Source organism: Marinomonas sp. ATLA20 (assembly GCF_057180105.1).
Map to the genome: position 1 here is coordinate 57672 of NZ_JBXUKU010000008.1, position 57017 is coordinate 114688.

The window sequence follows — 57017 nt, forward strand, 5'->3', positions numbered from 1 at the left end:
GGCTGGCGTATTACTACTGGGATTCTCTGGCGGCGGATTTGTAGGTGTCGGCGATCCATATCTCTTTACAACGGTTGCAGCGGTCGTAATAGGGGGAACATCTTTGTTAGGTGGTTCGGGCGGATATGGTGCAACTATTCTAGGTGTCTTGGTTCTTACTGTTTTAACTTCATTGCTGGTCGGGCTGGGTTTAAGCTTTGCTGCACAACAGGCTGTCATAGGTTCATTCATTATTCCTATGGTTGCCATTTATGCCCGATCAAAACATATTCGTAATCAAATATAAGGATTTTCACATGATCGCAAAATCTCTATCAAGTAAGTTGTCGGATCCTACGCTCGTAAAAGAACAAGCTCTTCTTGCCGGTGAATGGGTGAACTCTAGCGAAGGAAAAACTATCGAAGTGACTAATCCGTCTACAGGCGAAGTCATTGCTAACGTCGCGGACATGTCGTTAAAAGAGATTAAACTAGCGATAGATAAGGCTGCTGAAGCACAAAAGAAATGGGCTTGTACTACAGGAAAGCAGAAAGCCGTTATTCTTCGTCGATGGTATGATCTTGTTATAGCCAATCAAGAAGATCTCGCTATTATTCTAACTTCTGAAATGGGTAAGCCACTTAACGAAGCGCGAGGCGAAATAGTTTACGGTGCTGGCTATATTGAGTGGTTTGGTGAAGAGGCTAAGCGTGTATATGGCGACATAATTCCTGGGCACGACAACGATAAGCGCATTATGGTTTTGAAGCAGCCAATTGGAGTCACCGCAGCTATAACGCCATGGAACTTTCCGTCGGCTATGGTTGCTCGAAAATTTGCACCCGCTCTTGCAGCAGGATGCTCGATGGTATTCAAACCCGCCGAGGAAACTCCATTATCAGCCCTTGCATTAGCTGCATTGGCGGAACGAGCTGGCTTGCCAAAAGGTCTTCTCAGCGTTTTGCCGACCAGCAATGCTAAAAGCTTCGGTGATGAGGTTTGTAGTAACCCGATTATAAAAAAACTAACCTTTACCGGATCGACAGAGGTGGGTCGAATTCTAATGGCCCAGGGAGCCAAGAAAATTCTTAAACTAAGTCTGGAACTAGGTGGTAACGCTCCATTTATCGTCTTCAATGATGCAAACATAGAAGAAGCAGTTCAAGGGGCTATTATTTCTAAATTTAGGAACAATGGTCAGACGTGTGTCTGTGCTAACCGAATCTATGTGCAGTCTGGAGTCTATGAACTCTTCGTTGAAAAACTTACAGAAGCTGTTAAAGCCCTGAAAGTTGGAGACGGTTTCGATGAGAAAAGTTCTCTCGGTCCACTAATCAATGCTGAAGCTAAAGAAAAGCTTTCTGATCACATATCGGATGCAGTTTCTAAGGGAGCTGAGGTTTTGACCGGCAATGAGCCGCATCCTCTTGGTCGCACATTCGCTTACCCAACTGTCCTGAAAAATGTGACAACTGATATGAAGGTCGCGAGAGAAGAAACATTTGCACCTCTCGCTCCAGTCTTCAAATTCGAAACAGTTGACGAAGTGATAGAGCTCGCAAACAACACCGAGTTTGGGTTAGCTTCATACTTCTACGCTAATGATCTTACTCAGGTCTGGAAGGTTGCAGAAGCTCTAGAATATGGAATGGTTGGAGTAAATACAGGACTTATCTCAACTGAAGTAGCGCCTTTTGGTGGCGTTAAACAATCTGGTTTTGGCCGAGAAGGCTCTAAGTATGGATTAGATGATTTCTTGTCCCTTAAATACGTTTGTCTTGGTAGTATGGAATAACTAACAAAGCCTGACCTGGATATAAGTTTATACTTATATCCAGGTCAAATGCTCGGTGCCTTGCACCGAGCATTTTCTTTTTAAACTTTGTAGTAGAGTAGAGAGTTTAGTCATTTAATTAGGAGTGTTAAAACTGTAGTGGCATAGTTAATTTGGCCATCTAATTAGAGGTGCTAGAATGCATCAATAAACAAAAAGCCAAAACATAATTTTAACCCTGAGTTTCGACTAGAAGTCGCACAGTTAGTTCTTGATCAACATTACACCGTTCGATAAGCCGCCGAAGCGATGAATGCTGGTCATTCAACGATGGATAAGAGGGTACGTCAACTGAGGAAAGAACGAGACGGGGAAAGCCCTAAGACCACCCCGATGCCCCCGAACAATTAAAGATACGAGAGCTTGAAAAACGTATTCGAGACATCGAGATGATTCTAAAAAAGGCTACCGCTCTCTTGACGTCCGACTCCTGAACAGTTCTCGATAATTGAAAAACTCAAGATGAGCTACCCAGTGAAAAGACTGTGTGATGTGCTCAATGTAAACCGAAGCAAATTTCGATATTGGAAACAGCCCTCCAAGCAACCTGCTAGCGCAAAAAAAACAGCGTAAACGGCCTTGGTGAAAGAGTTTATTGAACAAGCTAAGGCTCGGCTGGCGTAGTAGCACCCCATATATGACGTCGGGAAGAAAATGCCATTTAAAGTTATCTGATAGCGTGTGGTGATGTAGCTTGCATTTGGACATGGAAGCGTTGAGCCTAACTTACCATGGTGATTGATCTTTACACTTGTAAGCCTGTTGGGTGGGCAATATCTCTGTCTCTAAATAGTGAGTTAACAAGTAATGCGTTGAAAATGGCCTATGAAAGTTGTGGACGATCAAAAGTCGGGATGTTTCATAGTGATTAAGGCGGCCGCCATGCCAGCCTAGAGTTCGACAAAAAGTTATGACAATCTCAAATGACTCAAAGTTTAAATGGTCGGGGAAATTGCTGGTATAATGTGTCGAAGGGATGATTCCACAGAAGCTTAAAAATAGAATGTGGGGTCAACATGTGGTTATCACTTATTCGAATAAGCTAAACATCTTATTATGAAATACATCATTGGGTATGACAGTCAGCTAAGACTTCAACGGCACAACGCATGTATGAGCCTGAATAAGAAATAATAGCAGTACTGGATTAACTATAAAACGGTGGTCAGTTTCATTTGACCACCACACAGGAAGGTAAGTTTACATGCGAGTTTTAAAGCAGAAAGCATCGCTGCGGTATCAAATTCAGGAGGCATTAAAAGAAGAGATATTTTCTGGGAGATTTAAGCCTGGTCAACGTTTGATTGAACAAGATTTATGTTTAGAGTTGGATATCAGTAGAACATCACTGAGAGAGGCATTGAGGTCTTTAGAAGCAGAGGGCTTAGTTACAATCGTACCGCATAAAGGCGCAGTTGTAACCTGTTTGGATATTGCAGATGTTAAACAAATATATCAGGTGCGAGGCGCTCTTGAGGCTCTGGCTGTACAAAATTTTGTTTGGTATGGCTCAGACAAAGATTTGGCGAATTTGAATTCAGTAGTAGAAGACTTTTGTAAGTTCGTGGACAACAAACTAAATGGCGAAAATAGCAGAGACCTAAAAAATCGATTTTACGACTGTCTGCTTTCCATAAAAGAAAATAAAATTATTCAAGATCAATTGAGTAAGCTAAATAATAGAGTGAGTTTATTTCGTACTCTCTCTATGGGGCGTCCAGGGAGACTAAAATATACCGCAGAAGAGCTTAAAAGTATTATTCAGGCGATTTCTAATAGAGACGAAATTCTAGCAGGTAAGGCTGCTAAACATCATATCGAGATGTCGGAGAAAAATATCATTGAGTTGCTATCAGAATCGAAGCCAATAGGTATTGAGAGCTCTGATGGTTAAGCCAATCCACGTAGTGAAGCAGGAAATTTTGTCTAAGTTACCGCCTTTCGCTGAAGAGTTAGGTGTCGAGATCGTTGAAGTTGACGCTGATAGAGTTGTTGGGCAGCTCGAGGTTATTCCTAAGCATGCTAATAGAAACGGAGTGATGCATGGTGGGGCGATAATGGGCTTCGCTGATGTACTGGGCGGGGTAGCATCAGCTGCTAATCTAGCTTCAGGTTACTCAACTGTTACTGTCGAAAGTAAGACCAACTTTATTCGAGCTGTCCAAATTGGTAGTGTCGTCAAAGGCGTATGCGAACCCATTAACATCGGCAAGAAAATAATGATATGGCAGACTAAAATTTTTAGAGAAGATAACTCTATAGCAGCTATTATAACTCAATCACAAATGACAATTCGTTGGAGTTAGCTAAGCTAAGGAGTATGTGAACAAGTCACTCAATTTTGCTCTGAATTCCTTTATTTACCAATGTCTCTGTGGAAATGTAGCTGAGGCGTCTTTTTTTCGCTATTAAGGTGCTTAGAGTATCTTTACTCCTTCATTTAGACTGATTGACCCCGCGAAGACCGCATTATCTGACCCAATCGTAATAGATTTGTAAGAGCAAACATTACGACCCAGTTTGTGTTTCTCTAGCAAGTGGCGGAAATTCATGATGGTTTTATGGTTTGTGATCACGCCTTCTAATGACAAGCCTGCAAACAACCTCATTGATGTGATCTCATAGAGTGCATCTTCCATCGCTGGATCACTTATGTTGTAACAATTTTGCATAAAATGAATGCGTAGCATTGTAGCGAGAGTGACGGACGCCGACCGTTGCCAGCTTTAGGTAGGACGGAGCAATTTGAGCTTCAAACTGTTTGCTATGGGATAGTTCATTCATCTGTCAAAGGAAAAGCTCTTTGAAGGTTTTACAGAGTTTGCTGATGAATTCGGTATCGGCGAAGGAATGCTGGTTCATGGTGGGCAGGAATTACAGTTGATTTAAGTCGGCAAGATTGTTTTATGTTACCTACTTAATCGCATGTTCCCTAGCTCACGAAAAAACATTAGATATGGACTGTTTATAGCTGCAAAGTAATTGGAGATTGCCTGCGAGGTGATCTGTGTTCATTCTTAAGTTTAATCAGGTTTTAGGTAAAACTGTACTTGCGGAAGTATTCATAAGGTTAGTGTGATAGAGCAAAAAATATCAAACTTTAATGTCGCTTGTTTGAAGTGAAGGTAGCCAAAAAATATCAAACATTACCTCTCTCTATCTACAAAAAAGCCTTATTTTTATATCAAACTATAATGTCGCCGTACAATTGTTTTCTCCATGTTTCATCATAGATCTGGCTGTGCTTTTCAAAGCAAGCCAAGCTCAGTTAGTGAAACAACCACAAAGAAAACAAGATGAGGAAAGAGCGAGAGGGCTGGGTACACAGTCGAATTAGGTAGATACGGCTGTCACTTCCCTTTCGACATCCTCTTTGGGTTGTCGATAAGGCAGTGAGCAATGCCCGAACTTGGTTTGTTGGAACCCGACACCAAATTTGACCGCTTCTACTCATTGCGTCACGCAAACTATTTGCGCTACTTATGACTAAGCAACAAGCAGGCCAAATAAATTTGCCTATAAATTCGGCAATAATACGGTTGTTAGTGCTCTGTTCTGCACTTGAATTGGGCGAGTTGTGAGAAAGTTGCACCAAGAATATATCTCACAGTGAGAGAACTAAGCCGTTTCATAAGCGTGTGCTGTGTCGTTATGGTCACTGATGAGGCTGGTACAAGGTTTGCTTGTTAAAGAGGTTAGATTATTGATGAAATGAAGAGTAGAAGCGGTTAAGCCTTGTGGCCTGGACATTGCTCTTTCCTAAATAAGGAGAGTGTTATGCCCCAGTATTTGATTCGCCAAGCCAAAGCCGTTGCAGGTTATGAGTTTCCTCAAGATATCCGTATTAAAGATGGCGTGATTGCCGCCATTTCTTCCACATTAGAACGCGAGCCTGATGACGAGTTGATCGATGCGTCAGAGTGTGTGGTTTATCCAGGGTTTGTAAATACTCACCATCACCTTGCCCAATCTATTCTAAAAGGCGTTCCAGCAGGCTTAAACCAAGGTTTAGGTGAATGGTTAGCCAGCGTACCATATCGTTTTTGGCCACAAATCACGCCAGATTTAATGTATGTCGCAGCGAAATTAGGTCTGTACGAACAACTGCGGTCTGGTGTGACCACCTGTGCTGACCATCATTATTTGTACCATGCGAGTACATCGCCGGAGTTGGAAGACGCTGTTTGGCGTGCAGCGGAAGACTTAGGGATTCGCTTGGTGTTGTGTCGCGGTGGTGCGACGGTGCAAGGCAGCCATAAAGGCATGCAAGACAGCGGCATTGTTCCAGAGTCATTGGATTTGTCACTGGATCGTCTTGATGCTTCCTACAAACGTTATCATGACGCTAGTCCACTCAGTATGCGACGCTTGGTTGTTGCGCCGACTAGCTTGGTTCACACCTCACCAGCAGAAGACTTACGTGGTTATGCTCAGTGGGCAAAAGAGCGAAACTTACTGCGCCATTCGCATTTATTAGAAGTGTCTTTTGATGAGCAGATGGCGCAACAAAACTTTGGTATGAGCGCGATTGATTACGCTGGTCATTGTGATTGGTTAGGCGATGATGTGTGGTTTGCTCACTTGGTGCAAGCTGATGCCCATGCGATTGAGTTGCTGGCGCAAACCAAGACTCGAATTGCCCATTGTCCAACATCAAATTGTCGCCTTGGAAGTGGTATTGCACCAGTGCTAGCGATGGAAAAGGCGGGTATTCCCATTACTCTTGGAGTGGATGGATCGGCATCCAGTGAAAATGCTTCTATGCTACAAGAGTTGAATCTCGCGTGGTTGTTGCATCGTACACAGGGTGGTCCAACAGCAACGAACGTGACACAAGTACTTAAATGGGGAACACAAAATGGCGCGGATCTTTTGGGGCTTAAAACAGGTCAAATAGCCGAAGGTTATGCTGCGGATTTGGTGTTGTATTCCCTTGATGCGCCGCGTTTTTCGGGCGTACACAGCCCGTTAGAAACGCCAATCTTATGTGGTGAGCCAGCACTGATTAAACACAGCTTTGTGAACGGTAAGCGAGTGGTTGAAAACGGCCAAGTGCTGGGCGTGGATGAAGCCGAGTTAGTGCATGATATAAAAGCCGCTGTGTTGGCGTTGTTAGCGAAATCGCCAGTGAATTGATTGTGAGATTCTCAGTGAATTAATTGGAGATAGAGCAGCGGACGAGTAAACTATTGATCCATTTTACTCGTTGCTAAGGAACAGGATGTCACTCTCTCATTCATCACAACCCACTGGATTGCATGTAAAGCGCTTGGCTGAAAAAGAATTGGTGGCCTTGTTTGCTCTGATGATGTCGCTGACGGCGTTGAGTATGGATGCCATGTTGCCGGCGTTTCCTTTCATTGCCGAGTCTCTGGCGGTGGTGGATTATCAGAAAACCCAGTGGATCGTCTCAGCAATGATTTTGGGCATGGTCTTTGGGGAAATTTTCTTTGGGCCTTTGTCCGATGCCATAGGCCGTAAAAAGAGTATTTTACTTGGTATCTGTGTGTACCTTGTTGGTTCGGTGGTGGCGTTGTTGGCGTCGTCCATCGAGATGTTTTTGCTGGGTCGCATGATACAAGGGTTTGGTGTTGCAGGGCCAAAAATAGCGTCTCGTGCCTTGATACGAGATATGTACAAAGGCGCGGCGATGGCGCGCATTATGTCCTTTGTGATGATGGTGTTTATTTTAGTGCCTATGCTTGCTCCCTCTATTGGGCAGCTCGTGTTACAAGTCGCAGATTGGCGTTGGATTTTTGGTTTGTTGATGACTCAAGCAACCATTGCGGGATTATGGTTGCTGCTGCGTCAGCCTGAAACTTTGTCGAAAGAAAACCGTATTCCACTCAACCGAAAACGATTAGTGGCCGATGTTCGTATCATCCTTAGCCGTGGTGATGTCATGGCCTATACTGTGTTATTGGGCTGTATTTTTGGTGGTTTGATGTTGCATATAAGCACTGCCCAATCCATTTTTCAGGATGTGTACGACACGGGGGATCGCTTTCCTTTGTTCTTTGCCATGTTGGCGATTGGCTCTGCTGTTATCAATTTCTCAAACGGCAAGATTGTACTGCGAATCGGTATGCTGCGCTGTGTGATAAGTGCGTTGAGCGTACTGTTAACTTCTTCTTTTATTTTGCTGTTATCGACTTTTTACTTTGATGGTGTGCCGCCTTTTGTGCTCTTTATGGGGTTGGGAATGGTGATGTTTTCCTGCTTCGGTATGGTGTTTGGAAACGTAAACGCCATGGCGATGGAGCCGCTAGGAAAAATGGCGGGGCTTGGGGCTTCCGTTATTTCATCGTTATCCAGCTTTCTGGCGATTATTTTATCGACCGTGATTGGGCAGTTTTATCACTTTACTGTGACGCCATTGGCAAGCGGCTTTGTTATTTTTTCTATCATTGCTTTTGTAATGCTGAGATATGGGGACAAGTACAGCCAGCGTCATACCGAAGAATAAGGTTTTTCAGCGCATAGTTGGTTGGGTGAAGGTGGGTGTCATCCTGTGTTCACCAAAATAGGTTAGAATGTAAGCTCAGTTTTTAAGTAAGAGCATACCTATTTCTATGTCATCTCAAATATCCCAATCTGATTCCTTAGCGAAGCAACTCTTTTCCATGACATGGCCAATGATGTTTGGCATTTTGTCGTTGATGAGTTTTCAGCTGGTGGACAGTGCCTTTATCGGACAATTGGGTATTTTGCCCTTAGCTGCACAGGGTTTTACTCTGCCCATTCAGATGGTTGTCATTGGTCTGCAAGTAGGGTTAGGGATTGCAACAACGGCGATTATTTCTCGTGCTTTAGGGGCGGGGAACACGCGTTATGCCAAGCAATTAGGTGGTTTGGTATTAATGATGGGAAGTGTGGGGATCGCTTTCTTTAGTGTGATCATTTGGCTATTACGCCATCCTATTTTGGCGTTACTGAGTGCGCCGGATTCTGTTTATCCTGTTATCGATTCTTATTGGCCTCACTGGTTACTCAGCGCTTGGGTCGGGGCGTTGATCTATTTTTATTACAGCATTTGTCGGTCTAATGGGAATACCTTGTTGCCAGGTGTCATGATGATTGTGACCAGCGTGTTGAACTTAGTGCTGGATCCTATTTTTATCTTCACTTTCGATCTTGGTTTGAACGGGGCTGCTATGGCGACCACAGTGGCGTTTGCTCTAGGTACTTTGATTGTTGCGCCGCAAGTCGCTCGTAAGCATTGGGTTACCTTTGATTGGCAAGATCTCAATGTCGGCAAAAGTTTGACGTCGATAGGTCATATTATGGGACCTGCGATGGTTAGCCAGCTACTGCCTCCTGTTTCTTCTATGTTGGCGACTAAACTGATTGCTGGGTTTGGTACGGCGGCGGTGGCGTCTTGGGCATTGGGCTCACGTTTTGAATTTTTCTCTATTGTTGCCGTGTTAGCGCTGACTATGTCGATGCCTCCCATGGTCGGGCGATTACTAGGCGAAGGGCGCTTAGATGATGTTCGTTATGTTGTGCGTTTAGCCTGTCGTTTCGTATTATCATTTCAACTATTGGTTGCAGTGGTTACTTTCTTCGTTTCGGGCATGTTGGCAAACTTGATGACCAGTGATGAAGAAGTATCGATGATTTTGCATTGGCATTTGATGATAGTGCCGGTGAGTTTAGGTTTGCTCGGTATCTGTATGTTGATGGTTTCTATCTCTAATGCGTTAGGGAAATCCTACACAGCATTGACGATATCGGCTTTACGACTGTTTGCTTTCTTCTTGCCTTGTCTATGGATTGGTTCTGAATTAGCCGGACTTAAAGGGCTGTTCTTCGGCGTCTTGATCGGTAATGTTCTTGCGGGTATTTGTGCTTGGCGTATGTATCGCAGAGCGCTTGAACAGGTTGAGAAAAAGCTAGTACAGAATAAGACGTAATACCGCAATATCGTCCAATCTTTTCTGTTTGTTATTGGTTAGTCTATATCTATTGTTTCAGGGGCTTAAGTCTGGTCCTGACGCATTCTTATGAATTTAAGTTACAAGGAATTTAGACTTAGATGCGCCTTTAAGAATTCATCAATTAACCGTTTTTTTAGTCTTTTGTTAGACGCTTTCTCTTTGGGTAAGCGTGAAATGTGCGTGCCTACGTACTATCAAAAGTAGTCTTGTTCCGGAGAGTAATGCATTGAATAAAATCAATATTAACGAAAAGTTTGGATTGTTCACAGAGGAGTGGGCTCCGAAGATTATTGCGGAATCAAATGGCCAACTAGTTAAAATAGCAAAGGGAAGTGATGAGCTTGTTTGGCATACACATGAGCATGAAGATGAACTTTTTATTGTGTTCAAAGGGCAACTGACTTTGCAGATGAGAAGCGGAGATGTTGTACTCAACACTGGTGAAATGTTTGTTGTCCCTAAGGGTGTAGAGCATTGCCCTAAAGCAAAAAAAGATACTCATTTTATGATGGTTGAGCCTTTATCGACAGCTCATACTGGCAAACTTGAAAGTGAAGTAACGGTATCATTCGAGAAGCAAGATTGGATATAGCGCAATAACAAGTTGATACTGAGCTAGTGCGGAATAAGTTGTAATACCGCAATATCGTCCAATCTTTTCTGTTTGTTATTGGTTAGTCTATTGTTATTGATTAGGCTAGTTTCGGGAGGTTGTGATGTCAGTAGAAAATCATTTTCAGTTTGCGAAAAGTGCAGCCCTCGATGAGGTGATGTTGCTGGAAGCCTCTATGAGCGATTTTTCTTATGGCACTCATGCCCATGAGGAGTTTTCTTTCGGCGTAACTTTATCTGGTCGTCAGGATTTTTTTGCTTTAGGTGAACATCACAAAAGCTATGCTGGCAATGTGATTGTGTTTAATCCGGAAGAAGCTCACGATGGTCATTCAGGTGCGGATGATCCTCTTCACTACAAGATGCTTTATGTCCATCCTGATCAATTAACCCCCATGCTTGAAAGTGCTGGTATTCGTCGCTCGCAAGACTTTCGTATTGAACTTCCTGTGCAACAGGATGCGGTGCTCAAAGCGCACATTTTGCGCTTGGCTGCTTTGGTAGAAAGTTCTGCTACGTCTGCGCTGGAGTATTCCTCTGCTTTGTTTGAATTTGCTGAATATTTGGCACGGCAAAAGGGCATTCAAATAGAAGCTAAGCAGCGCGTGAAAGACCCTGTCTTTGAACGAGTGCGCGAGTATTTACATGCTCATGTGGGTGCAGAAGTGTCACTTGATGAACTCAGCCAAGTGGCGCATATGTCGAAGTACCATTTATTGCGCTGCTTCCGTGATTATTTTGGTATGACGCCTCATCAATATTGGCAAAATTACCGTATGAACCGCGCCAAAGATGCGCTTGAGCTGGGCATGCCTCCAGCCGACGTCGCCTTTACCTTTGGCTTCACCGACCTGAGTTATTTTAATCGTCGATTTAAGCCGATGTTTGGGCTAACTCCTTATCAATTTAGGCGTACTTTGCTGCGTACCTAGCGGCAAACTTCATCTTATAGCTAATTCTTTTTCTATTACGTCTTTTTATCAAATACCCATTTGAGGAGTTCCTATGCTCGCAATAATCATCTACGCCTTTGGTGTCATGTACAGTCCAGGCCCTGCTAATATGTTGGCACTTTTGGCTGGCGTAAATGGCCAAGGCTGGCGTGCGTTTCTGTATTGTGTCGGCGTCGGGCTGGCTATGCTGATCTTATTTCTTCTGATTGGTTATTTAGGTGGTGATATTATTCCTCTTGAATATCAATCGATTATTGCCATTCTAGGTGGGGTTTATATTGCTTATCTAGGAGTGAAAATACTGCAAGCGAGTTTCCAGCAGGCAGAGGTGAGAGCACAAGACAAGGCTGTGAGCTTTAAAACGGGTCTGATTCTTCAGTTGTGTAACCCTAAATCGTTGGTGGCCATTGTGCCGATTGTTAGCGTGCAATTTCCTCGCTTTCATATTGAAGGCAGTCAAATTGCCGTTTGGTCATTAGGGCTTGCCGTTATGGCATGCGGAGCGCCAAGTGTGTATTTGTTGGCGGGTTCTCGGCTTAAAAAAGCAGCGATGAATCCCAAGGTAATGGCTTGGGTTAACCGCGTAATGGCGCTATTGCTATTCTATGTGGCCTACCGATTTGTTTTTTACTAAGTGAAGAGGGAGGGAGGCGTCGCGCTGTCTTCTTTTGCTCTATGTCCGTTTTATTCTCATTAATTTGTCACAGACGTAAGCTATAACCTAGGTATAATGACCATCAGATACTGAGTATATCGAGGATGTAGCATGTTAAGATTTTTTAAAATCCGCAATGGATTGATTCAAGAGATTAAAGAAGAAGACGAGAACTTTGTCACTCTGCAAAAAGAAGCCAACTGGATTGATGCTGCCGAGCCGGATGATGATGAACGCTTGCAACTAAAGGCGTTATTACGAACGGACCTTCCTGAATCCGATGATGTGGAAGAGATTGAAGCGTCCGCTCGTTGTTTTGTCGATCAAGCTGGCATTCATGTTCACTCTTTATTTTTGAACCAAACGGAAGGGCGTCATAAAACATCTACGGTTGCCTGTATTTTGCAGCAAGACAGGCTAATCACTATCCGTGAAACAGAGTTAGCCGATTTCAGGTTGTTGCGTATGCGTGCTCGTCGCGGGCAAATTATTGTCGATTCTCCAGCTCATTTATTAGTGACTTTACTTGAGAATAAAGTGGAGAACCACGCGGATACGCTAGAAGATTCTCATCGTCAGTTGGAAGACGTGAGCCACCTAGTGTTAGAGGATGACGAAACCGAGCTGGATACCATTATCGAAAAATTAGCGCGTCTAGAAGACAGTAACGGAAAAATTCGTCTGTGTTTGATGGATACGCAGCGTAATATCTCTTTCTTGTTGCGACATTTGCCTAATCGACAAGATTATTCAGAAACCTTACGTGAGGTCATGCGTGACGTTGAAACTCTGATGTCTCACACGACTTTTTTATTCGATAAAATCAACTTTTTGATGGATTCCACTCAGGGCTTTATCAATATCGAACAAAACAAAATCATCAAAATTTTCTCCATAGCCTCGGTGGTGTTCTTACCGCCAACCTTGGTTGCTAGTATTTACGGGATGAACTTTGAAATCATGCCTGAGCTGGGGTTTGATTACGGCTATCCGGCGGCATTAGGTTTGATGGTTTTTTCTGCGTTTGCGCCTTATTGGTACTTTAAACACCGCGGTTGGTTATAAGGTTACTTAATAAATTACTGCTATAAAACGGCATGATTTAATAGATACCTATGTGATCATGCCGTCCTTCTGTCTACTTCCCTGTGTATTTTCTTGTTAATAGACTGTTCTAGTCTGTATATCTTTCTATTTGAGTAATTACTTATTGAAAACGTGGTTGAGAATGACTACCATTTGTTTAGTGTTTTTTATTCATTGGAGAGTGTCGTGGAAGATTCAGTTCAACAGAAAATAGTCGACTTTTTGCAGGTCGGTGGGCCTGTGGTATGGATACTGATGGTATTTTCTGTCGTTGCTCTGACAATTGTTTTGTTAAAGCTATGGCAATTCTCTTCACTTCGCGCAGAAAGCTTGAAGACAAGTAATTTGGCTTTGAGTGAGTGGCGTCAAGGTAGTGGCGAAGACGCACTCGAAAAACTCGATGAAAAACGTCCGATTGATGCATTAGTTGCTTACACAATGCGTGCCTTGCTAGCGACCAATACTCGAGCGGATCTTATTCGTGAAGAAGTAGAACGTCGCGCTATGAATCAGCTCAATCAGTTGCGCTCTTATCTTCGCCCTTTAGAAATCATCGCGACTTTGAGCCCATTACTAGGTTTGCTTGGCACGGTATTAGGCATGATAACGGCTTTCCAACAAATGGAAGGTGCGGGCAATCAAGTTGACCCTTCTGTTCTATCTGGTGGTATTTGGCAAGCGTTGTTAACCACAGCAGTCGGTCTAGCAGTCGCTATTCCTGTTGTGACATTACAAAGCTGGCTAGAGCGCAAAGTAGAGCGTATTGCCCATAATATGAATGACGCAGTAACACAAGTTTTTACCAGTAAAGAAGCCAAGCACTTGGTTGAAAAGGCTGCTCAAGAGATGTTGCATGCCGCTTAATTTGTCTCAACCAAAGCGTAAGAATGCGATTAGCTTAACACCACTGATCGATGTGGTGTTTATATTGCTACTGTTCTTCATGCTGACCTCGACTTTTGTACCTTGGCGTATTGTCGATACGCCATTATCTGTCGCCTCCGATGTTCAGACTCCGCCGCAAGAGAAAGACAACCTTATTCTGACCTTGAAGCAAAATAACGATCAGGTTTGGGTTGATGACCAAGCCATTAGTTTCTCCGATCAATCTCGTTTTCAAGCGCTCGTCACAGATCATAATGAGGGCGTTTTTGTCATCAAAGCGGAAGATGGCGTGACTCTACAGACCTTGATGCACCTTGCTGATCGCTTAAAACTTAATGGTGCAAAAACCGTATCGATTGCGAATGCCTTTGCTATGCCGGAGGCGAAATGAAGATAGGTGAAAAATACGCTGCGAGAAACGCCAGCAACGACGACAACATGGTGCCACTGATTAATGTGGTGTTCTTGATGTTGGTATTCTTTATGGTCGCAGGGCAGATTCAAAAAGCTGATCCTATCGCCGTTATTCCACCTCAATCGATTAACGATAACCGAGCGGCAACGGACCCAAATATTGAGATTGTACTGGGTGCGGATGACAGCTTATATGTGGATGATGCACTATTTGTCGTCGATGATATTCAAGCCTATTTAGAACAAGCATTTGCTACATCATCCGATCAAGACAGTTTTTGGGTACAAATCAAAGCTGATGGTGCCATTTCGTTAGAAAAACTTCGCCCCATTTTTAATCAAGTGCGTTTAGCGGGTCTTACGAAAGTCAGCTTGGCGACACAGCTGGAGCGGGAAAATAAATGATTTCCACGCGTCATTGGATTATTGCAGGTGGCTTGGCTATTTCTGTTCATACAGCTGCTTTCTATGCGGTATTTTACGCGCCATCTGTAGGTAGTCAGTCTGAGGGTTCACAAGGTATTGAGTTCGACCTAGGCATGGTGGGTGATCTTGGTGCTGCAGCTCAATCTACAGCCGCTCAAGAAGAAGTGAAAGAAGTTGATGAAGCAGTAGAAGAACCGATTGAAAAGGAAGAGGTTCAAGAAGAGGTAGAACCAGACCCCGTTGTTGAGCTAGAACCTGTGGTTGAACCAGAGCCAGTTGTAGAACCAGACCCCGTTGTTGAGCCAGATCCTGTGGTAGAACCAGAGCCAGTTGTTGAACCTGAGCCAGTTGTTGAACCAGAACCCGTTATTGAACCAGAGCCTGAGCCTGTTGAAGTTAAGCAAGCGTCTCCAATTGAAGTGAAAAAGCCAGAGCCGGAACCTAAACCAGAGCCCAAGCCAGAGCCTAAGCCAGAACCCAAGCCAGAACCGAAAAAAGAAGCACCAGTAGTTAAAGCGGCTCCTAAACAAGTTGCACCGCCATCAATGGCGAACCAAAAAGCCACAACGGGAAGCGCAGCGGCTGCAACCAGTGGCGGTAATCCAGGCGCTAAGGCAAATTATTTTACCAAACTAACATCGGTTTTAGCCCAGAATAAACGTTATCCAAGAGCGTCTCGTCGTCGTAATGAAGAAGGCGTTGTTTCCTTATCATTCGTGGCGCATGCGGATGGCTCTGTATCAAATGTAAAAATCACAGAGAGTTCTGGCCATAAGCGTTTGGATAATGCGGTATTGGACATGATAAAACGCTCAACGCCTTTGCCTAAATTCTCAAAGGATATGGTTGAAACGGAATTGCGAATTAACTTGCCAGTGTCCTTTAAGCTAAGTGATCTTAGATAAGATAGTGAACCTGAGATACTGAAGAATAAAAACGCCGCGCTTTGAATATGAAAGCGCGGCGTTTTTGTTTCAAAAATAGCTTACTGAGCAATGAGAATTTTCGGCGCTGGATTCTTTGGTAGTAATAACCAAACCTTGCCAAAATGCTTTAGCTGGCCCGCATGAAAGTGGGCTTCTTCCCCAATGCCCTGATACCAATCAATGTGCCCCGGCCCTTTGATCGCACCGCCTTTATCTTGCGCTAGCAAAAGACGAAACTCATGGCCAACTAGGTTACCGTAAGTGTCTAGCTTCGGAACTTGTGCCAATAAAATGGAGCCAAGTGGAATGACATTGGGGTCAACTGCGGCGGAATACAAAGGCGTTAATGGCACGTTAGCCGCACCAACTGGGCTTTTTGGCCCTTCGCTAAAAAACAAATAACTTGGATTGGTGGATAAAATCTCACGGTTCCTGTCTGGGTGGTCATTTAGCCATTGGCGAATGCTTTGGGCGGAAATATGGGCTCGATCGATCTCACCTCGCTCAATCAGTTCTTTTCCTAAACTGCGATAAGCATGTCCGTTTACCCCGCCCCAAGACAAGAGCTTCTGCTCACCATCTTCATATTGAACGACGCCAGAACCTTGCACATGCAAGAAAAAATTGTCGACCAAACTAGAGGTGTAAGCAATTTCTAATCCCTGTCCAGCGAGGGCATTTTCAAAGTCTATTTCTTCGCGAGAAGGGTAAGTTCCATCAGCATTTCGTTGTGCAGGTTTACGATAAAGCGGGTAGCGATACACTTCATCGGGTAAGTGGCGAACGGGTAAAACAGGTACATAGTAACCTGTGATTTGCACGTTGCCTCTTTGGTCTTGTCCCGACAATTGATGAGCAATCAGTTGCGGCTGCTGCGCGGGATTGTGTAGCCATTTACCAATTTCTTGGGCAACGATTTTTAAATCTGCCACGCTGGTTTGCGTGTTCTCAAGTACGAAATCTTTATCGCCAATGCGGTTCAAGTATTTTAGTTGTTGCTGTAAGCCACTCTCGAAGCTCTCGTCAGGCATGGGTAAACCCGGTGGTAGGCTTTCTTTTAAGTATAATGTTTCGCGTTTCAGTGCGGATGTGTCTCGGCCATTGTTTTCGAAGTCATTGGAGCTATCGATCTCGTTCACACTGCAACTGCTAAGCAGGGTAAAAGAAATAAGACAAAGAGGGCGAATAAGGAAGCGGCGATGTGTTTTAGGCGGTAAAAGGTGTCGTAAAAAAGAAGAAAAAATCATAAGCCCTATTTCTATAAAATGAATCGGTAAAATAATAAATAGTTGAGTTTTGATCACGCCTGTTTTGACAATGAATAGCGAGCGAGGTTCATCTTGAGTTTTTATAGAAATGAAAGCAACGATAGGAAAAGGCTTTTACACTTTGCCAACGCCATAGAGATCAGAACATGAGGTATTCATAGGCTTGTCTGAGCCCAATGAAAATGTCTTGGTCGCCACCTCTGTCTGGGTGATGCTTCTGTGCGAGCTTACGATACTGTTGCTTGATAATCGTCTTGGTAGGGTTGTTGCTGTCTATTTGTAGGGTTTTTAAGGCCGAATCTCGATTGCCCGATAAGCTGATTCCTTTGTAAAAGCTATTAAGAAGGCGAGATACTTCATCTTCATCGGTTTTTTCGTATTCTTCCCAGTCTAAATAGTAAGCCGCTAACTTTGCATCGACGCTGTCGTTTAAACTGGTACTAGCAGACAATTGAATATCGGATGCGCTAACTAGGTGAATTCGAAGTGCACTGATGTATAGCATCAGCTTTTCTTCTTGCCAGAGACTGCTTTGCAATTGATACAAAGCATTCATAATGAGAAAGTGCTGACGAAACAGTTGTAAATTAGGATCGTCTGCGAGCTGACTAAATTCTGTTAGCTGGATCTTTAGCTCTTTTAGTATGTCAAACTCACTCATACCATTTGGGTGGTTTTTTAGGATCGCGAGAATCGGACCAACTAAAGGATTTTTCATATCTAGCTCGTATACTTTAGGTATTTACTACAGTGTATGTGATGAACCTAAAAATGGTCAAAGTTGAGCCGGAACTTTTTTAACTTGGATAATAGAAAGACAACGTTATGTTATGGATTGTGGGTATTGTTATCGCTCTTTTATTGTTTGTTGGGCCAAGCGCGTGGGTAAAATATACCTTAAAACGCTATGCCACGGATCGCGAAGATTTACCTGGAACAGGCGGTGAGCTGGCGACACATTTGGTGAAACGCTTTGAACTAAATGAAGTAAAAGTAGAAGCCACACAAGAAGGCCATGATCATTTTGACTTTGGTCAACATGCGGTTCGCCTTAGTCCGAGTGTCCTTAGTGGTCGCTCTTTAACGGCGGTTGCTGTGGCGGCTCACGAAGTAGGACATGCCATTGCCCACGAGAAGAAGCAAAAAATTTCCCACCTCAGCACTCGCTATTTGCCCTTGGCGCATTTTGCTCGACGAATCACCGCAGGTTTATTACTTGGCTGGCCCGCCTTGAGCTTGCTGCTACATATTCCCTACGCTGTGCCTTTGCATGCCTTGGTTGTTGGTTTATCCGGATTATTAGCGGTTATCGTGCAACTAGCGATACTGCCAGAAGAATGGGACGCCAGCTTTAACAAAGCGCTTCCTATTTTGAAAGAAGGCAGCTATATCCCACAAGAAGACTTACCCAAGGTGAAGAAGATCCTCACTGCCTGCGCCATGACCTATGTGGCTGCTGCTTTGATTAAAGTCCTCTTCGTTTGGCGCTGGTTTAAACGATAACTCCCTTCTTTCCTCTGCCTCGTAGGTCGGATGAGGGAGGCACGACCGTGATCCGACGTATCTGCGTAAGTCGCGCTTTCTGGCCGACAAGTCACGTCCTCACAAGACTCGAACTAAATGGCGTTTTTCTTTACTCTCTAACGCAAGGTAAGTATCGCCTACCTCATCAAAACGGCGTTTGGTTCTTGTTCATCTTTTACTGGTAGAAAGCAAGCAAGCGTTTTAGTATCGATTAATAAGGGGCTATTACTTGCACATTTTTAATAATGAATCGGCTGTTGGTAATGATACGCTAAGTTTAATTGTAAAAAATTGAAGTCTATACATGTTAGGACGCAGGAAAAAATATGACAAAAAATGAAGTAACTGCAGTTAATTTAGGGGACTTATCACAACCAATTAGTAAATTAATTGAATCTGTTCAATCTGCAATAGGTACATTATATGAGCCAAGGAAGATTCGAAAGTTAGCAAAAGCCAATGCTGAGGCTTCGATAATTGAAGCTAAGACACGTTTAGAAATTTCAGACATTGAAGGTAGAGCATTTTCTCGATTAAATCACCAAGAGCTGGTGAGACAAAAAAATATAGAATCAATAATAGAAATTTCCATTGATAACCTTCCTGACTCAGTATCAACAGATACACCTGAACAGGAATGGATGATGAATTTTTTTGATTGTTGTCAGAATGTCAGCCGTTCTTCTATGCAATCTATTTGGGCTAAAATTTTGGCTGGAGAAGTCGCTGTGCCAGGTTCGTTCTCAATGAGAACTCTCTCTGTGTTGAAAACGCTGCAAAAAAATGAAGCTGAAATGTTTTCTTATTTGGCCCAATATGCCTGGAAAAATGAAGAATCATGGGTCATCGTATCATTCGATAGAAAGGATAATAATGGTTTTGGGGAGATGGGGGTTGATAGCTTAAATTTAAGAGATCTTATTACGTTACAAACTTGTGGTCTAACAGAAATAAATATTTGGGATGGGTATAAGATAGATTCTAAATTTATCAGTTTAGAGTACTTTGATGAAAAGTTTGATTTGGAGCTCCCTTTAGAAACAAAAGGTTTATCTTTATCAAATGTCAATTTAACTGTCGCGGGTCAAGAGTTACTTGAAATAATATATCGCTCTAAAAATGAAGTATATAAAAATGAAGTTCTCTCTTATTGGAGTAAAAAAAACATCAGCGTGAAAAAGTGTCTTAATTAAGTTATTTGAGAAGATTTAGTGACTTTAGTCTGCATTAAGTGAAGTATTTACAGTGCAGTGCAGTGCAGATGCTTGAGTTTGTCCCATTTTGACGTCGCACTACACTCCATAATGATATCTAAGCTGGGCAATGAGAATCGCGCCATCTTGGTGTTTATAGACGATACGATGTTCATCGTTTATCCGACGAGACCAATATCCAGCTAAGCCGTGTTTTAACGGCTCTGGTTTTCCAATGCCTTCATGGGGCGTTCTTTGAATGTCTTTAATGAGCAAATTAATACGTTTTAGTACTTTTTTGTCTGTTGTTTGCCAATAAAGATATTCTTCCCAAGCCTTGGTAGAAAACGTTAGCTTCATTCAATAAGCTCTCGTTCAGTTCCATTCCCCGCTTCAAGCTCTGCAATCGATGCTAATAGGTTTCTAGCATTTGCAGGAGATCTTAGTAAGTATGTTGTTTCCTGCATGGCGTTATAGTCTTCTAAAGACATCATAACCACAGGGGCTTCATTCTTACGAGTAATGATAATTGGCGCGTGGTCATTACAAACGTTTGCCATTGTGTTGGCTAGGTTTGCTCTAGCAGCTGTATAGCTTATTGCATCCATGGTGACTCCAAATTGCTCATGTACGTTATTGCGTACATGATATCTTGTGGTTACATAATAAGCAATCAGCTAAAGTAATCTGATGCCTTTATATGACCGCACAAAACCTTCTCTAGACCTGTCACAAAAAAGGCATGAACTTCGCATAAAATCGTCTTACTATGAAAACTGACTTTTTAGTTAGTATTTTTTAATAAGAAAGATCTTTGTGAATGGAGTAGTTTCATGACGTTTTTTGTTCCTAAGGGTGCGACACTTTTCGCCTCTTCTTTGCTATTTACTGCGATGGCGCAGGCTTCGACTATTGACTTGCGAGTCATGGAAACCACGGATATTCACATGAATTTGGTGGATTACGATTACTACGGTGATAAGCAAAGTGATGCGGTTGGTTTGTCTCGTGTGGCGACCTTGATCAAAGCCGCACGTGCAGAAGTAACGAACTCTGTGTTGGTGGATAACGGTGACTTATTACAGGGCACGCCGTTGGGCGATTATGTTGCCAAAGGTCGAGTACTGCGCTTTGGTGAGACACACCCTGCATTTAAAGCGATGAACTTGTTGGATTACGATGTGGGTAATATCGGTAATCACGAGTTTAACTATGGCTTAGACTTTTTAATGAAGAGTTTAAGTGGCGCCAATTTCCCTTACGTGAACTCCAATGTTTACGTGGACGATGGCGACAACGATGCGTCTAATGATCAGCCTTATTTCCAACCTTATATCATCAAAGACAAAATCTTCGTCGATTCTGACGGCAAAAAACAAACGGTCAAAATCGGTTACATTGGTTTTGTACCACCGCAAATTATGACCTGGGATAAAGACAATTTAACCCATAAAGTTATTGCCAAAGACATTATCGAAACCGCCAATAAATACGTGCCTGAAATGAAAGCCCAAGGCGCGGATGTGATTATCGCGATTCCACACAGTGGCATGATGAATTCGCCTTACATGAAAGGCGAAGAAAACGCGTCTTATCATCTTGCAAAAGTAGACGGCATTGATGCGATTTTATTTGGTCATTCTCATCGAATTTTCCCGGGCGATAAAGAATTAGACGCTTTTGAAGGGGTTGATGGCGAGAAAGGCACCGTCTTTGGTAAGCCAGCCACTATGCCTGGGTTCTGGGGATCTCACCTAGGGGTAATTGACCTGACTCTAGAGCCAGATGGTAACGGTTGGAAAGTTGCGGACGGCAAAGCAGAAGTTCGTGCCATTGCTCGTCGTGAAGGCCGTAAGACTGTGCCATTAGTCGAAGCAGATGCTGCCGTGAATAAGGCGGTTGAAACGGAGCATGAAGGCACACTGGCCTATATGCGTCGCAAAGTGGGCGAATCGAAAGCTGATATCAATAGCTTCTTTGCGTTAGTGCAAGATGATCCATCTATTCAGATCGTCAACAATGCGCAGATTTGGTATGTGGAAAATATTGTTCGCGGTACGTCTTATGAAGGTTTGCCGATATTGTCTGCCGCAGCGCCATTTAAAGCCGGCGGTCGTGGTGGTCCAGACTATTACACGGATGTACCAAAAGGCGATATCGCTCTGAAAAACGTCAGTGATTTGTACATTTATCCGAACGATTTAAAAGTCGTGAAGTTGACTGGTGCGCAAGTGGTGGAATGGTTAGAAGCGGCTGCAGGGCAGTTTAATCAGATCGATGCGACTTCTACTAAGCCTCAAGAGTTGGTGAATGCGTCTTTCCCAACCTATAACTTCGATGTGATTGATGGTATTTCTTACAAGATCGATGTCACCCAGCCTGCTCGCTACAACGGAGATGGGGAAGTGGTGAATAAAGACGCGCATCGTATTACCAAGGCGATGTTTAACGGCGAACCATTAAGAATGAAAGATGAGTTCTTGGTGGCAACCAATAACTATCGCGCTGGCGGCGGCGGTCATTTCCCTAACCTGAATGGCGAAACCATCGTGATTGATGCCCCAGATAAAAACCGTGATGTGGTGGCAAATTACCTACTGAGCCAAACAACCATCAATCCAGCGGCTGACGGCAATTGGTCGTTTACCGATTTTGGTAAAGCGAAAGTCTTGTTCACTACGTCGCCAAAAGCCAAAGAGGCAGCGAGTAACAACATGCATTACCAATCTTTAGATGGTAACGGTTTTGCTGTCTTTGAATTGAAATAGCTGAGTTGAAATAGCCATTCTTGAAATAGAAAGAAGTGTCTAAACGAAAACGCCTGCTAGGATTTAGCAGGCGTTTTTTTGTGAGCTTTTTTGCCTTTTATTAACGCTGTTTGGTTTCAAACTCGGGGTGAATCCAAACGGGTGTGTCTAGGCTTGGTAACGCTGCTTTGCCAAGAATCATGTCAGCGGCTTTTTCGGCCACCATGATGGTTGGTGCGTTTAAGTTGCCGTTGGTGATGGTTGGGAAGATAGACGAATCCACCACGCGTAGATTTTGCAAACCACGCACTTGGCATTGCTCGTTCAACACGGCCATTGGGTCGTTGTCATCGCCCATCTTACAAGTACAAGATGGATGATAAGCACTTTCTACGTTCTCTTTTACCCACTGATCGATTTCTTCGTCGCTTTGGACGTTCATACCCGGCTGAATTTCATCGCCACGGTAATCGTCTAGTGCCGACTGTTGCAGCACTTCACGAGTTAGGCGAATCGTATCACGCCAGTCTTGTTTGTCTTGCTCGGTCGAAATGTAGTTGAACAAGATACGAGGCTTTGCCGCTGGGTCAGCGGATTCAATCCACACTTTTCCTCGGCTTTCTGGCTTGTTTGGACCAACGTGTACTTGGAAACCATGGCCTTCCACCGCCGCTTGACCATCGTAACGCATGGCAGCAGGCAAGAAATGGTATTGGATATTTGGCGCTTTTAGCCCAGCACGAGAGCGAATAAAACCACAGGATTCAAAGTGGTTAGTCGCGCCAAGACCGGTTTTGAAAAGCATCCAGCGCGTACCGATCAAGCCTTTGCTGATCAAGCCAAGCTTGCTGTTTAACGTCACAGGCTTCTTACAGTAGTACTGGAAGTAAACTTCCAAATGGTCTTGCAGGTTTTCACCTACGCCCGGTAATTCGTGAAGCACAGATACGCCGGCTTTTTCCAACACATCTTTTGGACCCACGCCAGACAGTTGCAATAACTGAGGTGAGCCAACTGAGCCTGCTGAAAGAATGACCTCTTTGCTGGCCGTTGCTTGTTGGGTTTGACCGTTTTTACTGAATTCAATGCCCGTGGCGGTTTTGCCATTAAACAATACTTTATGGCTTAGCACGCCGGTTTTGAGCGTTAGATTAGGGCGTTGCATGGCACGACGTAAATAAGCGTTAGACGTAGAAGCACGCACGCCATCTTTGACCGTCATGTGCATGGGGCCAAAACCTTCTTGGCGGAAGCCATTGTAATCTTCCGTTTTGCCATAACCGGCTTCTTCACCCGCGTCAATAAAGGCTTGGTAGAGTGGGTTGTAGGTCATGTCGTTGCCGTTGTTGGTCGACAATGGGCCTTCACCGCCACGGTATAAGTCCGCACCGCCTTTCCATGTTTCGGCTTTTTTAAAGTAAGGCAGGCAAGTCTGGTAGTTCCAGCCTTTGGCGCCGTTTTCTTCCCATTGGTCGAAATCACAGGCGTGGCCACGTACATAGACCATGCCGTTAATAGATGATGAACCGCCTAACACTTTACCACGCGGACAATGCATTTCGCGGCCATCAAGGCCTGGTTCTTTGTCTGTGTGGAACTGCCACGCGTATTTTTCGGTGTTCATCGGATAAGACAAGGCGGTTGGCATTTGGATAAAGACGCTCTTATCTGAGCCGCCCATTTCCAGTAGCAATACCTTGTGTTCGCCACTTTCTGTCAGTCGGTCTGCCAGCACACAGCCTGCGGAGCCAGCACCGACGATAATGTAATCGTACGTTTCGTTTGCCATGACCTTTCTCATCTATTAAAAGTTAAGCGTCCCGCCTAGTAAGGGCTTTGAATGTCGTTAAGATCGACAAAGACGCTCTTGTTTTGTGTGTAGTGGTACAAGGTCTCAATGCCATTTTCACGACCGATACCAGATTCTTTATAACCACCTACTGGCATTTCAGCAGGAGACGCACCCCAAGCATTGATCCAGCAAATACCGGCTTGTAGCTGGTTAATCACACGGTGAGCGCGAGCGAAGTCTTTGGTGAATACGCCAGCCGCTAAACCAAGTTTCGTGTCGTTCGCACGAGCGATGGCTTCGTCTTCGTCGGTGAAGCTCAGGACTGACATCACAGGGCCAAAGATTTCGTCACGCACTTGTGGCATGTCGTCGGTGCAATCCGTGAACACAGTCGGCGCCACAAAGGCGCCTTTGTCTAAGCCGTTTTCAGTGACTTGGTGACCACCGCACAATAATGTTGCGCCTGCGTCTTTGGCGGCTTGAATGTAGCCAAGTACTTTTTGCATGTGATCTTTGGAAATCAAGGCACCCACTTGTGTGTCCATGTCCATCGGGTCACCAATGATCATAGCTTCGGTGCGTTCTTTTAATTCTTTGGTGAAAGCGTCCAACATGTCGGCGTGAACGAATACGCGAGTACCATTAGTACATACTTCGCCTTGGGTGTAGAAGTTGGCTAGCATGGCGGCAGATACTGCTTGGTCGACAGGCATGTCTGGGAAGATGATCATGGGCGATTTACCGCCAAGTTCCATGGTCACTTGCTTTAACGATTGCGCAGAAGCTGTCATGACTTTTTTACCAGTACCGACTTCGCCGGTGAAAGATACTTTGTCGATCCCTGGATGAGCTGTGATCATCTGACCGGTGCGAGCGTCGCCTTGAATGACGTTAAAAACGCCATCGGGCAAGCCTGCTTGGGTAAAGATTTCAGCCAATTTAAGAGCGGTAAGTGGCGTTTCTTCTGAAGGTTTGAAGATCATCGCGTTACCCGCTGCCAGCGCTGGGCCAGATTTCCACATGGCGATTTGAATTGGGTAGTTCCATGCGCCAATGCCAGCGCAAATACCTAATGGCTCACGACGAGTGTAGAAGAAATTACCATTGCCAAGGTCTTGGTAATCGCCTTGGATCTTGTCGGTAAGACCTGCGTAATATTCGATTACGTCAGCGCCTGTTTGAATGTCTACGCAAATAGCTTCTTGAAGTGGCTTGCCTGTGTCTAATACTTCTAGACGGGCAAGTTCTTCGTTGTTTTCACGCAATAGTTCCGCCGCTCTTTTTAGAATACGGCCGCGCTCTACTGGGCTCATTGCTGCCCATACTTTTTGACCTTGTTTTGCAGACTCTACAGCAGCATCTAGTTCAGCTTGTCCTGCGTGTTCGACTGTTGCAATCACTTCGCCTGTGGCTGGGTTGATCGTCTCAAAGTGTTCTCCGCTGGTGGATGCATGGTAGCGGCCGTGAATGTATTGCTGCTGATGTGCCATGATGTGCCTCTTTAAGTCTGTTTTAACGACTCTGTTTAGAGTTGTTAAGGTATTTGATTTTTTATTAAACGCGCGTTCAATAAAAACAATTGTACATATTTTGGCTATAAATTGCAGCTCGAATCCATGAATTAGTGTCTTTGAGCAAAAAAATGACGTTATGGTGTCCGCTGTTAAGGGCGAATTTGAGAGGAAAAAAGAGGGAAATCGAGAGGTTAACGCCTCCATGTGAAATATGGAGGCGCATTGCCAGTGGCTTCTTTTAAGCTAAAATCGACTATTACAGGCTGATGACGCCGTTTGTGTCGTAGCTTATTGGGCTGGGAACATAGGCATCAGCCATGTCATCGTTTAGCCATTGTGTGTCGTCCAGAACATAGCGAAATTGGTACGAGGTTTCGATATCCAAGTTAAGCGTTGACACAAAAACGCCTGATTTCTGTTTTTTCATCGGATTGGCTGTACTGTCCCAATTATTAAAGTCGCCAACCAAAGAGACACGCTTGGCATCGCCAATGACGTCCGCAGGTAAGGCGAATTTTACTTTGCATTCGGGCTTTGTTTTCAAATACGTTTTTTCAATCATTTCCAGCTCCATGGTCTAACGATAGACAAATGTGTAAGGCTACTGCAAAAGCCTGAGGTCGTTGTTGAGCCCTGCCATTAAGCAGGTGTTTTAGAATGAAATCTTTTCAAAGACTCTTTTAGAGGTGAAGCAAAGCTTAAGCCATATTTTTTAACTAATTAATTTTAATGTTAAAAACAGTTAGTCCTACGTTTTCGGCTCCCTCTTTATAGCCACTTTAGTTCCTGAAATAACGCCAAGTGCTCTATTTCAGTGCTTAAGACAAATCCCTACAAACTTAAGACGTAAATTCACATTCAACGCCGTTTTCATGTCCTATACTCAAATGACACCAACAAAAATAATGAGGTGTTTTTATGGATATTCAAATGGTCGTTCTTATTGTGTTAAGTATTATGCTGGTCATTAAGATTGTTTATTTGGTTGTCTTTAAGCATTCTGAACAAGAAGCGGATGATCATTTCCATGACCATCATTCGCGTGTTCATCATTCTCACAGTCGTCATTATCGTGATCATCACCATGATTCGTGATTATTAACTAAGCTTGAGAGCCATCGTTGTGACCTCGGTAACGTTTGTTTTTCGCTTCTTTGACTGTATTCAGGTCTACTAGGACCAAACCGTCCACGCAGTAGCCAAAGTCGGCATCGACACCAAAGTCTAAGAAGCGAACTCCGCCCGTTTCGCACAATTCACTGTATTGTTTGAACAGTGTTGGTACGCTGGCGCCAAAGTGGCTGAGCTGCTCTTTTAGTACTCTAAAGTCTTCATCATAGTTATCGCCGCTGAACATGGCTGAAATAATATCAGCGTGTTCTGCGTTAACTTGATAAGGCGTGAAAGAGCGCGCCAAGTGTTCTTTATCGGCATAATAGAGCTTGTAAAAGGAAACAATGAAATCTTTTGCTACTTGTGGGTAGCTGTTGCTCAAACTCACAGGCCCAAACATGTAGCGAATTTCAGGGTGTCTGTCTAAATAAGCGCCAATGCCATACCACAAATAATCTAGGCTGCGTTTGCCCCAATATTTTGGTTGGATAAAGCTGCGCCCGAGCTCAATGCCCTGTTCGAAATAAGGTTCCATGTCGCACGAGTATTGGAACAGCTCAGAGCTGTATATGCGATTTGGTGTATCTGATTTCATATATCGAGCAACTTCTCCGATACGATACGCACCGACGATCTCTAGTTCTTCTTCATCCCATAGAATCAGGTGACGATAATACTGATCGAACTTGTCCAGATCGGAACGCTCGCCTGTGCCTTCACCTACTTTTCGGAAGGCAATTTCGCGTAAGCGCCCAATCTCTTTCATCGTCACCGACATTGGGTCGTAATCAAACAGGTAGATTTGCTTGTTGTCTTTGGTACTACCAAGATGTTCGGCTATTTTTAGTTCTTGTTTGATCATCTGTCTATTTTGCGGATGCTCAACGGTCTTTTCGGTTTTAAGTAGCGGTTTTTTGCCTTTGGCAATACGGTATAAATGGCGCTTTACGAGTTTGTTTTTTTCTTTATCGCTTAGTGGAAGTTGGGCTAGCTCTTGAATAGGAATGGCTTGGCCAACTTGCATGGGAATTTTGCGATTGCGTTGACGAAACATTTCGTTAGCGAGCTGAATGGTCGATAGCGGACGATATAAAAGAGAGCTGGTGTAAAACAACATGGAATTACGTCCGCCAATATGAACCGGCAGTAACGGGCTGTTAGTCTTTTGCGCCAGTTTTAGATAGTTTTGGTTCCATTGCTGATCTTTTACACCGCTTGGCGACATACGAGACACTTCGCCAGCCGGGAAAATAATCACGGCTTCTTCGTTATGTAGGCAGCTCATGATAGCTTTGAGTTGCTGACGTCCGGTTTTTCCACCAAGATTATCGACGGGAAGAACAAGCTGTTTTAAGCCGTCAAATCCCATTAATAAATCATTAGCTACGATTTTCACGTCTGGGCGGATTTCACCGATTAATCTAAGTAAAGCGAGGCCATCTAAGGCGCCAAGAGGGTGATTAGCGATGATCATTACCCTACCGCTGGCGGGAATGTTTCGGCGATCAACTTGACTTACTTGATAGCTAAAATTGAAGTGATCCAGAACTCGATCAATAAATTCGAAGCCGACACAGCCGTGGTTTTTTTCCAGGAATTGGTTTACTTCACTTTCGTGGAATAAGCGTTTCAACACGCTTAACGTTGGGCGAGTGATAAATGGGCTTTTGTCGAAAAAGTGAGGAGATTTACTGGCAATCATTTGCTCGACTTGTATCACAGTGACGCTCCGCTTTAATAAGTTTTTAGGTATCTTATTAATGAGAGTAGAGCGTTAATATGACAGCGTCGTGACGTTTATGTGGCGAAATTATGACCAGTTAATAAAGACGTTTGCGACTATTTTTTCGCCAACCATTAGTGAAAAGCCGCCAAATAATAAATAAGGCTAGATTATTTAGACGCTTGCTTTGCTGATTAGCTTGCTGGTGTGTTGTCTTCGTCTGTGGTTTCTTCAAACTTATAAAAGAAGTTCCATAAGCAATACAGTGTTATACCTGCCGAGATCATTGCCCAGATAGGTTCATTCGATACCCATTCAAGAATCGTCCATGCGAAACAGAATAAAGTCACAGTGACTCGACGCCATTTAGGGCGGAAAAACGCGCGATCAGATTCGCTCAGCATAATGTTCCTGTATCAATAAAAATTCTATTATTGTTTTCTTACATATTGTTAGTCACTTTTATAGACTAACTATTTGATTCGCCAATCTATTTACGTTTTACAGGAAGACCTTGAAATCGCGTTTATAGAGTTGGCGTACAAACGAAAATAGCGAGGGATATTTACCGTTAGTAAAGTATCCCCAAAGCTTATTGTGCTTTCGTTTTGCTATTTCCTAGGGAAATGTGACGTGATCCTGTTAGCTGAGATTGTCCACTAACTCCTGAATCGATTTTATCTATGTGTCCACCGCGAGCTAGAAACTCTTGCATTTGCTTTTCAATGGATTCCGAGGTTTCCGAAGCGGCCGGCTGTTTCTTCTTAGTTGCCATGATAAATAGTCCTTGTTTTTAGTTTGAACAAGGACTATACCAGATTTTCACAATATTTGCTTGTTATTGGCTAACGTCTGCAAACGTGTACCTATCGTTGGCTTTACTGATAGGCACAGTGTCTGCATTAAGCGGAATGCGGATGGTATCGGCGAATAATAGGATTCAGTAGGCGCGTTAACCAGCCAGTAAATTCAATCGGTGCGTCTAACACGGTTAAACAGATGCATTCTGCATCTTTGGTGACGATTGGCTTATGTTTGTGGCTAGCGTCACGATTAATAAAATCACCTTGACGATAGACACCGCTTTCATCGGAAAAAGCCCCCTCTAATACAAGGGTAATTTCATCACCTGTATGAGTGTGAGTTGGCATGTGAGCGCCTGCTTTTACTCTGGTCAGTGCAATCTGAGCGCCGCCTTCTTCGTTATAAAGTGTGGCGATCTTGAAAGAAGGCGATAAGCGCATCCAATTTAGGTCGTCATAACTTTTTTTGATAAATTGACGAAGACTATTAGGAATGGTGTAGCTGTCCCAATCAACCGCAGTGGGTTCTTCTTCGATCTGCTGCGTCTCGTTTACTTGCTCGGCCTGTGCATTTAATTTTTCGAAAAAGCTGTCTTTTAAGTTGCTCAGCTGACGACTGTCTGTCTTCGTCTGATCAAAAAGGTGTGAGCCAAGCATCTCCAGCTTGCGAATTTGCTGTTGGCATTCATGGCAACGTTCCAGATGTGTAGAAACACATAAAGAATGAGCTAATGGTAATGAGCCGGCGGAGTAGTCGGTCAATATTTCAATCGATGGATGGTAGTTAATCATCGATACTACCTCTTAACGTAAATAGTGAGTTTGTGCAAAGCAAGGCGAACTCGAGACTTAATCGTTCCGAGAGGAAGAGATAACTCTTCCGCTGCTTCTTTGTGGGTTTTGCCTTCTAAGTAGACTTTGGCTAAAACCTGTTTTTGATCCGCAGGCAATTTGTCTAAGCCTTGTTGAATCCGTTCTTGATCTCTTTTTTGCTGAGCGTCTTTAAATGGGTCGGCGTTTTCGTCGACGACATTTTGCCAAAGATACTCTGGGTCAATATCTGACTGATGGCGGCTGTTTTTGCGCAAATAATCGATACGTGCGTTTCTTGCAAGCGTAAACACCCAAGTGTTCAAAGACGCGGATTCTGGCTTGTATGTGTGAGCCTTGTTCCATATGCGAATCATCACTTCTTGAGCAATGTCATCGGCCATTAAGTTGGCGCCAGGTTGTGCCGCGAGACAGAACGCTCTTACTTTTGGAACATAGTGATCAAATAGGCGAACGAGTGCCGTTTGGTCTCTGTGTTGTGCAATCGCAAAGATGTCCGCTACGCGTTGTTCATCTGGTTCTGTTTGTATTGCGCGTTCCATTTATTGCTCCAAAAGGAAGGCTGACATGTTGTTTCTAAGATATACGTGATAGATAGAAGCATGGATCACATTCTATCTATTTAATAGTAAAAAATTTCAGCTCTTCAATTCGTGAAAATAGAGTGATCCATAATTGGCTTCAGTGCGTTTAATCAGAATAAATGAAACGAGTTGATTCTCGGTCAATTCTCCATATCAAGATGGCTAAGGTAAGTGATGGACATGGCGGACTCTAAAGTGGATCCCAATTCTTTGTTGATAGAGCGTTTTAAGGCGTTTTATCTTGATGTGAAACATCCAAAGCTCGACAAAATAGATGAAGTGTACACAGAAGATGTATTGTTCAAAGATCCTGTCCATGAGTTACGTGGCGCAGACAAGTTACATGCTTATTTGTCTGAGATGTGTGTCAATGTTCACAGTGGCCGCTTTGAATACTTGGATCAAATTGTGTCCGAAAATACGGCGTACATAAAATGGAACATGCATTTTAAACACCCAAAATTAGGTAATAAAACCATTACGGTGCGTGGCATCAGTCAGGTGCAATTTAATGACCGTATCTACTTTCATGAAGATGTTTATGACCTGGGCCAGTTGATTTATGAACATGTGCCCCTGTTGGGTGCAATGGTGAAAGGCCTAAAGAAGCGCCTAGCGAATTAAGGAGAGCATTATGAGTCATGCCACGGATAAAAAAGTCGTTTGGATCACCGGAGCGAGTTCTGGTATAGGACTTGCTTTAACTAAGCGTTATCTAGAAGACGGCTGGCGAGTGTTGGCCAGCGCAAGAAAGTCCGGTGAGCTTGAGGGTCTATTGGAAGCCTTTGATAGTTTAACCTTTGTGCCCTTTGATATGACTGATGACAGTCAGATTGAAGCCGTTCACGATACTTTGAGTTCCTATTCTGCTCATTTAGATTGTGCTGTATTGAATGCCGGAACATGTGAATATTTAGAGATTAATGAGCCAGATTGGAAAATGATGGATCGCATTATGTCGGTTAATTTTTTGGGCTTAGTGAACAGTGTTGAAGTGTGTTTGCCTTTGCTTAAAAACGCATCAAGTCCGCATTTGGTAGGGGTGAGTTCTCAAGCGGTACAAGCCGCTTTCCCTCAAGCAGAAGCCTATGGCGCTAGTAAAGCGGCTATTCGATATTTCTTATCTTCTTTACGCATGGATCTGAAGCAGTTCAATGTGGATGTTACCTGTCTGTTACCTGGGTTTGTTGATACGCCTTTGACACAAAAAAATACTTTCGATATGCCATTTTTGATGTCGCCTGAAGAAGCCGCAAAGCGCATGTTTGGCGCCTTGAAATCTCGTCCGTATGAATTTGCTTTTCCTAAGCGATTAACCGCTATGTTATGGGTTGGACGACACTTTCCAAAGTTATGGCTTGATAAGTTAGCGCCGAAAAAATAACGATTTCACATTTAAAAAAACCAGTTTGGCTGGTCATAAAAATATGTTTTAAGGGGACAATGAGTGAAAATTGCCATTATTGGATCAGGGATTTCCGGTCTGACCAGTGCTTATCTTTTACAGCAACAACATGATGTGACGGTGTTTGAATCCGCAGAGCGTATTGGCGGTCATACTGCGACGGTACAAGTAGAAGAAGCCGGCAGTACTCGGGCAATTGATACCGGTTTTATTGTCTTTAATGACTGGACGTATCCAAACTTTATTCGTTTGATGGACGAGTTGGGAGTGAAGTCTAAAGCCACCGAAATGAGCTTTAGTGTTAGCTGTCAGCGTACAGGGTTAGAGTATGGTGGCAATAATCTAAACACCTTGTTTGCTCAGCGTCGCAACCTGTTGAACTTCTCTTTTATGGGGATGTTAAAAGACATCTTGCGTTTTAACAAAGAAGCCATCCTAGACTTAGAAAGCGGCCAATTGAAAGAAGGCGTGACGCTTGGTGAATATCTAAAAGAAAAAGGTTATGGCAATCGGTTTGCGAGCCATTATCTCATTCCTATGGGCAGCGCTATCTGGTCGTCTACTTTGGATGAAATGATGGAATTTCCATTGGTGTTTTTCGTTCGTTTCTTTAAAAATCACGGTTTGTTAAGTGTGAACGATCGCCCACAATGGCGTGTTATTGAAGGCGGATCGTCGGCGTATTTGCAGCCATTGGTGGAAACATTCGAAGATCGTATCCAGCTTGGGGCGGATATTACTCAAGTTCACCGCTCTGAAGATAAAGTCATCATTCATTTTGGTGATGGCTCTGCACAGATTTTTGATCAAGTGGTGTTTGCTTGTCACAGTGACGAAGCGTTGGCTTTGTTAGGGGACCCGTCTGCCGATGAGCAAGCCATTTTGGGCGCGATTCCTTATCGAAATAACGATGTGGTACTGCACACAGACACACGACTATTGCCAAAGAAAAAACTAGCTTGGTCGAGCTGGAACTATCATTTGGGTTCTGATCGGACTAAGCCAGCAACCCTCAGTTATAACATGAATATTCTGCAGCACTTTTCCAGTGATACAACCTATGTCGTCACCTTAAACCAGACGGATATGATCGCGGAAGACAAAATAGTTGGGCGCTTTCAGTATTCTCATCCTACCTTTACTTTGGAAGGTATCAAGGCTCAGGATCGTTGGTCAGAGATTAATGGTGTCAACAAAACATGGTTTTGTGGTGCGTATTGGCGTAACGGCTTCCATGAAGATGGTTGCTGGAGCGGTGTTCGTGTTGCGAATGGACTAGGTATTTCATGGTAGATTTTGTTCCTAAGCACAGTGCTATTTATCACGGCATGGTGCGACACCGCCGGTTTACCCCACGCGCACATGCGTTCCGCTATCGTGTTTTTATGATGTATTTCGATTTAGACGAGTTAGACGATGTGCTGGCGATGAGTCCTTGGTGGTCAATGAAGAATTGGTCTCTCGCTCGATTCTCGCGAAAGGATTATTTCGGGAGCCAATCTCTTTCCATTAAACAAGCGGTGTTGTCGGAAGTGAATGATCGTCTGGGGCTGAATTTATCGGGCTCAGTTCGTATGCTGACCAATTGCCGTTACTTTGGCTTCATCATTAACCCCATTACCATCTATTACTGCTTTGATGAAAATGAGCAACTGCAAGCCATGTTGCTTGAAGTGACTAACACTCCTTGGAAAGAGAAAATCCCTTACGTTTTAAAATGTGATCCAAGTGATCAAATGCAGCGTATTCAATTCAATAAGGCAATGCATGTGTCTCCGTTTCACCCGATGGAGCATTTTTATGATTGGCGCAGCAGTGTTCCGAGTAAAAAATTAGCGGTACACATGCAGAACAAAGAATTAGAGGGTGAGCAATGTGTGTTTGACGCCACATTGTCGCTAACTCGAATGACTCTTACATCAAATACTATGGCTAGGGTGTTGTTTCGTTATCCAGTCATGACCATGCAAGTGGCATTTGGTATTTATTGGCAAGCACTTAAGCTTTGGATGAAGAAAGTCCCTTTTTATTCACATCCGAATTCATCATCTAACACGGCTACTAACAAAAGTAATAAGTAGCAAAATGCATTAGGAGACTAACAAGTATGAACTCCGTCAGTATGGATAATCAAAAAGTGAGAAAAAATCGCACGACAACATGGTTTGATAATGTAGCCCGTAAGATGGTTTTTACTATGTTGGGCAAATTAGAAGTGGGCCATCTTACTTTAGAAGAGAACGGTGAAACTTATTCTTTTGGGGAATCGAAAGATCATACTCAATATATTGCTCATATTCATGTTCACGATATTCATGCTTACCGCGATGTATTCCAAAACAGCAGTATTGGTGCGGGTGAAGCTTACATGAAAGGCTGGTGGTCTTCTTCAGACGTGGTTGGTGTTATTCGCTTGATGGTCGCTAACCTGAATTTAATCAACAAAATGGACGCGAAACGCCCTATCTGGAGCCGCATCGGCGCCAAAATTGTACACAAGTTAAATGCCAATACGAAGAAAGGCTCAAAAGATAACATTTCTGCCCATTATGATTTGGGTAATGATTTCTTCTCATTGTTTTTAGATCCGACCATGATGTATTCCTCTGCGGTATATCCTCAGGTGAATTCTTCTTTAGAAGAAGCCTCGGTGAATAAATTGGATCGAATTTGCCAAAAACTTCAGCTTAGCAAAGAGGATCACTTGTTAGAGATCGGTACTGGCTGGGGGGGAATGGCGATTCATGCCGCAAAACACTATGGTTGCCAAGTAACGACGACGACAATATCGAAAGAGCAGTACGAATTTGCCAAAGCTCGAGTGGAAGCGGAAGGCCTGCAAGACAAGGTTACTTTATTGCTTGAAGATTATCGTGATCTGCAAGGCCAATATGACAAGCTAGTGTCGATCGAGATGATTGAAGCCGTTGGTCACGAATACTACGACAGTTATTTCTCCAAATGCAGTGCACTATTGAAGCCGCACGGAGTAATGGTGATCCAAGCCATCACCATTGCTGATCAGCGTTACGATTATGCTCGCAGTTCAGTGGACTTCATTCAGCGCTACATCTTTCCAGGTGGTTGTTTGCCATCCAATCAAGTGATCGCTCATAAGATTGCTTCTAAAACTGACATGCAGATCGTCGGCTTAGAAGACATTACTGAACATTACGCGAAAACCCTTGCCGATTGGCGCACACGTTTTCATGCGGCACGTCGTGAAGTGACCGATATGGGATTTGACGATGTGTTTTGTCGCATGTGGGATTTCTATCTCGCCTACTGTGAAGGTGGTTTTAAAGAACGAGCGATCAGTACTGGGCAGTTTGTTTTTGCCAAACCTGATCATCGTTTGTCGATTTAACGGGTATGAAAGGAGTAAATGGCATGAAACCTGTGATGAATGCCATTTTGTTTCAAGTCGTTTGGTTCGTCTGTTTATTGGCGGGTAGCGCTTGGGCGCTTATCGCGACGGTTTGCTACTTGTCGTTACATCATCGCTATTTTATGACGGATCGAAGAGAGTGGCGTTTGTTGTTTGTCTTCTTAATCCTTGGTTTAGTGATAGACGGAAGCCTATTTCAACTAGGTATTTTCTCGACAAGCACCGAGGTGCTAAGTGATATTAAAGTACCTCCTGTGTGGTTACTGTGCCTTTGGGTTAGTGTCGGTACCTTGTTTGCTCATAGTTTGACTTTTCTACGCTCACGTTATCTTTTCAGTGCGTTACTTGGCGCGGTTGGGCCAACAATGAGTTATTTTGCTGGGGCAAATCTAGCAGGTATTGCATTGGCTGAGCCTGTTATTTTGAGTTTGTGCGTTGTCGCTATCGTCTGGTCTATGGTGTTACCACTGGGCGTATGGCTTTGTGAAAAATGGGCATTATTTCCAAAAGAAGGAGAAAAAAGGTAATGAAAGGTTTTCCTGCTCTACCGTTACCAACGCGGTCTCTTGTTATTGTTGCGTTGGCTGCTTTATGTAGTTCTTTTAGTTTCGCTGATGACGCTTTTTCTAAACTGGTTGGTAGTGCTTACAATATCGAAACCGGGGCCTTGCTTTATCGAGAAACACATCAAAAAATCAGCAAAGATATTTATAAAGTTGAATACTCTGAGCCTGATGGACGAGTGTTTGCGAATAAAACGATCGATTTTTCCAAGTCACAAACCACCCCTAGTTTTTCACAGCTTAATAAACGTAACGGTGAAAAAATTGATGTCACTCAGAGTGGTAATCAACTCCAAATACGTTATCAAGAAAACAGTAACGAAAAAGTTGAAAAAGACTCGGTGACATTGGCCCAAGGCATGGTGGTTGATGCGGGCTTTGATGCTTTTGTAAAACAATATTGGGATACCTTAATCTCAGGAAAAGAGATGGACATTGAGTATCTTGTGCCAAGTAGGCAGTCAACTTTTAGTTTTCGTTTTAGTCAGATTACCTGTGTAGACGGTACAAAAGAGGGTGCTATGTGTTTTGCCCTCAAGCCTGTTTCTTGGTTTGTTAGGATGGCGGTAGACCCTATTGTGGTCGCTTATGATCCAGTCGATAAGAGGCTATTGCGATTTACAGGACGAACCAATATTTGTGATGAGCAGGGTAAGTACTTAACCGCGGATATTAAATATCATTACATGTAGTTGTTTATTTAGTTTATAGGGGAAGCAATATGAGTTACTTATGGCGATCAATTTCGGGCAAAATGTCTATTTTATTGTGCGCGTTGTTGCTGACGGCTTGTTCTACACCTGAGGTGTCTTTATATGCCAAGAATGAACCTAAATTTGATATTCAGTCGTTTTTTTCTGGTTCTTTAACCGCTCATGGCACCCTGAAAAATCGCAGTGGCGAAGTGACTCGCTATTTCAATGCAACCTTAGAAGGTAGCTGGGATAAAGGGGTTGGAACGCTTGCTGAAGTGTTTGTGTTTGATGATGGTGAAGTGCAAAAAAGAACCTGGATAATGACACCGGACGCACAAGGTAAGTACACCGCAACGGCAAATGATGTTATCGGGAAAGGTGACATTAAAATTGCTGGCAATGCCTTGTTTATGAAGTATGTTCTACAAGTGCCTTACGATGGTGATTTAATAGAAGTGAATGTGGACGATCGCATGTACATGGTGAAAGACGGTGTCGTGATGAATGAATCAATTATGACTAAGTTTGGTTTTGAAGTAGGCTACTTGTCGATTGTTATACAAAAAACGCCACAGTAACGCTCGTTATTTGAGCGAATCCTAACAACTCATACAAAAGTGAATAATACTTCCAACGTTTTATCAATTAGTTGAATAGAGGTATCGGGTAAAGCACTTATTTTCGATGATATTAATAAAAGGCTGCCTTCGGGTAGCCTTTTTTATTGGTACATTTGAATATCTATGTAATTATCAGCATATGCATACATTATATCTGTAAAAAAATGCTTTTTTAGATCAGAGGTAAAACACAAGGGAGGTCGCTTAGTGTTTAAAAACATCATGGGAATAGTGCCTTCGAGAAAAAGAACCCTCTTTTTTTATAGCTTCTTTTCTTTGTTTATTATCCTCTTCGCTTTTACCCTCGGCCTGTATTTATCTTTATTGAATGACTTAGACGCTCGTACGGAGGCGGCGAAAAAAGCTTTGTCAGATAGAATGGATAATATTTTCACTGAGTTAAAACAAGTTGCAGAAGATAGTCGTTTGTCCTGTGAAAAGCCTGATTTAAAGCGCTTACGGCGCGCCACGTTTTATTCTCCTACCTTAAAAGAAATTGGCTTATTCAACTCGAATTTTGTTGTGTACTGTTCAAGTTTAGGGCCAACTAAGATCACAATTTATGACTCTATAGCCTCTAGAATCACCAATAGTGAAGGCCGTAAAACGGTCTCTTTGGTGAAGTCTAATACGCTGAGTGAGTCAACGTTCTTTGCTTTTTATCAAAGAATGGATGGCCTTGGTGTAAATGGATTAGCGCCGCCAGAGAGTATTGCCGCAAGTGTAGACCAAATTCTACTGCCTGATTATTTCTATGAATTGATGATTGGCAAGCAAGTCTTCTCTTCAAATAGAGCAGGGATGGATTCGAATGTAATTGCTAAGCAGGAGGTGTCGTTAGCTGATTGGTCAATGAGACTAACGGTGTATTTCCCAGCGAGCTTGTACTGGCAGAGTTTATGTTCCCTTTGGCCATTTATGTTATTGAGCTGGGGAGGCTTGTTCGCGGCTTTTTATATTGGTCATTTAGTATTGATTTATTATCGTCGTTCTTTGCGTCACTGTATTAAACGGGCAATAAAGAAAAATGCTATGGAGGTGTATTTCCAGCCGGTGGTGTCTTTAAAGGACGGTGGATTTCATGAAATGGAAGCGCTGATCCGCTGGCGCTCCTCCCTTCACGGTCAGGTTTCACCATTAGTGATTGTGGATATGGCAGATAGACTTGGCTTAATTGATGATCTTACTTGGATGGTGGTTAGTAAGGTTGGGGAATTTTATCGAGAATATCCCGAGCAACTAAGACAGATTAAAATCTCCGTCAATGTTGATAGACATAGTTTACTTAAAGAGGGTTTTGCGCTTAATTTGTCCCGTATTCTTGATGAATATCCGGAATTAAAAGGTAGACTTGGTCTTGAAGTAACCGAAACCAGCGCGCTAGATTCTGCTGAGTTACCTTTGATGGTGAGTCGTTTTGAACACATTAAAGCGATGGGGATTGGCTTATCCGTCGATGATTTTGGTACTGGTTATGCTGGGTTGGACTTTTTGCGCCGTTTCCCATACGACACATTAAAGTTAGATCAAATATTTATCGCCAGCTTAAAAGATGACCAATTTACTCGTCAGATACTTACCTCGGTGACCAAATTAGCAAAAGAGCTAAACATGGAATTGGTGGCAGAAGGGGTTGAGCGCGAAGATCAATTAAATGCGGTTCGAGAGCTTGGAGTGGATAGAGTGCAAGGTTATTACTTCTGTCGCCCACTACCAAAAGATCAAGTGATTACTTGGCTCGAAGAAAACACTATAAAATAAACACACTGCCATAATACTAGATTGTATTCTGTGTCTGCTTCTCTTACCCTCTACCGCTCAATTTCTATGCTCAAGGTCTTATCATATGGCAACTCTGGTTTTTCGGCTGAAATATGTCCCGGATGAAGAAGCGGATGATATTCGTCAATTATTAGCCGATCACGATATTGCTTTCTACGAAACGACAGCAGGACGTTGGCAAATTTCTATGGCTGGTCTGTGGGTTAGAGACAAAGAGCAAGCCATCAAAGCGAGGGAGTTGATTCGAGAAGACCAAATCGCTCGTGCGCAAACCATGCGGCCTATTACGTTAGGACAATGGATTCTTGGCTATTTACAGCATGCTCGTCAAAATCCCGCAGAAGCGTTTTTTACTCTGATCGCTGTATTGATTATTATAGGTATTTCCATCATTCCATTTACGTTATGGCTTTAATCGCCAAGTGTTGTGATTAAAGCGCCATTAATAACAAAACTAAGTCGCTTTACTTAATTGCGGTGTTATTAACGCGGCTTTACGCTGAATTCTAGCACTAATCAATTGAACGTTAATCGCGCTGACGATAACAATCAACATGCCAAATAAGCTTAACAAGTCAGCATGGGATGAGTTGATGCTGCTTGTCCACCAACCAAGGGCGACACAGCTTTCAGTTAGAATGAACGCCATTACAGGTGTTAATGCTACGGAAGCGCTGACTTGTACGGTTTGCCAATAGCGCATGGCTTGCGCAAATGCACCATAAGCGATGAGTGTATTTAGGCAGCAGAATGCCGCAATCCAAACCTCTTCAGAGGACATTTTCAGTAGTTCACTTGGTGACGAAAACGGCAGCATAACGACCAAGGCGTAGGAATAAATTGCCAGTAAAATATTGGAAGGCGCTAAACGTTTGAACAAGGACTTTTGCAGTAACGCGTACATTGACCAAGCCGCGGCAGACATTTGCACAATAGCGAAGCCTACCCAGATAGAGCCTTGACCACCTTGCCCAAAAATAGGGTGGAAGAAAACCAGCATGCCCAAACCTATTCCCACAAAACATAGCCATTGCTGCCAGTTAATGCTTTCTTTTAAAAAGAATAAACCGCCCAAGGCGAGAAATAGCGGTGCAATTTGAAAACTCAGTTGTGCCGAGCCGGGTAACAAAAAATTTAAGCTCCACGCAAAGCTGGTGTAGTTCACAATCAAAAACGTGCCAGCAGCAACAAGGCGCAGCCAGTCATTTTTAGACAGGGACTTAAATTCGCCTAATTTTCCACGTTGCCATTGCCATAACCCCAAAATGATCCCCGCAACTGAAAAGCGTAACCAAGTCAGCGTGATAGGATCGGAAAAACCACCAGACAGCTTGAGAGCGATGGGCAGCATTCCCCAAAAAAGCACTGTGACGGAGCTAAATAATAGTCCGTATAAAAAAGTCTGTTTGGCAGTTGGCATGGCTATGACCTTTTAATATGAAAAGAGACGGAAAGTTCATAATGGCTTTTCCTCTTTATTAAATCCAATGCATAATAGTTCTAATCATTATGCATAAATCGAGATTTAGTCATGATCCCCAACTCACTTCAACACTTGGATCTTAAGTCTTTAACTGGGCTTTTGTACTTATTGGAAGAACGTAATGTTGGACGAGCGGCAGATCGATTGTATTTAAGCCAATCTGCTATGAGTCGATTGTTAAATCGACTGCGTGATGCTTTTGACGATCCCTTGTTCATTCGTACCTCAAAAGGCATGGTGCCAACATCAAAAGCATTAGCTTTAGAAGCGCCATTAAAGTTAATGTTGGAACAGATAACAGGGCTGGAGTCGCCGCCAGACTTTCAGCCGCAAAGTAGTAATCGTGTGTTTCGTTTACAAACAACGCATTATCAGGCCCAAGCTTACGTGCCAGCAATCGCTGAACGCTTTTACCAAGAAGCGCCATTTGCCTCGTTGGAAACGACGACGATCACAGAGACCAGCTTGGTCAGTCAAACTGAGCATTCTGCCGATGTCGTATTGTGTAGCGAATACATTGAAATCCCCAATACTTATCGCAAAGTATTATTGGGACGCGAAAAATTTCGCTGCATCATGTCGAATAATCACCCGCTGGCCAAACAAGATAAGATCAGCCTTGATGAGTATTTAAGCTTTTCTCATGTCTTGGTGAGTATGGGAGGAAATCGGCGCGTAGTGAGTGATTTGGTCTTGGCGGATAGGGCACATGAGCGGCGTTTTGCCTTTCGTACACCGTATTTTTTATCGGCACTAGAAACGGTTGGTCGCACCTCGTTGCTCATCAGTACCAGTGGCTTACTAGCTGAACGATTTTGCGAGCAGTTTAATCTCACAATGAAGCCGCTGCCTATTGAGTTTCCTGATTCTAAGTATTTTTTAAGCTGGCCAAAAAGTATCGAACGTGACCCAGCCGTTGAATGGTTTAGACGATTAACGGAAGAAGTGGTAAAAGGCTTGATCCCTTATCCTGAGTCGTAACTTTTAGAGTTATTACGAGTTAGCCCTGTGACATCTCAGCACATTTAGTCCAAGCCGAGGAATTCGGTTATACTCGCATTTTGGTTTAAAACAATGGCATTACAGTGGTCTTAAAAAGCAAGAATACGAAAAGTAAACGTACCAATAAACTAGAGCTTCATCCTCGTAACCCGCATCGTGCGCGTTATGATTTTGCTCTATTGGCGGATTCTTGCCCTGAACTTTCTGGTTTTATTCAACTCAATCAATATGGCAATGAATCCGTTGATTTTGCCAACCCTGCTGCGGTGAAAACTTTAAACCGTGCTTTATTAAGTCATTTTTATGGTGTCGCTTTTTGGGATATTCCACCAGGCTATCTTTGCCCACCCATTCCTGGTCGAGCGGATTACATTCATTATTTAGCTGACTTGCTAGCGACCAGTAATCAGGGCGTTATTCCCCGTGGAAAAGGCATAAAAGTCTTAGATGTGGGCGTCGGGGCGAACTGTGTGTATCCGATTATTGGTCATCAAGAATATGGCTGGCAGTTTGTTGGATCTGATGTGAATCCTGTTGCTGTAGCAACGTGCGACACAATAGTGAAATCCAACGCTTGTCTAAAAGGCGCAATTAGTGCCCGTTTGCAAACGCAACCCGCTAAGTTGTTTGATGGTGTTTGGAAGGAAAAAGACCGTTTCGATTTGACCTTATGTAATCCGCCTTTTCATACCAGTGAATCGGCAATGATCGACGAATCCCAGCGTAAATGGCGCGGCGTTAAAGGCAAAAAACCGACAACCGAAAAACCAGTACTGAACTTTGGTGGCACGGCGGCCGAGTTATGGTGTGATGGCGGTGAAGCGGGTTTCGTCTCGCGTATGGTAAAAGAAAGCGTGCAATACGCTGATCGTTGCTTTTGGTTTACTTCTTTGGTGGCGCGTCAGGGAAATTTAGATGCGATTTATCGGACGTTAAAAGACGTTGGCGCTCGCCAAGTGAAAACCATTGAAATGGCGCAAGGTCAGAAAATCAGTCGATTTGTCGCGTGGAGTTTCCTTGCTGATGACCAAATTGACTACTGGAAAGACAACTACTGGCAAAGTTAATGATGTTTTCTATCTTAATCAAATAGATCTAACAGGGCGTTATCTATTGATGATAAGAAGCCGCCCAAGGATGGGCGGTTCAGGCCATGCCATACAGGATGTATGGCTGGCCGGCGGTTTCATTAATAGATATCGATATATTAATAAGATTGTTTTTTACTAGAGCGCGGCGGCAATCTCGGCAGCAAGACGAGCGTTGTTAAACACCAGCTGGATATTACTTGCTAAGCTGTTTCCGCCTGTTAGTTCGGCTACCCGTGCCAGCAAGAATGGGGTAGATTCTTTACCGGCCACACCTTGTTCTTCCATTTCCGCTAACGCTTGATTAATGGCTGCATCTATAGCGGCTTTATCCATCGCAAATTCTTCAGGAATCGGGTTGGCGATAATCGCACCACCGTGCAGCTGCATTTCCCATTTTGCCTTGATGAAATCTGCAATGTCGCCAGCAGATTGCATGTTGTAATCTACCGTTTGATCGCTTTCACGAGTGTAAAAAGCTGGCAAAGTGTCTGTTTTAAAACCTAAAACCGGTACACCTTGAGTCTCTAAATATTCGCGAGTTAGGGCAAGGTCAAGGATAGATTTAGCGCCTGCACAGACAACAGCCACATCGGTTTTTGCTAGCTCTTGTAAATCCGCTGAAATATCAAACGTTTGTTGCGCGCCACGGTGCACACCACCAATGCCACCCGTAGCAAACACTTTAATACCCGCCATTGCCGCAATAATCATTGTCGCTGCAACCGTCGTTGCACCGTGTTGTTTTTGTGCCACAACAAAGGGTAAATCACGGCGTGAGCATTTGGTCACAGATAAGCCAGCTTTCGCTAAAGTATCAATTTCGTCATTGCTTAATCCTGCTTTTAAGCGGCCATCAATGATCGCGATCGTTGCAGGGACTGCGCCATTATCCCGGATAATTTGCTCAACTTTTTTTGCCGTTTCTGCATTTTGAGGCCAAGGCATGCCATGAGAAATAATAGTGCTTTCTAAGGCGACAACAGGTTTTCCTGCCGCAATAGCGGCGGCTACATCTGGGTTGATATCTAGGTATTGGTTCATAGTTTTTCTATCCATTGGGTCACATGTTGAATGGTAAGTTCTGGGTAATTGGCGTAAGGACTTTCCAGCGTCATGGCGGCACAAGCTAATGCAAAAGATAAAGACTGGTCGAGATCTTTATTCTGTTGACGAGCGTTTAAATAGCCGGCCAATAATGCATCACCTGCGCCACTGTCGCTGACAGGGCGGCTCGGGTGACAAGCTTTACGTTGGCAATGTGTTGCGCTGAAAAATAAAACGCCTTGACTGCCTAGGCTGAGTAATACTTCTTCTACGCCAGTATCAAGTAAGGCTTTTGCCAGTTTTTCTGGGGCTGTTTCGTTGCAATCTAGAATGGCTCTGGCTTCATCCTGATTGACTTTTAATAGTGCTAGTTGCGATAAGATAGGGCGTAAGCGAGGCGCTTTTGCTGTGGATACTGCATCGGCAATGAAGCGAGTTGTTAGTGTTTGTTGAGCTAACCAAGAGATCACTTCGGCAGATAAATTCGCATCGACAATAATGCGATAAGCGCTCTGTAATAAAGACAGCTTACTGCTTAATTTTTGCTGGTCTAGCGTGTCAATGATACGCATGTCTGCAATGGCGGCTTGCAGTTCGCCATTGTCATTATTGATAGCCAAATAGGTGCCTGTGGGCAAGGTATCAATGCGCAGCACATGATGCATGTCGACACCGCTCATGCGGGTTTGTTCAATGAGCCAATCACCGCGCTGGTCTAATCCAATTGGGGCTAACAGATGTACATTTTCTCCGAGCCGAGCCAGATTTTCAGCGATATTGCGGCCGACGCCACCAGGGCTTTGGTTGATGGTTCCTGGGTTCGAGTCATAGGCTTTTAAGTCTGTACTGCTGCGACCATGGATGTCGACATTGGCACCACCTATAACAACGTATGTATTTTGTTCGGCAAGTAGGTAGCCTTTGCCTAGAATATACCCTTGTCGAGTAAGTTGCATTATGTGGCCAGCAACGGATTCTCGACTCATATTGAGTCGATCTGCAAGGGCTTGCTGCGATGCCAAAGGGTCGAGCTTGATGGCTTCGTATACGCGAGAAGTTTGGTCTTTCATAAGTAACTTTAACAAAAGTTTAAAATAATAACTTATGTTAAATTTGCTAAATATACAAGAGCTTTGGGCTGATATGGTAAAAAAATGTTATAAATCTTATTATTCAGTATTCCTTGTTGAGTTTTGTCTCGTCAGCTGGTCATTTAAGGACAGCATTAAAGAGGTTTTATAGTGTTAAAAAGCTTTCAAGCACGACTCATTATGTTTGTCTTAGTGTTGCTTGCGTTGGTCCAACTAGGAACAGCGTTAGCCGTTTTATCGTCTTTAAAAGAAGATAACTATAAACAGGGTGTTCATTCTATTGATGTATCCCGCAATGTCTTTGATTTGTTTTTAGAAGCTCGTGCCGAGCAGTTAACCAAAGGCGTTGAGATTTTGACTTCTGACTTTGGTTTTAAGCAAGCGGTCGCAACCAGAGAAACGGGTACGATTCGTTCAGTGCTACTAAACCATGGTGGCCGTATTAATGCTGATATCTCTCTTCTTGTTTCCCCACAAGGTGAACTCATTACAGCCACTCAAGAACTGGATATTAGTAATACTATTGCGGAACTTGTCTTTGCTGCTCGCCGTTCTGGTGGTTCATCCATCAGTACCATGATTGCCTTTGATAATCGTGCTTATCAGCTAGTTTTAGTACCGATTAAAGCACCCAACGTAGTGGCATGGGTTGGTATGGCTTTTTTACTGGACCAAGCTTTGGCTGAGCAGATTAAAAATGTAACGGGATTAGATATTAGCTTTGTCTATGAAGAGGATGATGCACACACTCTTTCTGGTGGGTCGACCCTTCCGTTAGATGAAAAAGAACGGTTACTCAAGAGTATTGGTAACGTTGAAAGTATTCTCAAATCCCCAGTCTTTTCCAATGATGAAAAGTATTTATCTCTTGGTGTGGATCTTGGCATGCCAAATCAATGGGGGATTATTCATTTGCCTTATGGCCCTTGGTTAGAAAGTTATCGCGACACACGTAATCAACTGATATTGATTTTTACTGGTGCTTTAGCTCTGGCCTTGTTATTTGGTATCGCGTTGGCCCGAAATATGACGAAGCCGATTGGTCGTTTGGTGGATTACGCTCAACAAATTGGTTTGGGTGGAGCGAAAAATAAGGTGAGTGCGCCGACAGTCGGTGGTGAGTTTGGTGTTTTGTCTCATACCATGAAAACGATGCAGGACTCTATCATCAGTAGGGAAGAAGAACTCACCTATCGGGCTTCCCATGACCAGCTTACAGGGTTATTCAATCAGAGTGCGGTAGAGCAGTATTTAAGCGACACCTTACCCAAAGAGCAGGGTGGTTTAGTGCTGGTTAATATTCGTCACTTTAAAGATATCAATAATATGTTGGGCTTTGATGTCGGCAACTTGCTGTTATCAAAAGTGGCGGAGCGTCTTCAAGCATGGGGACATGATGCCAAGAAGCTAGCAAGATTGAATGCAGATAAGTTTTTGCTGATTTTTGATCGCTCCATTACTCAGCAAGATTGCAATGATTTAAAAGGCTTTTTTAATAACGAATTTGAGGTCGAAAAAGGCTCCGGTATTCGTTTGGATATCAGCATTGCCGTGCTTCCCTTTGAACACGCTACGGCAACTGTAAATAGTGCCATGCGACGTTTAGACATCGTTGCCGATGAAGCGCGTGAATCAAGTGATTTATGTGTTTTTTATGAAGTAGGTCAGGATGAAAATCACCGTCGTCAGCTGACAATTATTCGAGATCTACCGACTGCGCTAGAAGGTGGTCAATTGTTTGTTGTTTATCAGCCTAAGGTTGGTTTAGCTGGTGATGATTGCCACGAAGCCGAAGCGTTGATTCGTTGGATTCATCCAGAGCTTGGTTTCCTTCCTCCCGATGAGTTTATTTCTTTGTTAGAGCACGCCGGTAGCATCCAGCAGTTAACTAAGTGGGTGCTTAATACGGTTTTGTTTCAACTGAGCCAGTGGTGGGCACAAGGGCATGAAATACGTGTTGCCGTGAACTTATCAGCCCATGACTTGTTAGATGAGCAGTTGCCATTTATTGTCTCCGAAGCCTTGCAAGCAAATCGTCTACCGACTCGTGCACTGGCATTAGAAGTGACAGAAAGTGCGGTGATGAAAGACCGAGCGAAAGTTATTAATGTCTTGAAAGCATTACAAGAAATGGGTATTCATCTTGCCATTGATGATTTTGGTACAGGCCAATCTTCACTGGCTTATTTACGTGAATTACCTGTTAATGAAGTGAAAATTGACCGAGCTTTTATTCAGTATATTGATACCAATAAAGGCGACGAATTTATTACTAGGGCGACAATTGATTTATCCCATAGTTTGGGTTTTCAGGTTACCGCTGAAGGCGCAGAAAATGCCGAAGGTACGGCACTTTTAAGACAGTATCATTGTGATAAAATACAAGGCTATTTTTTCTCTAAGCCCTTGGCTGCAGAAGAGTTTTTCAAGTGGCGTGAGACGTTTCATTTGCGTTAATCTCTAACCAATCTTACACGCTGTTAATGTGAGGTTTATTTCAATATGTTGCTTTTGATACGGATGACATTGCTATTATTGTTGGTGGTAGGCGTAACCCTTCTGGGGATTGTGTTTTGCCTGCTTACCTTATGGTCAAAAAATCGTGTGTACTATTTGGGCCGTGTGTTTGCCAAAGTGGGTCCTTTGTTTGGATTGTCGGTCGAAGGTCGAGTGGCTGAATCTGCAAAAAATATCCCCCAAGCCGTTTACGTGGCGAACCATCAGAATAATTTCGATTTGTTTACCTTAGCAGTCGTCGTGCCCAAAGGGGTGGTTACCGTGGGCAAAACGAGCTTGCGATGGATTCCTTTCTTTGGTGCTTTGTATTGGGCTAGTGGTAATTTTTTGATCAATCGAGAGGATCGTAAGCAGGCGATAGCCACCATTGATCAGATCGTCTCTAGCATGAAAAAGACAGGCTTATCTATTTGGATGTTTCCAGAAGGCACTCGCAGCCGCGGACGTGGTTGGTTGCCGTTTAAACGCGGCGCTTTTCATGCTGCTGTCCAAGCGGGTGTGCCCGTTGTACCAGTTGTATGCAGTAGCACGCATGGACAAATTGGCTTGAATCGTTGGAATAATGGCAAGGTGATTGTTGAAATGTTGCCACCAATCGATACAAGCGGAATGCATGAAACCGATGTAGTGAATTTATTAAAGTCCTGTGAAGAGCAAATGCATAAAACCCAACAGAGTTTGGATCAGGAACTGTCGAATTAGTAACGTGAGTCTAGATTTTTACTAGAACTCTTATCTGAATTAAGTGCTTTTTCTAACACTTGTTGTAAGCCTTGTTTGCTTGGGTGAGAATCTGACAAGGTTTGATTTTCCCACTCTGGGTGCTGCTGAGCCTGTTTCCAATAAGGTTTTATCTTATCCATAAGTTCATCGTCTTGGGCTTGGTTCGCTAGCTCGTAGGCTTGCTGTGAAGCGTGCCCACGTTGATGTAGGTGTTGGATAGCGGTCAACCCCCTCAGACAAATTAGGGTTAAAGTCGCTTTATCCAGACAAAGAAAATAACGTTTCGTCAATTTACTCTTCAGGGTATCTTTGTAGTGTTGTCCTGTTTTCCATGTAGCGCCTAAAAGGGCGCCAATCGTCGTCGCTGTGCCTAGTGTTAACCCTGCCGACATGACATCAATGCCCGCTCCAATCGCCGCACCCGTTAAGGCGCTGGTGCTGGTTTCTATCCCCCATTCTTTTAACGTTTCTGCATCGAATATATCTTGTTGCCAGCGGTCGTTTTTAATCGCCAGTGGTGTGGCTTTTAAGTCTTCTTCTTGGAACTCATAAAGACGCAATAACCCAGTAATGTAACGACTTTCTAGCGCACGAATTTTATCTTCAAAGGCAGTCGATTCGCTAGGATTTGGCGGATAGCTTGCGCATTCAATACGCATGCTGGCAGCTTTAAGTATCAAGTCGGCCAATGTATTCGCCGCCATGGTACGTCTCAACTGTGCCGCTTCTTCTCGGGATTCGATTAACTGCTTGATGGCGTCATAATCTTCTGGCATCAGGCTTTGGATGCTTTGATACAGACGTTTTTCATCCTCGAAATAAAACGCTACCGTGTCGTATTTAATTACCGCGTGCAAATGACGTTCTGCTAGGACTTTACGCCAAGCTTCTGAATGCGCACTGGGTGATGAACTGAAGTTCAAAATAGGGATGATGGGTTTATTGGCACTGGCTAATAACGCCAACTCATCGAGATATTTACCAAGTGGAGCTTGGCGGATATCAATCACGTATAAAATGATATCGGCTTGGGTTAATTGCTTAAGAATCTTTGCTTCTTGTTCAAACTCATCCTGCGCAAAGTGGCTTTCACAAAATGGCTTTAACCAATCGGCTCCTTGATATGAGCTAAAGGTGTCTGAATGGCGAATTTGCCAAAGGCCAATGGAATCTTCAAAGCCGGGTGTATCGGTTAAGGTAATAACGGACTGTTGGCCGATTTTGATCTTCACACTTTCAACGTGGCGCGTGGTTCCCGCCCTGTCACTGATTTCTCCAAAATCCTGTTTGCGCAACAAAGTACGGATCAGTGAAGTCTTGCCTGTGTTAGCGTGGCCAACGACCAAAAGGGAAATCGACACGGTTTAGTCCTTTTGCTTAAGTTGCGTAGAGTGAAGGCGTGTTTCTCTGGCAAGGCGTTGCCAATCTTCAATAAATTTAGCCTGGCCTTGATCAGCAATGACCATGGTTAAAGCTGAATACACCTTGCTGGCTTGGGTGAAAAATCGTCGTGTGCCACGGTCTGGGCTTTGCTCGGCATTGACTAGAATATAAGTCGGCTCGTTGCTGGACGAGGTCAAAAACTGCTCTTGTTCTTCTCGGCTGTTTAGTAAAGATAGAGAATGTGCTGAGCGTAAAGAGTTAGGCTTAGTTCCGCTCCACTCAAATAAAGCCCAATGTTGGGAGAAGGCATCGTCTGCGAGGGGGTTGTTATCCGCTTCGTTCGACTGTGTTGACGAACTAGAGCTTTGATGGTGGTTTGCATCTAAGACATTTCGGCTTTGTTTTTCCTGCCGATGATAGCGATTTTGAATGATTTTTTCTTGCGTGCTAAGTGGCTGAGTTGCGCGTTTCAAGTGATACATAGCCAAACAGATGATGGCAAAAATCAGCCTTGGCAGCACACCGTAAATGAAAATACTTGCGAGTAAAAAGTTCGCCCAATGTTGTCTTGTGGCGGCGGTTTGTGAAACAAGATCGACACGGCTGGCGAGAATATCCATTTGGTTAGGTAAAGCAATACCAAACCACTGCGGAATAACGCTTAGGCTTTGCGTCAGCTGAATAAAAGCATCGTCACTTAATAACGTCGTTTCCCAGACAAAGTTTACCTGATTGGTAAGCAGTAGAAGCAGAGTCATGACCCAACCTGCCAATAAATAACAGCCCCATGCACCATGAGAAAGAATACTGATTAACCATTTATTTGAGTGAGCAGGGCATTGCCAATGGATGTAAGCTGCGCTCACGTCTGTGTTGATATGTGAGTGCTTACTGATCTTCCTGTTTAGGAAAACCAAAAGACTTAGCAGCATGCCTTTGTTATCTGTGTGTTGTTTCATGGTGGCTATCATGGTGACGAACCAAACGACAAAATTCAGTGCATGAAATCCTAACAAAATAATGAACAACCAGAAAATATTCACCTGATCGGATTGGCCTGTCGCAAAAGCGGGTGGCACCGCCATAAAACCCAACAACAAAGAAGCGATCAACAAACCTAAAATGGCACGATTAAAGTAACGCTTTAGCTGTGTAAATTGAGCTAGATAGCTAGTGGATTTAGGTGATGTTTCTAACTCTTTTAGCGCACTAGGTAGATCGTTTGCGTGAGCTGACAGTCGAAAATCGCTATGAGTTTCTAACCAAGCCGCAAGGGCAAGTTTGGCTCTGGGTGTTGGAAAGGTCATGTTATCGCGTTGCTCTTTTCATTTATTACTCTTTTATTCGTTGTGATAGCGAATGTTTGGAATGACGTCATTATCCTCTTATTCACTTTGTTTTACTTGATGTTGCCGATAAAGGCAAAAGCCACGAGGTGTTTCTCGAATATTTTTATACTTGTATTTGAAAATAGAGTCTCATCAATCAGTTAGAGATCATGTTTTGTTTTATTGCGCTAGATCAAGAGGACTGTATTTATAGGTTATGAAGTGCAGTATAAATGTAGGTAATTGTTAAGTCAGATTGATTCATCGTACAAGACCACTTTATTATTGCGCCACATGCCGAAGACACGGTTGCTTTCGTTAGGAGATAAAGTTATGCGTTTGAATTCCATAAGGGTGAAGAGTTCTTTTCCTATTCTTGTGATGAGTATTACTCTTATTGTTGCCTTAGCTGCAGCGGTATATGTCGTTAATCAACTAACTACTGCTCTTAATGCACAGGCAGATTCTTATGGAAAGGCCTCTGCGGTTATCTTAAATGCAGATCGAGACCTCTACCAAGCCAAACTTGCTGAGCAGCGTATTGTGGTTGGTGTAGGCAAGCTCGATGACGAAGAAAAGGATAGGGTTGAAAATGCTCAACAAGTAAAAGATCGTTTTAATTTATTCCGTCAGTACTTGTCTGCAGAACCCCAAGTTTATAAATCACTGGGTGACTTTGATAAAGCCTTTACTACTTGGCTAAACTCTTCTAACGCCTTTGTTGCGTTAGACAAAAATGCCCCCACTTTTGGCGCTGCTGAGCAAAAAGCCAATACAGATTTTAGTGCTCTTAGAGACATACTCGATAAAGCTGGTGAAGCGGTAAATAACCATGCACAAACATCTAAAAAAACCGTCATAGAAGAGGAAAAAGCGTTTGAGAAAATTGCGGTTGTGGTTGTGGTTGTAGGGTTGCTGATTGCCGCTTGGTTCAGCTACAAAACACCTAAAACATTGACTAATCAAGTGCTTTACTTGGGGCAGCGTATTCGTGAAATATCGGAAGGCGATGGCGATCTAACGCAACGTATCGAATTTTCTACTAAGGATGAATTAGGTGATCTTGCTGATGAATTTAACGGTTTTGTTGAACGTTTAAGAGGCATCATTGGTAGCATTCATGAGCAATCAAATGCCTTAGGACAAATGACAGGTCAGCTAAATAATGCCGCGACACAAACCGCCGATATTACCACTGGTCTGGCAAACGCGTCGGCATCAATTGTTAGTGCGGGCCATGAAATGGATATGTCTAACCAACAAATGGCAACAGTGGCACGTGATACCGCTGACGAAGCAAAGAACTCTAACAGTTTGACGCAAAATGGTATGTCTGCAGTTAATAAATCTCAGCATGCAATTACGACGCTAGTGGCTGATATCGAGATTGCTCTTGGTCGCTCTGGCGAGCTACAAAAAAGCTCAGAGAGTATTGCTTCTGTTTTGGAAGTGATTCGTAATATCGCCGAACAGACCAACCTGTTGGCATTGAACGCAGCAATTGAGGCGGCTCGTGCCGGCGAACAAGGACGTGGCTTTGCTGTGGTTGCGGATGAAGTGCGCACCTTGGCAACACGTACCCAAGACAGCACCAATGAAATCGAAGGCATGATTGAAAAGCTAAAAATCAATGTGGCTGAATCGTCTAAAGCAATTCAAAACAGCCGTGACAATGCAGAGTTTACTGTGAGTAATTTTGGCGAAGTAACCAGCGTTTTCAATAGTTTGCAGGAATCCTTCGCGAAAGTTCAGGAGATGGCGGCACAAACGGCACAAGCGACAGAAGAGCAATCCATTGTTGCTAATGACATCAACCAAAACATGGTGTCGTTAAAGGATCAGACGGACTCTGTTCAATCTGTGTCTGAACTTATACAGCAACAGTCAAAAGACATTACTAAGTTGTATAAAGCACTGGATCAACAAGTTGGTAGCTTTAAAGTTTAGTTCTATCACGTAACGCACACCAAAACCGTTTATCGAAAGATAAGCGGTTTTTTCGTTTACAGTCTGAGATAAGTCGCTTAAGACATTCTTTTTAACGGCAATGGTGCCGCGGTTTTTACTGAGCGAATAGCAAAATGGCTTTGAATGTCTTTTACATGAGGTAAGGATTGCAAGGCCTTCAGGATTCGTTCGTAGTCCTGCAAATCCACCGCCACTACTTCTAGACGATAATCCGCAATACCAGAGACAAGATGGGCGCTTATGATGTCTTCCATCTCCAAAATCGCCTTTTCAAACACAATATGCTTGTCGCCAGCATGGCTTTTCAAACGTACTTCGACAAACACTGTCATGGAGAATCCGGCTTTTTGACGATCAATGCGAGCGTGATAACCCTCGATCACACCAGAGTCTTCTAATTGCTTCACTCGGCGTAAACAAGGCGAGGGTGATAAGTGTATTTCCTCCGCCAATGCTACGTTAGTAAGGCGTCCATCGGATTGTAAATGGGAGAGAATATCTAGGTCTGTTTTATTCATATTGGCACACTTTATAAATTATAGAATTGAATTGAGTGTTATATGCTAAAAAGTAGCCTTTCTTGAGGGTAAATAGCAAGGACATGCTCGCGGATGAGAGCAGATAATAGGGCTATCGATTTCCCGCGAGGTGGTTATGCCCCAAACAGTCACACAGCACACATCATCTATATCCGCTCAAGAGCCACCAAAATACAAGCAATATGCGACTGGCTGGGGCTTTCGTCTTGGTTTATTAGCAGCCTTGGTGAGTATTTTAATTTGGGCCTCTTGGTTGGTCAGTATGCGTGCTGGTATGACTAATACTTTGACCGCTTTCGATTTGGGTATCCTGCGATTTTCTCCGCCAGCATTATTACTGTTTCCTTTCCTATGGCGCGCCAGAGCACAAGTTAAAGCCGTATCTCCCATACTTTTATTGGGGATTGTTTGTGGTGCAGGCTTACCGTTTTTCTACCTAAGTGCCACAGGCTTGAAATACGCCCCCGCGTCTCATGCTGGCTTGTTAATCCTTGGCGCTTTTCCCTTCTTTGTGACCTTGCTGGCGGTACTTTTCTATCAAGAAAAAGTCAGCCGTGAACGCAAGATTGGCTTGAGCTTAGTCAGTATTGGCGTGCTTGTTTTACTCAGCCTGTCACTACTCACAGCGCCAGAAAATACATGGAAAGGCGATTTATTATTGCTTTGCGCTAGCTTCTTTTGGGCTGTGTATACCGTCAGTTTACGAATTGCAGGCTTACCGCCTTTGGTATCAACAGCATTGATGGGCTTGGTGTCCTTGATCGCGCTGGCATTCTTATGGGCAACTGGGCTAGCTTCTAGCGGCTTAGCGGATGCTTCGTGGGACATGTTGGCTGGACAAATTCTCGTGCAAAGCTTACTCGTCGGCCTCATGACGGGCTTTTCCTACGGTTATGCTATCCAAAAACTCGGTGCGGAAAACATGGCCGCCATCGGCGCCTTCACCCCAGTGCTAGCCGCGCTCATCGCCATCCCCGTTCTTGGCGAGCACCTAGAAGGTTACTCCATCGCGGGGCTAATCTTCGTTAGTGTTGGTGTCGTTATCGCCAGCGGGATCTTTAAAAAGCGGTAGTTTTGTTGGTCTGACCAGACTTCTTTAACCGGAAATACTCAACCCCACTTACCTTAGGTAAGCGGGGTTTTGTTTTTAAGGCGTGAAAATAAATCCGTCATGGTGTTCTATGAAAAACTTTAATAAGATCAATTGGAAGCATTTAAGGATGAATATATATCAGCAACGAAGCGCTACATGATGTTTGCGAGTTGTTGAAATACTACCCAAGGAGGGTATACTTTGATTTATAAAACGAAAGAGTTTTGTTCTTTAACTAAAAAAGATCGTTTGTCTGATATGGATCTCATTGAAGCATGTGATGAGATCCAGAGAGGGTTAGTTGATGCTGACCTAGGTGGCGCTCTCTATAAAAAGAGAGTGGCAACAGAGAGCAAAGGTAAGAGTGGTGGCTATCGAACGATTATTGGTGCTGTCATTGGTGAAAAATACTTTTTCTTGTATGCCTTTGCTAAAAATAAACGAGCTAACATCACCAAAAAAGAGCAAATGGCGCTAAGAGAATTAGCCCAAGTCTTTATTAGTTTTAGCCAAGTTGAATTAGAAAACTTGATAGCCTCACAAGAGTTAATCAAAGTAGAGCATTGCCAAGAAGGAGATCGCCATGAGTGATATTTTAAAGTCTGTTCATAAGACAGCCAAAGGCCTTAAAAAAGCGGGTGCGATTGATAAAACCACCATGCGTCAGTTTGATACCTTATGCTTAACCTCTATTCATGACTTCACGCCCGAACAAGTAAAAAAACTAAGACTTGCCAATAATCTTTCTCAGCCTGTGTTTGCGCAATATCTAAATGTCAGCGATAAGCTGGTAAAAAAATGGGAACAGGGCGAAAGCAAACCCAGAGGTGCTGCGCTGAAAATGCTGTCTCTTGTGGAGAGAAAAGGGATTGAGGTGATTGCTTAATACTACTTGCTTATTATGAAATCAAAGCTAGCTGCAATAAGGATAATCAAAGAATGAAACAAGATCTTCCACAGAAAGGTAATCCATACGGCTTGACGATTAAACAGCACATCTTTCCAGCAGCTAGTATCAAGCGGTTTTTAGATATTAAAGGAAATGTAGAAGTTAAAAGATTAGAAGCAAAGAGAAGTTTTCTAGCCAAATCAGATAATGAAATATTTTGTGCTGATTTTGTATGGGATCATGGATCAGAATCTGTCTTTATGAAGAAAATTGAAGATCAGTTCCAGGCACTTATAAGTGATGTGTTGAATGACAAGATTTTGCAGTTTTCAGATGCCCAAAATGAAATAATTACTAAAATGCATGTTCTTTGTTGCTTACGGTTTGAACGTAATAAAAGCCCTATTCCTAGCCAAAAACTTAATGGCGTTGAACCAGAATATTTTACTCTAGATGAAAGAGAAATACTTGAAAAAAAAGGGTTTATATTTGTAGATTCAAATTCTTGCGTATCAAGCAGGATTTTAACCGGAGAAAAAATACGGTATGAGTTTGATCTGGTTTGTAGACAATGTGAACACGTTTACTGGGGAGTTTTATCTACTACAGATGGAGAGTTTATTATCCCTGATAATTTTATAAAGTACAGATACTTACCTTTAACCCCTACAATGATGTTAGTTGCAAACCAAATAAGTCGATCTCTTAGGATTGAAGAAGTTGAAAAAATAAACCGTGACGCAATTCAGTTTTCTGATACTTATTTTTTTGCACGAAAATTATCTGCTTGCCCACTGCTGAAACCGTTATTTGTCTTTATTCATAATGAGCTTTTGAAAAAAACCGCTTCCATTTCTGAAAGCGGTTTTCCATTCAAACCAACCAATCCTATTAAATAGAATTACGCATCAATACGTTTGTATTTGATACGTGTTGGTGTGGCTTCGTTGCCGGTACGAGCTTTGTAGTCGGCTTCGTATTCTGCGTAGTTACCTTCGAAGAAGACGGCTTTAGAGTCGCCTTCGTACGCTAGGATGTGTGTCGCGATACGGTCTAGGAACCAACGGTCATGGGAAATAACAATCGCGGCGCCTGGGAAGGCCAATAACGCGTCTTCCAGGGCACGCAAAGTTTCTACGTCAAGGTCGTTGGTCGGCTCATCCAGTAGCAATACGTTGCCGCCTTCTTTAAGCAGTTTGGCAAGGTGCAAACGGTTACGCTCACCACCAGACAAGTGTTTAACCAATTTTTGTTGATCCGACCCTTTGAAGTTAAAGCGACCAATATAAGCACGAGACGGCACTTTGTAGTTGTGAACCGTGATCATGTCTTGGCCGTCAGCGATTTCTTCGAAGACAGTTTTGTCGCCGTCGAGTTCACGCATTTGGTCAACGTAAGCAAGCTGTACGGTTTCACCTATGGTGACGGTACCTGTGTCAGGTTGCTCGATGCCTGCGATCATTTTGAATAGGGTAGATTTACCTGCACCGTTACCACCAACCACACCAACGATCGCGCCTTGTGGCACCACCATGTTGAAGTCTTCTAGTAGCATCTTGTGTTCGAAGCTTTTGCTAACGCCTTCGATTTCGATGACTTTAGAACCAAGACGT

At 43.4% G+C, this 57017-nt stretch carries 58 protein-coding genes and 2 pseudogenes (2 of these 60 cut by a window edge); 39 read left to right on the plus strand and 21 right to left on the minus strand.

What is annotated here, in order from left to right; all coding sequences use genetic code 11:
* From AC2A4J_RS14185 to AC2A4J_RS14205, 5 genes and pseudogenes are all read left to right on the plus strand, one after another.
* Window positions 1-286, plus strand: partial view of an ABC transporter permease gene (locus AC2A4J_RS14185; protein ID WP_484176490.1) — the 3' portion only. It extends 719 nt beyond the left edge of the window; only the last 286 of its 1005 coding nucleotides appear in the window; its start codon lies off the left edge, out of view; its stop codon occupies window positions 284-286.
* 10 nt (window positions 287-296) lie between these two features.
* On the plus strand, window positions 297-1775 hold the full coding sequence (locus AC2A4J_RS14190) for an NAD-dependent succinate-semialdehyde dehydrogenase (protein ID WP_484176491.1): 1479 nt from the start codon (window positions 297-299) through the stop codon (window positions 1773-1775).
* A gap of 186 nt (window positions 1776-1961) precedes the next feature.
* Window positions 1962-2354, plus strand: a pseudogene (locus AC2A4J_RS14195) (transposase); the annotation flags it as partial.
* Between the two features lie 664 nt (window positions 2355-3018).
* Entirely contained in the window at window positions 3019-3708 is a 690-nt protein-coding gene (locus tag AC2A4J_RS14200) for a GntR family transcriptional regulator (RefSeq protein ID WP_484176492.1), read from the plus strand.
* Complete coding sequence (locus tag AC2A4J_RS14205; protein ID WP_484176493.1) at window positions 3701-4120, plus strand: PaaI family thioesterase; 420 nt, start codon at window positions 3701-3703, stop codon at window positions 4118-4120. The genes AC2A4J_RS14200 and AC2A4J_RS14205 overlap by 8 nt, the downstream gene beginning before the upstream one ends.
* Before the next feature lie 198 nt (window positions 4121-4318).
* On the opposite strand, the pseudogene AC2A4J_RS14210 reads toward AC2A4J_RS14205, so the two are convergent.
* Together AC2A4J_RS14210 and AC2A4J_RS14215 are read right to left on the minus strand one after the other, a co-directional pair.
* Window positions 4319-4676: pseudogene (locus AC2A4J_RS14210) on the minus strand (transposase); the annotation flags it as partial.
* A gap of 756 nt (window positions 4677-5432) precedes the next feature.
* Window positions 5433-5564 (minus strand): hypothetical protein, encoded by a 132-nt coding sequence (locus AC2A4J_RS14215; protein ID WP_255826885.1) that lies wholly within the window; start codon window positions 5562-5564, stop codon window positions 5433-5435.
* A gap of 27 nt (window positions 5565-5591) precedes the next feature.
* Here AC2A4J_RS14215 and AC2A4J_RS14220 point away from each other — a divergent pair, with 27 nt between their 5' ends.
* The 11 genes from AC2A4J_RS14220 to AC2A4J_RS14270 all read left to right on the plus strand — a co-directional run bounded on the left by AC2A4J_RS14220 (window position 5592) and on the right by AC2A4J_RS14270 (window position 15687).
* Entirely contained in the window at window positions 5592-6950 is a 1359-nt protein-coding gene (locus AC2A4J_RS14220; RefSeq protein ID WP_484176494.1) for an amidohydrolase family protein, read from the plus strand.
* An 85-nt stretch (window positions 6951-7035) separates the two neighbouring features.
* Complete coding sequence (locus tag AC2A4J_RS14225; RefSeq protein ID WP_484176495.1) at window positions 7036-8280, plus strand: multidrug effflux MFS transporter; 1245 nt, start codon at window positions 7036-7038, stop codon at window positions 8278-8280.
* Window positions 8281-8386: 106 nt separating this feature from the next.
* Window positions 8387-9727 carry an MATE family efflux transporter gene (locus AC2A4J_RS14230; protein ID WP_484176496.1) on the plus strand — a complete coding sequence of 447 codons (1341 nt, stop codon included), beginning with the start codon at window positions 8387-8389 and terminating at the stop codon, window positions 9725-9727.
* A 250-nt stretch (window positions 9728-9977) separates the two neighbouring features.
* Window positions 9978-10343 carry a cupin domain-containing protein gene (locus tag AC2A4J_RS14235; RefSeq protein ID WP_114411510.1) on the plus strand — a complete coding sequence of 122 codons (366 nt, stop codon included), beginning with the start codon at window positions 9978-9980 and terminating at the stop codon, window positions 10341-10343.
* Between the two features lie 124 nt (window positions 10344-10467).
* Complete coding sequence (locus tag AC2A4J_RS14240; RefSeq protein ID WP_484176497.1) at window positions 10468-11295, plus strand: AraC family transcriptional regulator; 828 nt, start codon at window positions 10468-10470, stop codon at window positions 11293-11295.
* A gap of 73 nt (window positions 11296-11368) precedes the next feature.
* A complete protein-coding gene (locus tag AC2A4J_RS14245; RefSeq protein WP_114411512.1) occupies window positions 11369-11950 on the plus strand; it encodes a LysE family translocator in 582 nt (193 codons plus the stop codon).
* 132 nt (window positions 11951-12082) lie between these two features.
* Window positions 12083-13036 carry a magnesium/cobalt transporter CorA gene (corA, locus tag AC2A4J_RS14250; protein WP_484176498.1) on the plus strand — a complete coding sequence of 318 codons (954 nt, stop codon included), beginning with the start codon at window positions 12083-12085 and terminating at the stop codon, window positions 13034-13036.
* Window positions 13037-13243: 207 nt separating this feature from the next.
* Window positions 13244-13921 (plus strand): MotA/TolQ/ExbB proton channel family protein, encoded by a 678-nt coding sequence (locus AC2A4J_RS14255; RefSeq protein WP_484176499.1) that lies wholly within the window; start codon window positions 13244-13246, stop codon window positions 13919-13921.
* The gene (locus AC2A4J_RS14260; protein WP_255826857.1) at window positions 13911-14333 is read left to right on the plus strand and encodes an ExbD/TolR family protein; all 423 of its coding nucleotides are present in this window, start codon (window positions 13911-13913) and stop codon (window positions 14331-14333) included. Before AC2A4J_RS14255 ends, AC2A4J_RS14260 begins: the two co-directional genes overlap by 11 nt.
* Window positions 14330-14761 (plus strand): ExbD/TolR family protein, encoded by a 432-nt coding sequence (locus AC2A4J_RS14265; protein WP_484176500.1) that lies wholly within the window; start codon window positions 14330-14332, stop codon window positions 14759-14761. The genes AC2A4J_RS14260 and AC2A4J_RS14265 overlap by 4 nt, the downstream gene beginning before the upstream one ends.
* Window positions 14758-15687 carry an energy transducer TonB gene (locus AC2A4J_RS14270; RefSeq protein ID WP_484176501.1) on the plus strand — a complete coding sequence of 310 codons (930 nt, stop codon included), beginning with the start codon at window positions 14758-14760 and terminating at the stop codon, window positions 15685-15687. Before AC2A4J_RS14265 ends, AC2A4J_RS14270 begins: the two co-directional genes overlap by 4 nt.
* Before the next feature lie 80 nt (window positions 15688-15767).
* Here AC2A4J_RS14270 and mltA read toward each other — a convergent pair whose 3' ends face one another.
* Entirely contained in the window at window positions 15768-16847 is a 1080-nt protein-coding gene (mltA, locus tag AC2A4J_RS14275) for a murein transglycosylase A (protein WP_484176502.1), read from the minus strand.
* Window positions 16848-17115: 268 nt separating this feature from the next.
* Window positions 17116-17694, minus strand: a complete 579-nt coding sequence (locus AC2A4J_RS14280; RefSeq protein ID WP_484176503.1) for a DNA-J related domain-containing protein — start codon at window positions 17692-17694, stop codon at window positions 17116-17118.
* A 107-nt stretch (window positions 17695-17801) separates the two neighbouring features.
* On the opposite strand from AC2A4J_RS14280, the gene AC2A4J_RS14285 reads away from it, so the two are divergent.
* Both AC2A4J_RS14285 and AC2A4J_RS14290 read left to right on the plus strand, forming a co-directional pair.
* On the plus strand, window positions 17802-18479 hold the full coding sequence (locus AC2A4J_RS14285) for a zinc metallopeptidase (RefSeq protein WP_484176504.1): 678 nt from the start codon (window positions 17802-17804) through the stop codon (window positions 18477-18479).
* Between the two features lie 347 nt (window positions 18480-18826).
* The gene (locus tag AC2A4J_RS14290; RefSeq protein WP_484176505.1) at window positions 18827-19693 is read left to right on the plus strand and encodes a DUF2806 domain-containing protein; all 867 of its coding nucleotides are present in this window, start codon (window positions 18827-18829) and stop codon (window positions 19691-19693) included.
* 99 nt (window positions 19694-19792) lie between these two features.
* Here AC2A4J_RS14290 and AC2A4J_RS14295 read toward each other — a convergent pair whose 3' ends face one another.
* Both AC2A4J_RS14295 and AC2A4J_RS14300 read right to left on the minus strand, forming a co-directional pair.
* Window positions 19793-20053 (minus strand): Txe/YoeB family addiction module toxin, encoded by a 261-nt coding sequence (locus tag AC2A4J_RS14295; RefSeq protein ID WP_169460258.1) that lies wholly within the window; start codon window positions 20051-20053, stop codon window positions 19793-19795.
* Entirely contained in the window at window positions 20050-20301 is a 252-nt protein-coding gene (locus AC2A4J_RS14300; protein ID WP_169460257.1) for a type II toxin-antitoxin system Phd/YefM family antitoxin, read from the minus strand. Before AC2A4J_RS14300 ends, AC2A4J_RS14295 begins: the two co-directional genes overlap by 4 nt.
* 225 nt (window positions 20302-20526) lie before the next feature.
* Between AC2A4J_RS14300 and AC2A4J_RS14305 the strand changes: the two genes are divergently transcribed.
* Window positions 20527-22461 carry a bifunctional 2',3'-cyclic-nucleotide 2'-phosphodiesterase/3'-nucleotidase gene (locus AC2A4J_RS14305; protein WP_484176506.1) on the plus strand — a complete coding sequence of 645 codons (1935 nt, stop codon included), beginning with the start codon at window positions 20527-20529 and terminating at the stop codon, window positions 22459-22461.
* Window positions 22462-22561: 100 nt separating this feature from the next.
* Here AC2A4J_RS14305 and betA read toward each other — a convergent pair whose 3' ends face one another.
* The 3 genes from betA to AC2A4J_RS14320 all read right to left on the minus strand — a co-directional run bounded on the left by betA (window position 22562) and on the right by AC2A4J_RS14320 (window position 26308).
* Window positions 22562-24229, minus strand: coding sequence for a choline dehydrogenase (betA, locus tag AC2A4J_RS14310; protein ID WP_484176507.1), 1668 nt, complete (start codon window positions 24227-24229; stop codon window positions 22562-22564).
* A gap of 35 nt (window positions 24230-24264) precedes the next feature.
* Window positions 24265-25722: a betaine-aldehyde dehydrogenase gene (gene betB, locus AC2A4J_RS14315; protein WP_484176508.1), complete on the minus strand. Its 1458-nt coding sequence runs from the start codon at window positions 25720-25722 to the stop codon at window positions 24265-24267.
* 280 nt (window positions 25723-26002) lie between these two features.
* A complete protein-coding gene (locus AC2A4J_RS14320) occupies window positions 26003-26308 on the minus strand; it encodes an isoamylase early set domain-containing protein (protein WP_484176509.1) in 306 nt (101 codons plus the stop codon).
* 356 nt (window positions 26309-26664) lie between these two features.
* On the opposite strand from AC2A4J_RS14320, the gene AC2A4J_RS14325 reads away from it, so the two are divergent.
* The gene (locus tag AC2A4J_RS14325; protein ID WP_484176510.1) at window positions 26665-26841 is read left to right on the plus strand and encodes a hypothetical protein; all 177 of its coding nucleotides are present in this window, start codon (window positions 26665-26667) and stop codon (window positions 26839-26841) included.
* Window positions 26842-26848: 7 nt separating this feature from the next.
* Here the strand turns inward: AC2A4J_RS14325 and olsF are convergent, their stop codons facing one another.
* From olsF to AC2A4J_RS14350, 5 genes are all read right to left on the minus strand, one after another.
* Window positions 26849-28579, minus strand: a complete 1731-nt coding sequence (gene olsF, locus AC2A4J_RS14330) for a bifunctional ornithine lipid synthase OlsF (protein WP_484176511.1) — start codon at window positions 28577-28579, stop codon at window positions 26849-26851.
* Window positions 28580-28776: 197 nt separating this feature from the next.
* A complete protein-coding gene (locus AC2A4J_RS14335; RefSeq protein WP_484176512.1) occupies window positions 28777-28986 on the minus strand; it encodes a hypothetical protein in 210 nt (69 codons plus the stop codon).
* 188 nt (window positions 28987-29174) lie between these two features.
* The gene (locus tag AC2A4J_RS14340; protein ID WP_048814147.1) at window positions 29175-29357 is read right to left on the minus strand and encodes a hypothetical protein; all 183 of its coding nucleotides are present in this window, start codon (window positions 29355-29357) and stop codon (window positions 29175-29177) included.
* Window positions 29358-29484: 127 nt separating this feature from the next.
* Window positions 29485-30177, minus strand: a complete 693-nt coding sequence (locus AC2A4J_RS14345; RefSeq protein ID WP_255826807.1) for a ChrR family anti-sigma-E factor — start codon at window positions 30175-30177, stop codon at window positions 29485-29487.
* A 5-nt stretch (window positions 30178-30182) separates the two neighbouring features.
* The gene (locus AC2A4J_RS14350; protein ID WP_255826806.1) at window positions 30183-30758 is read right to left on the minus strand and encodes a sigma-70 family RNA polymerase sigma factor; all 576 of its coding nucleotides are present in this window, start codon (window positions 30756-30758) and stop codon (window positions 30183-30185) included.
* A gap of 222 nt (window positions 30759-30980) precedes the next feature.
* Here AC2A4J_RS14350 and AC2A4J_RS14355 point away from each other — a divergent pair, with 222 nt between their 5' ends.
* The 10 genes from AC2A4J_RS14355 (at window position 30981) to AC2A4J_RS14400 (ending at window position 39668) form a co-directional block, all read left to right on the plus strand.
* Window positions 30981-31424, plus strand: a complete 444-nt coding sequence (locus AC2A4J_RS14355) for a nuclear transport factor 2 family protein (protein ID WP_255826805.1) — start codon at window positions 30981-30983, stop codon at window positions 31422-31424.
* A 10-nt stretch (window positions 31425-31434) separates the two neighbouring features.
* The gene (locus AC2A4J_RS14360; RefSeq protein WP_255826804.1) at window positions 31435-32184 is read left to right on the plus strand and encodes an SDR family NAD(P)-dependent oxidoreductase; all 750 of its coding nucleotides are present in this window, start codon (window positions 31435-31437) and stop codon (window positions 32182-32184) included.
* A 63-nt stretch (window positions 32185-32247) separates the two neighbouring features.
* The gene (locus tag AC2A4J_RS14365) at window positions 32248-33498 is read left to right on the plus strand and encodes an NAD(P)/FAD-dependent oxidoreductase (protein ID WP_255826803.1); all 1251 of its coding nucleotides are present in this window, start codon (window positions 32248-32250) and stop codon (window positions 33496-33498) included.
* Window positions 33492-34286, plus strand: coding sequence for a DUF1365 domain-containing protein (locus AC2A4J_RS14370; protein ID WP_484176513.1), 795 nt, complete (start codon window positions 33492-33494; stop codon window positions 34284-34286). The genes AC2A4J_RS14365 and AC2A4J_RS14370 overlap by 7 nt, the downstream gene beginning before the upstream one ends.
* Before the next feature lie 26 nt (window positions 34287-34312).
* A complete protein-coding gene (locus AC2A4J_RS14375) occupies window positions 34313-35572 on the plus strand; it encodes an SAM-dependent methyltransferase (protein WP_255826801.1) in 1260 nt (419 codons plus the stop codon).
* A gap of 23 nt (window positions 35573-35595) precedes the next feature.
* On the plus strand, window positions 35596-36120 hold the full coding sequence (locus tag AC2A4J_RS14380) for a DUF2878 domain-containing protein (protein WP_484176514.1): 525 nt from the start codon (window positions 35596-35598) through the stop codon (window positions 36118-36120).
* Window positions 36120-36848 carry a hypothetical protein gene (locus tag AC2A4J_RS14385; protein WP_255826799.1) on the plus strand — a complete coding sequence of 243 codons (729 nt, stop codon included), beginning with the start codon at window positions 36120-36122 and terminating at the stop codon, window positions 36846-36848. The genes AC2A4J_RS14380 and AC2A4J_RS14385 overlap by 1 nt, the downstream gene beginning before the upstream one ends.
* Before the next feature lie 29 nt (window positions 36849-36877).
* The gene (locus AC2A4J_RS14390; RefSeq protein WP_255826798.1) at window positions 36878-37429 is read left to right on the plus strand and encodes a DUF3833 domain-containing protein; all 552 of its coding nucleotides are present in this window, start codon (window positions 36878-36880) and stop codon (window positions 37427-37429) included.
* A 249-nt stretch (window positions 37430-37678) separates the two neighbouring features.
* Window positions 37679-39232: an EAL domain-containing protein gene (locus AC2A4J_RS14395; protein ID WP_484176515.1), complete on the plus strand. Its 1554-nt coding sequence runs from the start codon at window positions 37679-37681 to the stop codon at window positions 39230-39232.
* Window positions 39233-39317: 85 nt separating this feature from the next.
* Window positions 39318-39668, plus strand: coding sequence for a DUF6164 family protein (locus AC2A4J_RS14400; RefSeq protein WP_484176516.1), 351 nt, complete (start codon window positions 39318-39320; stop codon window positions 39666-39668).
* Window positions 39669-39707: 39 nt separating this feature from the next.
* On the opposite strand, the gene AC2A4J_RS14405 is transcribed toward AC2A4J_RS14400, so the two are convergent.
* Entirely contained in the window at window positions 39708-40673 is a 966-nt protein-coding gene (locus tag AC2A4J_RS14405; protein ID WP_484176517.1) for a DMT family transporter, read from the minus strand.
* Between the two features lie 111 nt (window positions 40674-40784).
* On the opposite strand from AC2A4J_RS14405, the gene AC2A4J_RS14410 reads away from it, so the two are divergent.
* Window positions 40785-41717, plus strand: coding sequence for a LysR family transcriptional regulator (locus AC2A4J_RS14410; protein ID WP_484176518.1), 933 nt, complete (start codon window positions 40785-40787; stop codon window positions 41715-41717).
* 104 nt (window positions 41718-41821) lie between these two features.
* Entirely contained in the window at window positions 41822-42805 is a 984-nt protein-coding gene (gene rlmF, locus AC2A4J_RS14415; RefSeq protein ID WP_484176519.1) for a 23S rRNA (adenine(1618)-N(6))-methyltransferase RlmF, read from the plus strand.
* A gap of 159 nt (window positions 42806-42964) precedes the next feature.
* Here rlmF and AC2A4J_RS14420 read toward each other — a convergent pair whose 3' ends face one another.
* A complete protein-coding gene (locus tag AC2A4J_RS14420) occupies window positions 42965-43870 on the minus strand; it encodes a pseudouridine-5'-phosphate glycosidase (RefSeq protein ID WP_484176567.1) in 906 nt (301 codons plus the stop codon).
* A complete protein-coding gene (locus AC2A4J_RS14425) occupies window positions 43867-44943 on the minus strand; it encodes a carbohydrate kinase (RefSeq protein ID WP_484176520.1) in 1077 nt (358 codons plus the stop codon). Before AC2A4J_RS14425 ends, AC2A4J_RS14420 begins: the two co-directional genes overlap by 4 nt.
* A gap of 171 nt (window positions 44944-45114) precedes the next feature.
* On the opposite strand from AC2A4J_RS14425, the gene AC2A4J_RS14430 reads away from it, so the two are divergent.
* Entirely contained in the window at window positions 45115-47421 is a 2307-nt protein-coding gene (locus AC2A4J_RS14430) for an EAL domain-containing protein (protein WP_484176521.1), read from the plus strand.
* A 45-nt stretch (window positions 47422-47466) separates the two neighbouring features.
* A complete protein-coding gene (locus tag AC2A4J_RS14435; RefSeq protein ID WP_484176522.1) occupies window positions 47467-48183 on the plus strand; it encodes a 1-acylglycerol-3-phosphate O-acyltransferase in 717 nt (238 codons plus the stop codon).
* Here AC2A4J_RS14435 and AC2A4J_RS14440 read toward each other — a convergent pair.
* Entirely contained in the window at window positions 48180-49565 is a 1386-nt protein-coding gene (locus AC2A4J_RS14440) for a DUF3482 domain-containing protein (protein ID WP_484176523.1), read from the minus strand. The two genes, AC2A4J_RS14435 and AC2A4J_RS14440, sit on opposite strands and share 4 nt — an antisense overlap.
* Before the next feature lie 3 nt (window positions 49566-49568).
* Window positions 49569-50894: a DUF2868 domain-containing protein gene (locus AC2A4J_RS14445; RefSeq protein ID WP_484176524.1), complete on the minus strand. Its 1326-nt coding sequence runs from the start codon at window positions 50892-50894 to the stop codon at window positions 49569-49571.
* A gap of 354 nt (window positions 50895-51248) precedes the next feature.
* Between AC2A4J_RS14445 and AC2A4J_RS14450 the strand changes: the two genes are divergently transcribed.
* Window positions 51249-52862 carry a methyl-accepting chemotaxis protein gene (locus tag AC2A4J_RS14450; protein ID WP_484176525.1) on the plus strand — a complete coding sequence of 538 codons (1614 nt, stop codon included), beginning with the start codon at window positions 51249-51251 and terminating at the stop codon, window positions 52860-52862.
* A gap of 77 nt (window positions 52863-52939) precedes the next feature.
* Here AC2A4J_RS14450 and AC2A4J_RS14455 read toward each other — a convergent pair whose 3' ends face one another.
* On the minus strand, window positions 52940-53401 hold the full coding sequence (locus AC2A4J_RS14455) for an Lrp/AsnC family transcriptional regulator (RefSeq protein WP_484176526.1): 462 nt from the start codon (window positions 53399-53401) through the stop codon (window positions 52940-52942).
* A 136-nt stretch (window positions 53402-53537) separates the two neighbouring features.
* On the opposite strand from AC2A4J_RS14455, the gene AC2A4J_RS14460 reads away from it, so the two are divergent.
* The 4 genes from AC2A4J_RS14460 (at window position 53538) to AC2A4J_RS14475 (ending at window position 56303) form a co-directional block, all read left to right on the plus strand.
* Entirely contained in the window at window positions 53538-54494 is a 957-nt protein-coding gene (locus tag AC2A4J_RS14460; protein ID WP_484176527.1) for a DMT family transporter, read from the plus strand.
* A 222-nt stretch (window positions 54495-54716) separates the two neighbouring features.
* Entirely contained in the window at window positions 54717-55106 is a 390-nt protein-coding gene (locus tag AC2A4J_RS14465) for a type II toxin-antitoxin system RelE/ParE family toxin (protein WP_484176528.1), read from the plus strand.
* The gene (locus AC2A4J_RS14470) at window positions 55099-55401 is read left to right on the plus strand and encodes a helix-turn-helix domain-containing protein (protein ID WP_024025639.1); all 303 of its coding nucleotides are present in this window, start codon (window positions 55099-55101) and stop codon (window positions 55399-55401) included. The genes AC2A4J_RS14465 and AC2A4J_RS14470 overlap by 8 nt, the downstream gene beginning before the upstream one ends.
* A gap of 53 nt (window positions 55402-55454) precedes the next feature.
* Window positions 55455-56303, plus strand: a complete 849-nt coding sequence (locus tag AC2A4J_RS14475; RefSeq protein WP_484176529.1) for a hypothetical protein — start codon at window positions 55455-55457, stop codon at window positions 56301-56303.
* Between the two features lie 2 nt (window positions 56304-56305).
* Here AC2A4J_RS14475 and ettA read toward each other — a convergent pair whose 3' ends face one another.
* Window positions 56306-57017 carry the end of an energy-dependent translational throttle protein EttA gene (ettA, locus tag AC2A4J_RS14480; RefSeq protein WP_484176530.1) on the minus strand. Its footprint extends 950 nt past the window's final position, so the window shows 712 of its 1662 coding nt (coding positions 951-1662); the start codon falls outside the window, past its right edge; its stop codon occupies window positions 56306-56308.

What these genes read in the sequence shown, in the direction of transcription:
- AC2A4J_RS14190 (WP_484176491.1), top strand. Translation starts at nt 297, where the DNA reads ATGATCGCAAAATCTCTATCAAGTAAGTTGTCGGATCCTACGCTCGTA.
- AC2A4J_RS14200 (WP_484176492.1), top strand. Translation starts at nt 3,019, where the DNA reads ATGCGAGTTTTAAAGCAGAAAGCATCGCTGCGGTATCAAATTCAGGAG.
- AC2A4J_RS14205 (WP_484176493.1), top strand. Translation starts at nt 3,701, where the DNA reads ATGGTTAAGCCAATCCACGTAGTGAAGCAGGAAATTTTGTCTAAGTTA.
- AC2A4J_RS14215 (WP_255826885.1), bottom strand. Translation starts at nt 5,564, where the DNA reads ATGTCCAGGCCACAAGGCTTAACCGCTTCTACTCTTCATTTCATCAAT.
- AC2A4J_RS14220 (WP_484176494.1), top strand. Translation starts at nt 5,592, where the DNA reads ATGCCCCAGTATTTGATTCGCCAAGCCAAAGCCGTTGCAGGTTATGAG.
- AC2A4J_RS14225 (WP_484176495.1), top strand. Translation starts at nt 7,036, where the DNA reads ATGTCACTCTCTCATTCATCACAACCCACTGGATTGCATGTAAAGCGC.
- AC2A4J_RS14230 (WP_484176496.1), top strand. Translation starts at nt 8,387, where the DNA reads ATGTCATCTCAAATATCCCAATCTGATTCCTTAGCGAAGCAACTCTTT.
- AC2A4J_RS14240 (WP_484176497.1), top strand. Translation starts at nt 10,468, where the DNA reads ATGTCAGTAGAAAATCATTTTCAGTTTGCGAAAAGTGCAGCCCTCGAT.
- AC2A4J_RS14245 (WP_114411512.1), top strand. Translation starts at nt 11,369, where the DNA reads ATGCTCGCAATAATCATCTACGCCTTTGGTGTCATGTACAGTCCAGGC.
- corA (WP_484176498.1), top strand. Translation starts at nt 12,083, where the DNA reads ATGTTAAGATTTTTTAAAATCCGCAATGGATTGATTCAAGAGATTAAA.
- AC2A4J_RS14260 (WP_255826857.1), top strand. Translation starts at nt 13,911, where the DNA reads ATGCCGCTTAATTTGTCTCAACCAAAGCGTAAGAATGCGATTAGCTTA.
- AC2A4J_RS14265 (WP_484176500.1), top strand. Translation starts at nt 14,330, where the DNA reads ATGAAGATAGGTGAAAAATACGCTGCGAGAAACGCCAGCAACGACGAC.
- AC2A4J_RS14270 (WP_484176501.1), top strand. Translation starts at nt 14,758, where the DNA reads ATGATTTCCACGCGTCATTGGATTATTGCAGGTGGCTTGGCTATTTCT.
- AC2A4J_RS14280 (WP_484176503.1), bottom strand. Translation starts at nt 17,694, where the DNA reads ATGAAAAATCCTTTAGTTGGTCCGATTCTCGCGATCCTAAAAAACCAC.
- AC2A4J_RS14285 (WP_484176504.1), top strand. Translation starts at nt 17,802, where the DNA reads ATGTTATGGATTGTGGGTATTGTTATCGCTCTTTTATTGTTTGTTGGG.
- AC2A4J_RS14290 (WP_484176505.1), top strand. Translation starts at nt 18,827, where the DNA reads ATGACAAAAAATGAAGTAACTGCAGTTAATTTAGGGGACTTATCACAA.
- AC2A4J_RS14295 (WP_169460258.1), bottom strand. Translation starts at nt 20,053, where the DNA reads ATGAAGCTAACGTTTTCTACCAAGGCTTGGGAAGAATATCTTTATTGG.
- AC2A4J_RS14300 (WP_169460257.1), bottom strand. Translation starts at nt 20,301, where the DNA reads ATGGATGCAATAAGCTATACAGCTGCTAGAGCAAACCTAGCCAACACA.
- AC2A4J_RS14305 (WP_484176506.1), top strand. Translation starts at nt 20,527, where the DNA reads ATGACGTTTTTTGTTCCTAAGGGTGCGACACTTTTCGCCTCTTCTTTG.
- betA (WP_484176507.1), bottom strand. Translation starts at nt 24,229, where the DNA reads ATGGCAAACGAAACGTACGATTACATTATCGTCGGTGCTGGCTCCGCA.
- betB (WP_484176508.1), bottom strand. Translation starts at nt 25,722, where the DNA reads ATGGCACATCAGCAGCAATACATTCACGGCCGCTACCATGCATCCACC.
- AC2A4J_RS14320 (WP_484176509.1), bottom strand. Translation starts at nt 26,308, where the DNA reads ATGATTGAAAAAACGTATTTGAAAACAAAGCCCGAATGCAAAGTAAAA.
- AC2A4J_RS14325 (WP_484176510.1), top strand. Translation starts at nt 26,665, where the DNA reads ATGGATATTCAAATGGTCGTTCTTATTGTGTTAAGTATTATGCTGGTC.
- AC2A4J_RS14335 (WP_484176512.1), bottom strand. Translation starts at nt 28,986, where the DNA reads ATGCTGAGCGAATCTGATCGCGCGTTTTTCCGCCCTAAATGGCGTCGA.
- AC2A4J_RS14340 (WP_048814147.1), bottom strand. Translation starts at nt 29,357, where the DNA reads ATGGCAACTAAGAAGAAACAGCCGGCCGCTTCGGAAACCTCGGAATCC.
- AC2A4J_RS14345 (WP_255826807.1), bottom strand. Translation starts at nt 30,177, where the DNA reads ATGATTAACTACCATCCATCGATTGAAATATTGACCGACTACTCCGCC.
- AC2A4J_RS14350 (WP_255826806.1), bottom strand. Translation starts at nt 30,758, where the DNA reads ATGGAACGCGCAATACAAACAGAACCAGATGAACAACGCGTAGCGGAC.
- AC2A4J_RS14355 (WP_255826805.1), top strand. Translation starts at nt 30,981, where the DNA reads ATGGCGGACTCTAAAGTGGATCCCAATTCTTTGTTGATAGAGCGTTTT.
- AC2A4J_RS14360 (WP_255826804.1), top strand. Translation starts at nt 31,435, where the DNA reads ATGAGTCATGCCACGGATAAAAAAGTCGTTTGGATCACCGGAGCGAGT.
- AC2A4J_RS14370 (WP_484176513.1), top strand. Translation starts at nt 33,492, where the DNA reads ATGGTAGATTTTGTTCCTAAGCACAGTGCTATTTATCACGGCATGGTG.
- AC2A4J_RS14375 (WP_255826801.1), top strand. Translation starts at nt 34,313, where the DNA reads ATGAACTCCGTCAGTATGGATAATCAAAAAGTGAGAAAAAATCGCACG.
- AC2A4J_RS14380 (WP_484176514.1), top strand. Translation starts at nt 35,596, where the DNA reads ATGAAACCTGTGATGAATGCCATTTTGTTTCAAGTCGTTTGGTTCGTC.
- AC2A4J_RS14385 (WP_255826799.1), top strand. Translation starts at nt 36,120, where the DNA reads ATGAAAGGTTTTCCTGCTCTACCGTTACCAACGCGGTCTCTTGTTATT.
- AC2A4J_RS14390 (WP_255826798.1), top strand. Translation starts at nt 36,878, where the DNA reads ATGAGTTACTTATGGCGATCAATTTCGGGCAAAATGTCTATTTTATTG.
- AC2A4J_RS14400 (WP_484176516.1), top strand. Translation starts at nt 39,318, where the DNA reads ATGGCAACTCTGGTTTTTCGGCTGAAATATGTCCCGGATGAAGAAGCG.
- AC2A4J_RS14405 (WP_484176517.1), bottom strand. Translation starts at nt 40,673, where the DNA reads ATGCCAACTGCCAAACAGACTTTTTTATACGGACTATTATTTAGCTCC.
- AC2A4J_RS14410 (WP_484176518.1), top strand. Translation starts at nt 40,785, where the DNA reads ATGATCCCCAACTCACTTCAACACTTGGATCTTAAGTCTTTAACTGGG.
- AC2A4J_RS14420 (WP_484176567.1), bottom strand. Translation starts at nt 43,870, where the DNA reads ATGAACCAATACCTAGATATCAACCCAGATGTAGCCGCCGCTATTGCG.
- AC2A4J_RS14425 (WP_484176520.1), bottom strand. Translation starts at nt 44,943, where the DNA reads ATGAAAGACCAAACTTCTCGCGTATACGAAGCCATCAAGCTCGACCCT.
- AC2A4J_RS14435 (WP_484176522.1), top strand. Translation starts at nt 47,467, where the DNA reads ATGTTGCTTTTGATACGGATGACATTGCTATTATTGTTGGTGGTAGGC.
- AC2A4J_RS14445 (WP_484176524.1), bottom strand. Translation starts at nt 50,894, where the DNA reads ATGACCTTTCCAACACCCAGAGCCAAACTTGCCCTTGCGGCTTGGTTA.
- AC2A4J_RS14450 (WP_484176525.1), top strand. Translation starts at nt 51,249, where the DNA reads ATGCGTTTGAATTCCATAAGGGTGAAGAGTTCTTTTCCTATTCTTGTG.
- AC2A4J_RS14455 (WP_484176526.1), bottom strand. Translation starts at nt 53,401, where the DNA reads ATGAATAAAACAGACCTAGATATTCTCTCCCATTTACAATCCGATGGA.
- AC2A4J_RS14460 (WP_484176527.1), top strand. Translation starts at nt 53,538, where the DNA reads ATGCCCCAAACAGTCACACAGCACACATCATCTATATCCGCTCAAGAG.
- AC2A4J_RS14470 (WP_024025639.1), top strand. Translation starts at nt 55,099, where the DNA reads ATGAGTGATATTTTAAAGTCTGTTCATAAGACAGCCAAAGGCCTTAAA.
- AC2A4J_RS14475 (WP_484176529.1), top strand. Translation starts at nt 55,455, where the DNA reads ATGAAACAAGATCTTCCACAGAAAGGTAATCCATACGGCTTGACGATT.